This is a genomic window from Algoriphagus resistens (assembly GCF_001442615.1).
GTDB lineage: Bacteria > Bacteroidota > Bacteroidia > Cytophagales > Cyclobacteriaceae > Algoriphagus > Algoriphagus resistens.
The window spans coordinates 57,672-115,342 of sequence record NZ_LMXN01000007.1; the positions used below are offsets into that span (position 1 = coordinate 57,672).

The window sequence follows — 57,671 nt, forward strand, 5'->3', positions numbered from 1 at the left end:
CTGTTATGATTTTCATTGACAAACCTTTTCAAGTAGGTGACTGGATTACATCAGGTGAAATCGATGGAACTGTAGAAGAAGTGGGATTTAGATCTACGCGAATCCGAACATTCAGAAACTCATTAATGTACGTGCCCAATGGAAAGATTGCAGATGCTATCCTGGATAATCATGGCCTCCGTCAATACAGAAGGTTTTACACTACTTTGACAATCACATACGACACCCCTCCAGAGCTGATCGATGAATTCGTAAAAGGTTTGAGAGAGATCGTGCTAGCTCATCCCAGCACCCGAAAGGAGGCGTTTCATGTCTACTTCAACAACTTATCCTCCTTCAGCCAGGATATTATGTTTTACATTTTCTTCGAAGTACCTACTTGGGGGGAAGAATTGAGGTGTCGACATGAGGTATTGGTTCAGATCGTGAAACTTGCCAATTCGATTGGGGTACGCTTTGCCTTCCCTACCCAAACCTTACACATGGAATCTTTTCCTGAAAAGAAAACGCTTGTGCCAGAGTATAGTGGCGGATATGAAGCAAAAGTCACTGATTTTGTACAACGCGAGTTAAAGCGTAAAAACGAGTAGCAAATACGCTTACTTCACTTCAAAAGTCTGCAGGTAGTTTTTCGATTCCCCTTGTCGAGTAGTCGTTTTAACCTTAACCAGATATTTTCCTTTTAGCTCAGGAACCTTGATTTCTATTGAATTGCCAGGATCGGAGATTCCGGGAATTTCAGACCAGTACAATACTGTTCTCCAGTCCATGATATTCTCATCCTGACCAGGAGCATCAAATAAAGAGGCAGCAGACACCACTTTGGGTTGGATTCCTTCGTAGTCAAGGTAGATCCCGTTTGAAGGAATAGGAAATCCACCAAAATCATTTTTGTAAGAACTGAAGCTCATCACTCCCGGGTATTTTTCTTCATTTAAGTAAAAGGTTCGGGTCAACACTTCAAGTTTTTCAAAATCCTTTGGGTCAAAAGCTGCCAGCAAATCTGAATCAAACACTGGCAATGCATCTATCAGCATAAGTGGATTGGAATCAAAACCAGCATCCATCACTTCATCTAAAGCCCGGAATTCCTTCTTCTTTTTGATCGTCCTTACTGAAATCTCGGGTACATATTCCTTGATTACTGTCGCCACCGTTTCAAAGCGAGTATAATCATCCAACATATAAACTCTATCCTCTACAAAACCGGTGACTACCGGAAATAAACTTGCATCGAACTCATTGACAAAATACCCTTCTACTTGGCCTCCTTTCAGCAATTGCTCAAGAAGAGCCTGATCCTCTGGACTTATTTCAAGTTCGGGAAAAACAAAGGTGCTTTTAAAACGTGTAACCGGAGCTGGTGAAACAATCCCAAAATCCAACAAGCTCTCATTCCCATCAGCCTGGGCGACTAAGTATTTCCAGTTTTTCATCCCACCTGCATCAATGAATAAACTCCCATTCGCATCAGGTCGATCCGTGAAAAGGGCTGACTTTTCACCATGCAGCGATAAGTAATACAACTTAGTAGTATCGACAGAAGCTCCCTCTACTTTGGCTTCGATTACATGCCCAAAAAGCTCGGGGATCAAACTGTGCTCTTCAATAGAATCATAAGCCCTTGCTGATGAAATCTTCTCTTGGTCAGCCAAAAATGGATTGTCTGACGCTATACTTACCTCACTTATGTTGATGCCATTCGGTAAGCCTATTTTCAAAACTTCCCCTGATATGATATTCTGGGAAAAAATAATGTCGTTTGAAACTTGAGTTTGAGTGACTCTGCTTCCTTCAGCGACTACTGTTGGCGGTGCATTTCTATTGAAAACCGTGATAAATTTCTGAACCAAACCTTCCTCCAGATTTTGGTAGGGGCTCACTCGGGTAAATACACGTAAGAGATAATTATCAGATGGCAGATTAGTCGGAAGCAGAAGAAAATTAAAACTTTGCCCCTCCTCCAAAGGCATTTTTGCGATAGCGACTGACTCATTATATCGATTGACAAGTTCGGCGTAGATGATCTTTGATTCTGCAGGAGAATTATTCTGCATTGCCTGACTGGCTATCCAAACCCGCTCGCCTCCAAAATATATTGTCTTGGGAATAGAAAAATCCACTGTCTCCACCGCAAGATCCTGACTGGATGCTAATGGGGAAAAGCCTAGGTTTAGTAAGAGAAATACGAAAATTCTATGTGATAAGCCCATATTAATCCTCCCAGAAATCAGGTTTAACATTTGTCCCTCTCAATGTACAATCCGTACAGCGGCGAATAGCTCCTTGAAAGCCTATCGGAGAGAAAGCCCCATCGGGGATAATCGGAAGGACGGGAACAAAACTCCCACTACCGAATGATTGTCCGTAACTATCTCTCCTTATAGTATCAGGCTCAATAAAACAACTATAATAATCAGGTTCTACCGCTCTCCATGGGGTCACTTCCCTTACATTGATGTAAAATCGCTTTTGCTTCACGGTACCAAGACTCACATATCCAACTACAGGCGCATCAGAATTTTGATCATTCTTGATATTTCCTCCAATGTTTGAAGGTAAAGGGCTGAAAATAGAGCCGAGATCATTTGAGTTTTTGCGAAGGATTTCCCAAAATTCAGAAGCCTTCTTATCCAATGCCTTTTGGGAAATCAAAATACTATAACGCACAGACAGCCGCTCATCATCCTGCAATATCTGTGTAATTGATTGTCTGAAAACAAACTGATCTTCGAACCGTGAGGAAGTTTCTAAAATCAAATCAGCGCTAACGGATCCTCTATAGCATAAGTCCGTCCGCTCATCCAGATCCCTGATGACCACATCTCCCAGCTCTGCATCGTAGGTATAAGAAGTAGGGATTTTAGGGCGAAATGCATAAGTTTCTTCATATGTCCATAGAAAATCATCTGCATTTTCATCTCCTTTGGTAGTAACATATATCTCTGCTCCTTGTTCATTCCTCTCAAATCCCACATCAATTATCTCCGGGGTCAGAATCGGTTTAATTAAATCTGAGGTGTAGCTTATCCCTTCGTTGGTAGCTATATAGAGCCTATAATTTTCATCCTCGGGAATATCGTAAGCGAATTCAAATTTCCCGAATCCCATATCAGTCAATGGATATTCTACTCCTGATTCTGATCTAAGATACACTATGGCACCTGGATAGCTTGGCTCTGATGAATCCTCTGTTTGGATATTCCTGGTATAACTGAGCTTTAGCGTACTTGGCAGACCTTCTGTATCCAAATAACCCTCCACTACCAATACAGAAAGATCAGCAGGCGCTATATCCGGATAGAACGGCTCCCTACACCCAGTGGTGAATAAAGCACATAAAAAGATAAGAGTGGCTAATCTATCCATCAGAATCGGAAATTATAAGTAATAAATGGAATAGGCTTCGCAAAGATCGACAGCTGGTACCCCCTTAGCTGCCCTTCCACGGGAGTGTAGTACACTGAATAGGGGTTGCTTCTGCCCAAAAGGTTGTAAACTCCAAGTGACCAGGACGAGTGAGCAAGTTTCTTAACCTTATGGCTTCCTTCTAAATTAACTGAAAAATCTACTCTGAAGTAATCAGGAATTCTATAGGCATTTCTCTCAGAGAAATAAACACGCTCCGAGCCGGCATAATCAAACTTAGAAATCGGTAAAGTTATTGGCCTTCCCGTACTGTAATTCAAATTCAGCGATGTATTTACCCGTTTGCTCAATTCGTAATTAGCAGTGAGCACCAAGTGGTGCGGCTGGTCAAAATTACTTGAATAATAGCTGCCGTCGTTGATTTTCTCAATGCTGGGTTCATCGGAAGTCTTCATTAGAGACCGCGAGTAGGTGTAGGCCAAAGATCCTCTGAGTAATCCTGTGCTTTTCTTCAATAGGAGTTCTACCCCATACGCCTTTCCGTCTGAGTTTAATACATCCTGTTCTATATTTTCATTGAGGATAATACTGGCTCCAGACCTATAATCAAGCAGATTTGCCATGTATCGGTAATAAACCTCCGTAGAAAATTCTAGCTGATTTTTTGCAAGGTTTCGATAATAACCTACAGATGCTTGCCCGCCAGTCTGTGGTTTGATGTACGTATCGCTCAACTTCCAAGAATCTGTGGGGGAAATCGATGAAGTATTTGACAACAGGTGAATATTCTGCCGCATCGTATTGAAACCTGCTTTTAGAGAAGATTTATTATCCAAAATATAGCGGGCCGACACCCGGAATTCCGGTCCATGATACGTTTTCACCGTTTCTCCTTCCCCAAATGTTTCTTCTCCTATTACATTGCTTTCAGTGATGGGTGCTCCCGGAACATACTCATTCACTGTCATCGGTCCCTGTAATTGGTATAGCATATACCTGCCTCCATAACTCAACGACAGTTTTTCGGATACCCTAAATTCATCGCCGAAATAAACAGAAATTTCGCGGGCATTTTCCTCATCAAGTTCCTTGTTGATCACAATAGATTCAGGACCATAGGGAGTATTCTGACCTGGATTCAACGAATATTGAATTCCATGCATGCCAAAGTTTAGGATATGCTTATCACCCTTCCTGTATTCAAAATCAGCTTTCAGGAAGAGCTGATGAACATCAAAACTAAAGTTGAAAGAATTCAACGGGTTTTCTTGGCCGATTATTCCAAATTCATAATTATCACTACCAACTGTAAACCTGCCTTCCAACTCATCATTAAAAAAGTGCTTCCAACCCAATGCTACATTTAAATTCTGGTAGGAATAAGTCGTATCCGGATCAAACCGGAAATCGTCTTGGCTTAAATAAGCTGTTAATTCTAGGGTGTTCTTATCATTGAGGTTATGCTGTATGTTCGCGTTGATATCATAAAAAGTAATTTTGCTGTCATTCAAATCAGCATCATCATCCAGTAGATTCAACGCCCAGTCTGAATATGTGGTCCTACCGCCAACTATGAAGTTTGTTTTTTTGCCTAGTGGCCCATCCAGACTAAGTCTGCTTGTCAGAATACCTATTCCTCCAGAGCCGCCTATTTTATCCGATCTCCCAAACTTTGGATCAACTTGCAATACTGAGGAAAGTCTTCCTCCATAATTCACAGGAATGGATCCTTTATAGAGTTCTACTCCGTTTACGATGTCTGCGTTAAATGCCGAAAAAAATCCGAATGCATGGGTAGGATTGAAAATTGTGGAATTTCCGTACAAAATCAAATTCTGATCTGCTGCACCACCACGCACATTAAATCCTGAAGTAGCTTCACCCACAGTATTTACCCCCGGCATTATCAAAATACCTTTGAGAACATCCACCTCACCCAAGACTGCGGGAAGTTTTTTCACATCTGCGATGCTGATAGACTGCACACCCATGTCGAGTTTATTGACATTGGACAATGCTCCTGAACTCACTACAACTTCATCCAATGAAAGTATGGTCTCTTCAATACTCATGTTGAGAACACCATCCCCTTTCAGGTCTATCTGCCTCTGCTCTTGATAGCCACCAATATTTTGAACCCAAATCGTATGCCTTCCTTTCGGCAGGGTTAATTGATACACTCCGTTTTGATTGGTAGCAGCTTGATTATATTCCGTTTTTTCTAAAACTATGGCTCCATTCATCGGCTTGCCTGATTCTATGCTCGTCACCACTCCGCTTAAAACCGCTGTTTTAGACTGGGGATTTTCACTGGACTTTCCTATAACAAAGCGTTTGTTCTTATCAAACATACCCAGAGAATCCCCGGCTTTTGCCAGCTTATCCTGTCTCTGCTGAACCAAAAAATAATCCTTCGAAAAATCAATTAGTATTCGTTGTCCTTTGCTTACCCAGATCCGATTTGAAGCATCTATAGCGTAAATCAAATCGGTTCCTTCAAAAACCTGATCCAAAACTAACCTAATTTCTGAATCAGTAGCCTGAAGATTGACCTGAAGATTTTCTACGTCCTCCTTTTTGTAGTAAAATTGAAAATCAGTTTCTGACTCTATTCTCGCAGCAAATCTTTCAAATGGCATTCCCAGATATATCCCAGATAGCCTTGTGGGAGTTGTCTGGGCTTTCAGATCAGCGAAAAAGCAGGAAACTAAAACTAACAGTAGAATTTTTTTCATTCGACAAACCCGTTAAATGTCCCAGCCTGAGTTTCCCGAAGTGTAACCAATTCTAAAATATATTTCTCTTTATCCATAGAAAAATAGAGAGACTTCCCTTTCAAGTATTTTTTCACATCTCTCTTATTCAATCCCAAGCTTTTAATTGCCTGATTTTTCTTTCGAACAAGAACAAATTCATCGGAGTGCCAATAGAAGTAATCGGTTTTTTCAACAAACCTGTAGGTGTATCTACCTACTTCTTTGGTTGGTTCTCTATACTTATAGTGCTTCACCAGGACGTTGACCTCTCCTTCTTTTATCACTTTATAAAATCCATTCTTGTTAGGAATGTAAGATTCATTCCCTGAAAATTTTCTAAATAAACTTCCATCGTTGAGTTGAAATTCTTCAACTTTCTCGGGCTTAATTAGGATCTTCTGGCGGTAAATCGGGTGGAATGTGATCACTACATCAGCATTCTCATCATATAAAAGTGGTACTTCGGTATAGCTTATTTTATTGATCGACAGCGTACCTTCTCCGAATTTTCGATCCATGTAATAGGGATCTCCCTCATAATTCATTGGGGGCTCCTGATATTGACCTCCAGTGATTATTTCCTGAAAATAAGGTAACTGCTCCTTATATAGGGACAAATAGCTTTGTGACTGCCCATACAAGTTTGCAGTTCTTATAAAAAACAGAAGAAAAAGTGTGAAAAAGTTTATTTTTAGCATATGTTCGATACTATACTAGATCAGATTAAATTCTATTTCATACGGAATAATTTGAACGGTAATTAGGATGTTTGAATGGATATACGCGCTAAATTTTTCAATAAACCTATAATGAAAAGAAGAAACTTACTCAAATCTATTGCCCTTGGAGCAACTGCACTCCCGTTGACAACGGCACTTGCTGCTACGACGAAGAAAAAGGAAGCAACGATACAATTTTCCTTAAATACTAGTACGTTACGTGGTCAAAAACTCAATCTGCCACAAATTATAGAAATCGCTGCAAAAGCTGGATATGATGGAATAGAGCTCTGGATATCTGAGATGGAAACCTACCTAGACTCAGGCAAATCTTTAGCCTCACTTAAAAAACTATTTGATGACGCAAAGATAATTCCTGTAAATGCCATTGGATTTGCACCCTGGATGTCCCAGGATATAACTAAGAGCAATGCTGGTTTTGAGCAAATGGAAAAGGAGATGGGCATGCTTGCTGAGATTGGTTGCAAACGGATAGCTGCCCCTGCTATCGGGGCCACAGATCCCGTAGATTTGCTGGTTGCCGGCGCGCAGTATGCGAAGCTTCTGACACTCGGAAGAAAAACCGGTGTTATGCCGCAACTGGAATTCTGGGGAGCATTCCCTCCCTTCCATCACTTGGGACAGGCTTTGGCTGCTGCAGCGGCAGCAAACGATTCAGATGCTCGAATCCTTCCTGATATATTTCATTTATTCCGGGGAGGTTCAGGTTTTGAAGGTTTGAAACTCCTCAATGGAAATGCCATCGAGGTTTTTCATATGAACGATTTCACCAGTAAACCCCGATTAGCGCAAAAAGACAGTGATAGGATTTATCCCGGAGATGGCATAGCACCATTGAAAGAAATAGCTGCAACGTTCAAAGCGATGGGTGGAACCAAAATTATGTCTTTGGAGCTTTTCAATGAAACCTATTGGGCCCAGGACGCACAGGAAGTCGCCAATACTGGACTGAAGAAAATGAAGCAGTTTTTTTGATAGAATCAACCACAGGATATACAAAAGCAGGAAGAGATGCTCTTCCTGCTTTTGGGATTTTTTCTATTTCTGACTTTACACTTCAGCCTTTCACACTTTCTCTACCCACTCCACTCCGGTGTCTTTCCAAGCCCGTTCATTTGCAGAGTTGATTACAGCTTCACAGACTTTTTGTGTCTCAAATGCATCCCGGAAAGTAGGATGACAAGCCTCCCCTGTTTCCAAGCTATGGAAGAAGTCAGCCACCTGATGAATAAAGGAATGCTCATAGCCGATGGAGGTGCCTGGAATCCACCATCTACCCATGTATGGATGATCTCCGTCAGTCACGTGAATTGATCTCCAGCCGCGGACCTGGCCTTCATCGTTGTGATCGAAATACTCCAGACGGGTCAAGTCATGTAGATCCCAGCGAATAGAGGCATGCTCTCCATTGATCTCAAATGTGTAAAGTGCCTTATGTCCTCTTGCATATCGAGTAGCTTCAAATAAGCCCAAAGATCCGTTGTCAAAATGACAATGGAATACGCATGCATCATCAATCGTTACTTTTTTCTTTTCGCCCGTACCCTGATGAACACGCTCTTTGATAAAGGTTTCAGTCATGGCCGAGACATCTTTGATACCTCCATTTAGCCACATAGCCGTATCAATGCAGTGTGCAAGCAAATCCCCGGTAACACCTGAACCAGCAGCATCAGCATCCAGTCTCCAAAGTGCATCACCTCCCTGGGGTAAATCCGGGCTGATGGTCCAATCCTGAAGGAAGTTTGCCCGGTAATGAAAAATCTTGCCGAGCTTACCGGAAGCCACAACCTGCTTTGCTAAAGTCACAGCGGGCACTCTTCTGTAGTTATACCAAACTGTGTTTTTCACTCCCGCTTTTTCCACAGCCTTCACCATGCCTTCAGCTTCCGCTACAGTTCTTGCCAAAGGCTTTTCGCATAGAATCATTTTACCCGCTTCAGCAGCTGCTATCGCAATTTCTGAATGGGTATCATTAGGAGTACAGATATCCACTGCATCGATATCGTCTCTCTTTAGGAGTTCTCTCCAATCTGTCTCCACCGATTTATATCCCCATTGATCCGCAAAAGCCTGGGCTTTATCAGCTCTTCTGGAACAACAAGCCTGCAAAACTGGGACATATTCGTACTCCGGAAAAAAGTCAGGTACTCTTTTGTATCCATTGGTATGTATTCGCCCCATCAGTCCTGTACCGATAAGACCTATTCTGATATGTTTCTTTTCTTTCATTATCTGCATTGTTTATTGTTAAAGTTCACTTCTGGATTTTTTATTCATCATTCGATTTTTATCATTAACTAAAAAACATCTAAACTTAATTTTGAATGATGAATGCTGAAAGTCCAATAAGTTAAGACCACCCGTGAGCATTTCTTACTTTCACTAGCGCAGCAAGAATATCATTCCAGGTCTGTTGACTATTCATGACTTCATTGGGAAACATACATCCATCCCAGCAAATGTGCCTGAAAGCTTTGGTCAACTCACCTTTTTCATCGCGAAGCCAGTACCCTGCGTCATGCGCTATATCCAAGACGCCATTCGGATCAGTGGCTTGGCAGTGTCTCCCTGTCTTATCATGGGATCCCGAACCAAAGACCGAACCATCATTTTGTGCTACATGAAAATCAATCGTCCAGGGACGGAGGGCATCTGTCACAGTTTTTAAAGCGGCTTTGACCGCCTCACGATCATTGAGATCAGCGTCCTTTGGGAGAATTCTATGCTCCGGCGCATTATAACCCAAAGTATAAAGGAATGTATGGGACATATCTGCCTGGAATCCAATATTCGGTCTATCAACCATTTCCAGTAGTTCTACCATATATTTCCAGCTGTGCATTGCTCCCCAGCAGATCTCTCCTTCAGTAGCCAATTTTTCTCCATAGCCAGCAGCCACATCACAGGCCTCGCGAAATGTTTCTGCTATGATTTTGGTATTTCGGGCCGGATCTTTTGCCCATTCTTCTACTCCTGCTGCAGAATCTATCCTGACCACTCCATAGTGGCGGACATCTAGGTCATTGAGCTGTTTGCCAAATTCACAAGCCTTTCGCACCATCTCGACGAAAGTCTTCCGCTGATCAGCGGTGCCCATAGCAGAACCCGCCCAGATCGGAGCGACCAATGAACCGGCGACAAGGTTATGTTTTTGAAGTTTTTCCGCCAAGATCTTCGTCTCATCAGGATCATTGAGTGTGAAGTGGGGCTCAAGCAAACCTAGATCAAGACCGTCAAATTTCACTCCGTCTACTTCAGCTGCTGCAGTCATCGCCAGAAGGGAATCGAAGGGAATTACCGGTTCAGAATCAGCCCCTTTACCGACTATTCCAGGCCAGGTGGCATTATGTAGTTTAGGAAAATTATTTTGGCTCATGGTATTATGGGTTAATAGTTATTAAAAGCCGGAAGACCGAAGGCAGATGGCCAAAGCGTCTTTGACCAACAGACCCCATGTCATCCTCATTTGTTGTTTTTTTATTACTGTCTATCTAAAACTGAATACTTCCTCTGTTTACTCCCACACGGTTAAATCTGGATTATCAGGACCAAAGTGCTTCAGCATAACAATAGGATCGGTTTTGGAATGATTGGTAATTTTCACCCCAGCTTGCGCAGCTTTCTCACTGACGAAATACTCATCATGTGTCAGCTGACCAAATCGGATAAGTGCAGGCGTTTCGATATCCCACTCATTCATTTTGCCATATCCCTGCATCATTATCATTCCATAGGCAGCAGCATCTTTGATCGTTACAGTCTGGCCCGGGTAGATTGTCAACTCCTTGGCACTGTAGTCATGAGATCGATAGCAAATCCAACTATCGTGGTAACCTGCGGCGTGCATTTCCTCTTCATTTTGAACAGGAATCGGTTCCATAAAGCGGGTTTCAAGAAGATTAGGATTTACATTCAGTTCCCAATCAATCATCTCAACCAATAGGTCGTAATCTCCAACCCTATCCTTTGGTGTGGCATTCCAAAGCAATTCGTCTGGAATAATTGCTTCATTTACCAGAGACTGATACATCGCAAAAATGTCGGATGCTTTCTGCGGCTCGTAAGTACACAGTGATCCCGGTGCATGAAGCATTCCCGGAGGCACATCCCAACCCGTTCCCGGCTGAAGCTTAAATGCCTGTGAATAATTTGTTATCTTATTATCCCCTTTGTTGAAGTTCATCAGACATTCTTTGATCTGCGCTTTGGTCGTACCCGGAGCGATGCCGAAAAAGGTGTAGGGAAAATCTCCACCATGATTATTCAATTGTGGAGGGTAATAATACGCTTCAGGCTTGCCATTCTGCCCGGTGAGTTTTCCATATTCATCACTCGGGTGAATGTGATGTGGAAGTGGCCCCATATTATCAAAAAACTTGGAATACATAGGCCAGGACTTGTATTTGTCCCAAAGACGGCCGCCAATGATTTCTCCACCAAGTTCATCTACCGCATCTTTAAGAAGGAAAAGTTCAGTCTTACCACTATCCTCATACGCGATATGGCTTAGTCCTTCATTTTTGCTGGTGAGGGGACCATTTTCGGCAGGAGTAGTTGAGGAAAACCAGCGCTCATCTATACCTCCACGGTTACCGCCCAAGCAATAATAATCGTCTGGGTGAAGCTTAATTCTTCTTCCAGGAACACAAAACGACCGGGGCACCCAAGTTGGTGTTAATCTTAAAATTCCTTCTCCCTGCTCTAGGGCTTTTTTTGCTAAACTCATGGGTTTATTGATTTGAAATTTGAGGTTCCTTATTTGAAATTATGTCAAAACTTCGCTATTCATTAGTCAACATTCGATGTTTGACATGGTTAATTTTACATTTTAAATTCTTTCACTTTTGCTCCCCTTACTACTTCCAGTTTGATTTCATACTTCCTGCTTACTCCGGGGTTTAAGAAAATCAACGATCCATTTTCACGCGCCGCAGCCTGTCCAATTGGAGGATTTGTAGCAGGTTCCAACGCTGTTACATATTCATTTTTTCCCCAGTGTTGCCAGTTGATCAACCAAGGCATTTGTTTTTTTGAAAATGAAATACTTAATCCCAGTTCCAATTCATCATTCATATATCCACAGGTGACCTGATCATTCTTATCTGCTTTTGGATTTATGAAAGCCACATCTTCTCCAAATGCAGCGTGCGCTTCCAATGGTGCTGCGCATCGTGTGAATTTATGTTCCCTGTTAAATGATGAAATTGAAGCATCCGCGTCTTTTGACTGAATTTCGCCTTGCCAGACTATTCTGGTGCCTTCATTGATCAGTGGCCAACCACAATTAATATGGTAAAGTACCATATGGGGTGCTGGCGAATTACCCCGGTTGGTCACTTCATCTTTGATGTGGATCGCAGCCTCTCCAATAGTTCCCGAGATGGTTCTTTTTAATTCCAGACTCGGCCCAAATGTTGTTGTCTCACGGATTATCCCAGCAATTTCAAAATCCAGATTTCCTGAATATATATCAGGCTGTTTGACAGAAATCAGTTCCGCCGGAGTATTACTGTAATTGCCATGCAACCCTCGACTTCCGCTTTCATCTTCGTTGGGCGGTCCCATGGATGAAATCCCGCAGGTAGTGAACAGTCCTCCCCCGAATGTCCGCAGCCAGTCTATTCCCTGATTGGAAAAAGGCTGGGCCGCAACATGGCCAGCATTGCTTATCCAAGACAGACTGAACTCATTATGAAATGCATCTAAAATATCCATACCCCGATCCAAAACAACTTTAAACCGAAGTCCTGTGCCAGTATTGATCCAGGCGATACGGGTACCACGTCCTGCCCCATTATCAAGTATGGATGTTTCTATTCCGCCTAGTTGCCGGAAATTGGATAATTTTCCTTTCCAATTGGATGGATCTGAGAGGTTCATTCTGCGGTTTGAGACTAGTCTGTAATCTATTAAAAAGGGCTTCAGACACTGTCCTGCCCTATATGGGTTGCTTGTAAAAGCTCGGGAATAAGTTAGGAAATTTGCGGATGAGAAAGTTGCCGCTGATAAAAAAGTGCTGCAGTCGGGAGGTTGAAGCAAATTAAGTTTTAGTCACTTGATTCGAACTAGGGCAACAGGGAAAAAATGGCCCAAGTTTTATACCAAGGGCCATTCTAAATTTTTAATGCTAGTCTCCAACTATTGCTTCAACATAATCTGTTTATACTGCACTTTCATAGGAGGCCCTACATGCACCTGTACGCCAAGATAGCCCGATTCCAATCTGTTTTTAACATCTTCATCGTGCACCTCGGACATGAGTTGCCCATTTACATAATGTTGTAATACATTCCCTTTTGCTATGATATGAATGCTGTTCCATTCACCTGGTTTGATCATAGCGCCCAGCTCGGCACGGTCTCCGATTTCCTTTTCTAAGCTAAGTCCTTTCCAGGCGTTTCTCTCCACAAATTCGCGGGTCCCCACACCTTCCGGCTGAGTAGTTATCTTGGTTATCTGGCCTCTGTAAGCTAGCGTGGTACGCTTACGCTCCTCGTAATTTTGTCCAGTGTAATTATTCTTCCCGTCAATGTCAGCTTGATAGCCTTTCAAAGCATAAGGTACATCTTCCACCATTTCGCTCCTATAATTGATTCCGGAATTCCCGCTCTCAGAAATCTTAAATTCAGCTTTAAGCTCAAAATCCCCCGGCTGTCCTCCTTGCCAAATCAGAAACGTATTTGCTTTCAGCAATGTCTCAGGGGTAATTTCTCCTGTGATCGCTCCGTCTTTGACAGACCAGTACACAGGATCTCCTTGCCAACCTTCCAGGGTTTTACCATCAAAAATTGCTTCAAACTCAGCTTCCGATGAACTTATTGGCTCCAGTGCAGCAACATTACTTTGTGAAGGCTGCTGGCAATTCACCAACCCAATCACCATCATAGCTCCTACTGAGAGCGCTTCTACTTTAAACCATTTTGATTTTAATAAATTTTTCATTCTTCCGCCTGGGCTTTAGTTTGATACACTTCATGATTTGGGTTGCCTCCTGAAATCAGGTAAGCCATCAAATCCTTTAATTCCTCCGGGTTTAGTCTGTTGATCATACCTGGCATCATTATAGAGATTTTGGAGTCTTTGACCAACGCCACATTACTTTTTTCCACTTTACGCAGCACTTCAGGAGAGAAAGGATTTTGGGAAACTGAATAGCTGGTTTCATCTTCATTGACTATTCTTCCCATCACGGAACTTCCGTCATTTAGCTCAAGTACACTTGCTACATATTGCTCAGATATCTCATCGCTAGGGTTGATGGTAGCCTCCAATATATCTTTTGGAGAGAAACGGGTTCCTAACTGAGTCAAATCAGGACCGATCATTCCACCTTCACCTCCCAGTGTATGACAAGACAAGCATTGAGATGCCGCGAACATCGCTTTACCTCTGGCCAAATCTCTGCCACTTAGATTTACCATCAGTGAATCCGCCTCTTCCACTGTCCATCTTCTACCAGGACCCTCCGGTTGAATATCTGAATTCACCAAATCATTTCCGTTTCCAGTAAGCAAGGCTGCCCCAGAAAGCTCATTGTATTTATCAAAATCACTCTTAGGAACATGCGAAAGGGCCATTTTTCTAGCTCTGTCTATAAAACCAACATAACTACGGCCTCCTTTGTATTTGAAAGCATCTTGGATCCAGCTGAAGTATTTCTCATACAGCTCAGGCGTCCATCCTGCTTCTGCTCCACCAAGGACTGTGGCAAGATAAGTCTGCTGGGCAGGCGGAACATTTGCAAGCATATTTGCAATATCCAATCCGTATTGAGGATTTCTCATGATCAAGTCTGAAGAAGAAGTAAACGTCTTCTGATAGTCAGGGTCATCCTTTGCATTATCCAGCAAAGCCAGCGTCTTCTCCACAGCATTTGGTGCATCCAAATAAACAAGTAGCACTGCCAAAGCACGGTCAAGGTTATTATTATTGGCGGGGAAATTAGCGTCTAAGTAAGCTACCAGATCAGTTTTCAACGTACCTGACGGCTCTCCTTGTCTGGCAAGTATCAGCTCAAAAGCTCTCAATAAGTCTTGCTTTCCCTTTTCGTTGAGAGAACCATAATCAATCCCCATCAATGCCTGGATCATAGGTGCTCCCTGACCTTTAGCCGAATGACGGGACAAGGCAATAATCGCTTGAGTCAAGGTCACAGGATCCTTTTCTGCCAAAGCTTTAGCTTTCCAGGTACTGACAGGCTGATGTTCCACCGCAATTCTGGCTGCATACTGTACATATCTATCACTGTTTTTCAGATTCTCCCAAGCCAGCTCAAGCCCAGAAGCCGGGGCCCCTGCTACATGGAGAGCCTCCAATTCTCTTCTCAACTTAGCTTCTGCCGGTAGATCAGCCATTTGCAGCGGCTTCTTATCAGCCTCTTTGACATCACCATCATAATACACTCGATAGACATCTGACTCCAATCTTCTGCCTCCGGTCATAAAGTACATAGCACCATCAGGCCCTATTACACCGTCGGTCAATGGAAGAGGAGAACCCGAAATAAACTCTTCGGCTTTGGCTTCATAAGTACCTCCTTTTGGAGTCAACGTCATGGAATAAATAATCCCAAAGCTCCAGTCAAATGCAAAAAGAGATGTTCTATACTTCTCCGGGAATTTTGCTTCTGTTCCAAACATCACATTTGTAGGTGATCCTTGCCCAATATTTAAAATCGCAGGTAAATTATCAGGATAATTTGGAGACCATTTTTGGTTACCTGTTCTCCAGCCATACTCACTTCCAGAAGTCACGTGACAGATTCTCGTAGGTCTATACCAAGGCATACCAAAATCCCACTCCATATCTGAATCATACGTAAATAGATCACCCACTTCGTTGAATGCAATATCAAATGGATTTCTATATCCAGCAGATATCAGCTCCCAATGCTTGCCTTCAGGATCTATATTAGCCACCCATCCTCCTGGTGCCATCCTACTGTTTGCATGACCTCTAGGATCTTTGATTTCCGGAAACAGGTTATCTTCCTGCCATACCTTTGGCAGCCGGTAAGCATCCATTTCAGGAACATCGGTGTGGTTTCCTGCTACAATATATAGTGACTGCCCATCCGGTGAAAGCTTAATACTATGTGGTCCATGCTCACCAGGCTGTCCGGTAAATCCCTTGATCTTGGTCACTGATTCGTACTGATCATCACCATCAAGATCCTGGATTCGGTAAAGCCCCGTACTCTCTGCAAATTCCTCATTTCCGTGGTGGTTTACCATCACATAGATACTGTTGAATGCATACAGGAGCCCTTGCGCATATCCCATACCTACTTGTGGCTCTGCCACGTTCCCGATGATGAGTTTTTCTACTTTTGGAGTAATTGAATCAGCCCCTATCTCGGGGATTTCCAATCTGTATAGAAATCCATATTGATCGGCGGTGATCAGTCGGTCTTTGTCATCGAAGGTCATAGCCACCCACGACCCCTCGTCGTTTTCTCCAGGACTCAAGAGATGCTCTGCTACAAAACCGTCCGGAAGCTTGAGCTTGTCCAGCTTAGGGTTTCCGGTTAATTCCCGTTTGTTTTCATTTTTCTCCTCCGTAGTACAGGATACTGATACGAGTACAGCTGCAGAGAAAAGAAATAAATTTCTTATTGAATTTTTGAGGCGCATAGGGCTAATGTTAATGGATAGCAATAATTAGAATTTTAATTTGGTGATTAATTCTGCTATAATAAAACCACTCATGAAATATTATGTCTGCTTACAAAATGATTTACTGTAAGTCACCTTGGAATAAATAACCACCCGACATCACAGCATTACCTAATACAGTGATGTCCGGTGGTTTTAATTTAATTATTAGAAATAAGGACTCAGATCAGATTCAGCCGCAGGCAATGCATAGAATTTATTGAGATTGGTAAATACATTTGATCTAGGCTTAGAGTTTTGATTTGGTGGATAATAGTAATCCAAAGGATTAGCTACAATCCGCTGACCATAAGGAATTATGATTTCTTCGATTCTTCCTGTCCTTTGAATATCAAACCAGCGCTTGTTTTCAAAGGCAAGCTCCACCCTTCTTTCTTTGAATATCAATTCACGCAAAGCATCCCCGCCTCCACTTACCGGGCCCAAGCCAGCTCTATCACGGACTTGGTTTAAATAAGTTAGCGCCTCCCCGTCTTTCCCTTGCTCATTAAGTGCCTCAGCCATAAAAAGCAATACTTCAGAGTACCTATAGATTGGAAAGTTAGTACCGGTATTGTTATGTTGGGAGTGTTTCTTTGCGTATTTCTTGATATAAGGATATACTTTATCGTCACGGAAGCTATTGGAAAGAAATACATACCCAATAGAGGCGTCCTCTCGCTCGTCTCCATCTTCATAAGCTGCAATAATATCAGGAGTAGGTATGTTATTTCCTTCACCATCCAAATCCTGGGGGTTACTCGTTCCAGTAATTTCTACCAACTCTTCTTTCAAAAGTGGCCTAGGAAGCATTTGATAGATAAAATTACCATTTAGCCCAGCTGCACCTTCCAGAAATTGCACTTCAAATACAGACTCCGCATTATTCTTGTTTCCTGCATTATCAGAAAAAGCCATGGCATAGTTAGGGATCAGGGAATATTCACCGCTGCTCACTACAGGTCTCAGCATAGCCTCTGCATCAGCCCATCGCTCCAGGTTGATATACACATTTGCCAGAAGGGTTCGCGCCGCGCCAGAAGTTACCCTGCCAGGCTGCTGTTCGGATTTAGGAGGCAATAAAGGTACAGCAGCTTCTAAATCCGTTACTATCTGAGCATAGACTTCTGCTTCTTCAGACAGCGGAAGTGCAGCTTCTTCACGGGTATTTACCGGAGTCAGGTGCAAAGGCACACTTCCAAAATACCTTGCTAACTCAAAGTAGGCGTACCCCCTGAGAAAGAGCGCCTGCCCTTTAATATTATCCTTTGATTCCTGATCAAATTCAACCTCATCAATCAGCGCAAGAATTTGATTGGTTCTCGCAATAATCAGGTAATCAAGTCTCCATTGCTGAAGCACGTTATCATTTGCGGTGACTCCATTTGATTCCACCACGGAGAAATCTGCAAGGTCCTCTTGTGGATCCACTGCACCAAAGAGCACATTCCTGCCATAATATGTATTGTCAGAGTGCATTTCAGCCAGTCTATAAGCCCGGTCATTGACTATATTTCTCAACGGTGCATAGGCCGCATTTACAGCTTGTTCGAAGTCAGTTTCAGTTTTAAAGAAAGTAACTGAGGTCAATTGGGTCTCGGGAACAATTGTCAGAAAATCATCACAGCTGGAAAGTCCCAAGCAGGCAGCTAGTAATACAATTATATATTTTTTCATTTTTTATACAGTTTGATTTGAATAGTTAGATACAATCAGGCAAAATCAAAAGCTGATATTCGCTCCAAAAGTGATCGTACGTGGTACCGGATACCCTGACAAGTCAACTCCGGGACTCAGGTTGCCACCATCTCCATTTCCATTGTTCTGCATACTGACTTCAGGATTTGATCCACCCCAATACTTGGTGAATACCCACATGTTCTGTCCGGAAGCGTAAAGTCTAAGCGATTTGATGGTTTTCGGAAGATTATTGAACGTGTAGCCAACCGTTATATTTCTGATGGTCAAATAAGAAGCATCCCAAACGAAATTGCTATTGTTCCAATCACGCTCTACCCCGGTGACATTACCACCACCAGTGGAGGTACCGAAGATTCCGTCCCCCGGATCCTCTGGAGATTTAAATCTCCGGGATACTTTCTCCACCATATTGAATACCCCATCCAGATTCGCAGTGGAATAGAGGTGCCTCATATACAATTGATTTCCCTGGGATCCTGAAATCGCAACACTTGCGTCAAAACCTTTCCAGTTGAAATTATTGATCAAGCCATAGGTAAAATCCGGGAAGGGGTTACCGATAATGGTACGGTCATCATTATCACCGCCATAGGTGATCACACCATCTCCATTCACATCTTCCAGCTTGATACTACCTACAGTAGATCTACCAGGAATAATCGGCGAGCTTGCCAAATCCTCCTCGTTCATGTAGTTACCCAGTTTCCTCAACCCATAGAACTGACCAAAAGGCTGACCCACCTGGGTTATATGATAATCACCATAAACACGGTCAATTCCATCGGCCAATTCAAGTACCTTGTTTCGGTTAATCGATAAGTTGGCATTAGTAGTCCAGCGGAAGGAACCTGTAGTATTCACGGTATTTACAGAAAATTCATGTCCCCAGAAATGGATCTCCCCAATGTTATCGTTGTAATTAACAAAACCTGATTCTTGAGGAACCTGGACAGCATAAAGCAGGTTGGTGGTATTCTTGGTGTAAAAGTCATAGGTAAAAAGCACACGGTCTTCCCAAAGTCCCAGTTCCAAACCCAGATCAAGCTGAGCCGTCGTTTCCCATCCTAAATTCCTATTGTTCAGCGTGGTGACCGCAGCCCCAGGCACCACCGTTTCCCCGAAAACTGCATTGACAGTATTATTTACCAATGCGTAAGAAGTGTAATTACCGATGTTATTATTACCGGTCACACCATAACTTGCTCTTAGCTTCGCAAAGGAAACTGTAGAATTGGTATTCAGGAATCCTTCATCAGAAAGCACCCAGCCTATAGACGTAGATGGAAAAATCCCCCAACGGTTGTCCGCGCCAAACCGCGACGATCCATCACCTCGTACAGATGCTGTAAAGAGGTATTTGCCTTTGTAATTATACGTCAATCTAGAAAACAGAGAAGTCAATGACCACTCACCCACGCCTGAGTTTGTACCTCCACGGTTTATATTGATAGCCCCCTGAATGGTGGGAATTCTATCATCAGCATAGGTATCCGCCTGAATTCTGGTACTTTCATCACGGAATTTCTGGTTGGAGAAGCCTCCCAAAAGCTGGAAATTATGGTCTCCAATACTTTTGGTATACGTAGCGATATTCTCGTTTAGCCAAGATAAACTTGAATAATGGTCTCGGATGGAGACAGCCACTGTCGGGATGGAGACGTTGATATTGGCGCTTGCTGTAGATGGGTTAAACCAGAAATACTTGGAATTTCTGACTTCAGCATTGAATGTGGATTTCAGGGACAAACCTGGAATCGGCTTCCATTCCACATACGTGTTTGCCAACACATTCATCTGCTTGGTCTGGTTGGTGATTTCCTGTGCAGACCTCACCCAGTTAGGGTAGGCATAGATATTACCAGTACTGGCCGGAAGCTGATTAAATGAGGTCAATTCCCCGTTTTCCTCATAGATCGGCATAATCGGCCAGGTATGTAAGGCATTAAAAAGAATACCTGTTCCTCTAGTACCATCCGTTCTAGGGGTGTTGTCCACCACATAGTTTGGCGCCACGTTCACACCTATATTCACCTTATCAGAAATCTGGTAATCGGTATTCATTCTCAGAGAGAATCTCGAATAATCCGAATTTACAACTACTCCATCCTGATCAAAAACACCGGCAATAATTGCCGTATTGACTTTTTCTTTATTGGAAGTCACAGTGAGGTTATACGAGGAAATCGGAGCAGTCTGCAGCATGGCATCGTACCAATCGTTTGAATTCCCTCTATACTGTGAAGGATTCTGGAAAACACTTGGTACTTCCTGCCCGGCAGCCTCATAATATTCATTTTTGAAGATGGCAAATTCCTCTGCATCCATCATTTCCAACCTACCATTTTCAGGCACTTTCTGGAATCCCGTATAGACATTTAGATTTACGTTTGTCTGACCGGCTTTTCCCTTTTTGGTAGTGATTAATATTACACCATTAGCAGCTCTGGAACCGTAAAGAGATGTAGATGCAGCATCTTTTAAAACCGTAATCTCTTGGATTTCATCTGGATTGATCGAATTGATATCTCCGGTGATAGGAAAACCATCCACAACATATAAAGGAGAACTACCTCCAGTCACAGATAACTGGCCCCTGATCCGTACATTCATCCCTTGTCCAGGCTTACCTGTCGTTTGGTTGATCTGCACGCCGGCAAGACGTCCTTGAAGCTTTTGAGCAACTGATGACACGGGCAAATCCTTAAGTTCAGTCTCATTTACGGACTGTACCGCCCCCGTCACTTCACGCTTGACTTGACTGCCGTAGCCTACCACAACTACCTCGGAAAGATCTGAAGTAGAATAACCCAATGTAACTTGTATATTGGTAGCATCAGCCGTTACGGCCAATTCCTGGGTGGTGAATCCAATGAAGCTTACTACGAGCGTTTCGCCTACGGAAGCTTGGATTGAGAATGTACCATCGATATCGGTGACTGTTCCTTTTTGAGTTCCTTTTATAGAAACCAGTGCTCCCGGAACGGGTTCGTTGTCACCTTCCGACACGACTGTTCCCTGTACTGTTATCGACTGTGCAAATGATGATGACACAGATACGATAAACAACGCCAATAAAAAACCTGTAACCCGGGCTTTTATTGATAAGTGATAATTGTTTAGCATAGAAATGGGTTTAATGTATTTGAATAAAATCTCACACAATAAAGCAGTATAAACATCCTTTTCTATCCTGTAGCATCCTGAATAATACCACATTACATACCCTTATTTTTAATAAAATAAATCAGGATAGCACAGGACAGTTTTATGAAATTATTTTATTAATAGAAATAAATAAAACATACATACATTCCATACAAACATATTTTAAACCACTCATAACACCTGCAATAAGAATATTTAACTAGATAAAAAGAAATAATACAATGAGAGTGGGGCTGGAAGAAAAAAAGATAAGACAATAGCAGTATACTTATATAAATCATCATTTCAACAGGACTCAACAGGACAGAGGGGGGGTTGGCAAGTTCTAAATTGTAACAACAATAAACCTCACTACCCATGCTAAAACACTATAACTATTTAAAGGAGTTACCTAAAACCTGTCTCCTATTGATTGCCTTTTTACTAATTGGATTTGGAGGATATGGCCAAACCACTTTATTGAAAGGAAAAGTAACCGAAGAAGGCTCCCAGGAACCCGTGCCCGGAGCATTGATAGTAGTCAAAGGCACACAACGGGGTACCGTCACAGAAAATGATGGGACTTTCAGTATAGAAGCCAGTAACTCTGAGACTCTAGTGATCAGTTTCATTGGCTACACCACCCAGGAAATTCTGATAGAAGACATATCAGAAATGATGAATATTTCACTGAAAGTAGATGAGGCCGAGCTTGATGAAGTCGTGGTAATCGGATATGGAACCCAAAAGAAGTCAGATTTAACCGGGGCTGTGGGCTCTGTAGGTGAAAAGGACTTGAAAGATAGACCTTCGGCTTCTCTTAGTCAAAATCTTTCGGGTAGAGTACAAGGGGTAAATGTATCGGTCAATTCAGGACGTCCTGGCGGACGGGCTAACATCCGTATCAGGGGCAACACCTCAGTGAGTATCGCCAACGATCCGCTATATGTCATCGATGGAGTAATATTACATTCTGCGGGACTGGCAAATGGCAGCACACCGATTGACTACATCAACCCAAATGACATTGCTTCAATTGAAGTGCTGAAAGATGCCTCTGCTACGGCAATATATGGTGCCCGTGGTGCAAACGGTGTAATCTTGGTAAGTACCAAGCGCGGCAGTAAGACCGGAGGGACAATTACCTACGATGGGAACTTCAGCATAGGAGTACTCCCGAAAAAAATCCCACTTTTGAATTCAGCAGAATTTTTAGCAACTGAAGATCTGGCATATCAGAATGCCCAAAAATACGACCCTAATGGTTGGGCTAATGGGATATACAAAGATCCCAAACTAAAAAGAACAGACCCAAAGCTTTTTGACGAGAATGGCAATCCCCTTTACGATACAGATTGGCAAGATGAATCATTTCAACAAGCTTTCACCCAAAACCACCAGCTGAGCTTTACCGGAGGAAATCAAGATGATAGCTATGGAGCATATTTAGGCTATAGGAATGAAGATGGCTTAATGAAAGAGTCTTGGATGAAAAGATTTTCAGGCAGGTTTGTCTTTGACAGCAAAATAAAGGATTGGGTAAAAGTAGGCGGAGGGCTAAGTTATAATGACCAGAAAGAAAGTCAGGTAGATCCCTTGGGAAACGGAGGTATAATTGCCATGCGACAGGTACTGGAAGCATTGCCGATAATTCCCGTAAGGTATCCTGATGGAAATTGGGCCGGAAATGCAGACTACCCGGGAATGGAAGGCGGAAACAACCCCCTCCAAGTTGCAAAGGAGCGGGTTTATCTGGTAAATACCCAAACTGTTCTGGGTAACATATATGCTAACTTCTACTTAGCGAAAGGACTTGAATTAAGATCAAATGTATCCGCTAACATCGTGAATCAACGAGTGGATTACTATGGGGGAAGAAATCTGAATTACATATCAAAGAATCAGGGAGGGGATGCATCGATTTTCAATGACAGACTGAATTCCTGGCAATTCGAGAACTACCTCACCTATATTAAATCCTTCAATGAAACCCATGCGGTGAATGCAATGGTTGGCCTTTCCTGGCAACATGTGGATAGGTTCAATTCCACTGCTAGGGCACAGAATTTTCAGGATGATTATTTTATGTTCAACAACCTGGGTGCTGGCGCAAATGCTATACAACCTCAATCAGGCAATGTAGCTTATGGCCTCAATTCGTACTTCACACGCTTGAACTACACATTAAAAGACAAATATTTATTCACCTTTACAGGCAGAGTAGATGGATCATCCAAATTTGGTGAAGCCAACCAATACGCCTTTTTTCCTTCTGCAGCTTTTGCGTGGAGAGCATCAGATGAAAATTTCCTGATAAACAGCCCGTTAATTTCAAATCTCAAATTCAGGTCCAGTATTGGCATGACGGGGAACTCTGAAATCACCGCCTATCAGGCACTTGCGGGAATGGGAAACTATTCTGTAATATTCGACGATCAAAGGGAAATAGGAATTGGCATTAGCCGACTAGCCAATCCAGATCTCCGATGGGAGAAGACAACTCAAATTGATATCGGCGCCGAACTTGGCTTGTTCCAGAATCGCGTGATGTTTGAGTTTGATTTATACAGAAAAGTTACTGATGACATGCTTTTAAGTGCTCCTGTCCCTTCTAGTAGCGGTTATACCGTTGTGAGCCAGAATGTAGGGAGCATGGAAAACAAAGGGATTGAAATCGGCTTAAACACTGTCAATTTTGAGAATAACAATTTCTCCTGGAATACCACTTTCAACTTTTCCTATAATAAAAACGAGGTGATTGAACTTGCCGGCGGCTCCGATATTTTCCTTGGTTCGACCATCGTCAGGAAAGGTGAATCAGTAGGATCCTTCTTCGGATTCGTGCATGAAGGCACTTGGAATACAAGTGAGGAATCCACCGCGGCACAATACAACAAAAGACCAGGTGATATCAAGTATAAAGATGTAAATGAGGATGGAGTCATTAATGATTCAGACAGGGTAATCATCGGAAAAGGCATACCCGACGGCTTTGGTACATTTGCCAACACGTTTACTTTCAAAAATTTTGAATTGTTAGTAGACATCCAATACACCTACGGAAACGACGTGCTTTTTAGAAGTAAGCACTCGGCCGAGGATAGAACGGGTATAGCCAATAGTTTTAAGACAGTTTTAAATGCGTGGACACCAGAAAATCAGGAGACTAACATTGCCCAAATCCGTCCTCTTACTGCTGGGTATAATACAAACAATGATTCCGACCGTGTTCAGGATGGTTCATTTGTCAGGGGAAGAAATCTGATGCTTTCTTACAACTTCATGCCTCAAACGTTGGAAAAAATCAACGTATCAAGAATGAGAGCATACTTCTCAGTACAAAATTTCTTTCTCTCTACCAATTACGATGGATATGATCCTGAAGTATCTACCTCGGGTGCAGCTTTCGATCAAGGAGTTGATCTCTATGCCTATCCTAAACCTAGAGTATTTATGCTTGGAGTAAGTATCACATTGTAAATTTTAATTAGCAGAATCATGAAAAGTATACAACTATATATAAAGAAAATATCCCTTGTCTCCTTATTGGTCATGGCCGCCAGTTGTGCTGATTTCCTGGATGAAAGTGACAAATCAAATTTCACTTTGGACAAGTACTTCACTAAGCCTGAGCATGCCAAAAGTGTGGTAAACTCTATATACGAGAGTTTACAACCTGTCATGTCTAGCGGCTTTGGAGGAGGTCCATGGATGATGGTAGAATTTGCAACCGGCCTTGCTGACACAGAATTGGGACAAGCCCAGAACAGCCTTTTCGTAAAAGACTTGGTAAACAACTCCGACAATGGGTATGGTCAGACCATCTGGACCAGTTATTACAAAGGAATCGCCAATGCCAATATTGCAATCGCAAGAATTCCTGAAATCACAATGGATGAAGCTGAAAAACAAAAATTAATTGGTGAGGCCAAATTTCTAAGAGCATACTATTATTTTAATTTAGTTAGAATTTTTGGCAACATTCCGTTGACCTTAGAGCCTATTGATCTGACTTCGGAGGATTTGTTTGCCCCTCCTGCCAACCCGGAAGATGTTTATAATCAAATTGTACAGGATTTACAGGAGGCTGAAGGATCCGGACTTCCCATGAGAGACACAAGTGGGCGGGCTTCTTTGGGAGCTGTCAAGTCCCTGTTATCTTCAGTTTATCTGACAATGGCCGGCTACCCTCTTCAAAAAGGCGCTGAGTATTATTCTTTGGCGGCTGCAAAATCCAAAGAAGTTATAGATGCCGGAGAATTCTCCTTGTTTACATCCTATGATGACCTCCATGATCCATCTATGAAAAATCTGGGTGAAAATATCTTTATGGCTCAATTTGCAGCATTTATTTTACCCTCAAGTTGGCAGGTATCAATTATTCCTTACAACAGGGGAATTTCAAATTATAGCGCAGAAACGGGAGGAATATTTGCACAGGAAGAATTTGTAAAATCCTATGAAAACGGTGATAAAAGAGTTTCGGAGAAAGCATTCTATTACACAAATTATACCCTTAGAGACAACAGAAACCAAACACTTGAGCTTGGAGATTATTACATCTATAAACATTTTGATGAGTTAGCCCAGACAAGTACCACCAGCAGTGGTATGAATTGGCCTATATTGAGATTTGCTGAAGTCTTGTTGATCCATGCTGAAGCGTCCAATGAAGCAAATGGTCCAAACAACGAAGCTTATGCTGCTGTCAATAAAGTGAGAGAAAGAGCCGAATTACCCGCTCTAAGTGGACTATCCAAAGATGACTTAAGAGAGGCCATTTGGAGGGAGAAATTCCATGAATTGTCCTATGAAAATAAAACCTGGTTTGATATGGTCAGAATCCGAAAAGGCTTTAACGTCAAAACCAGAGAATTTGAGGATTATGTAGGCCACCAATTCGTATATGGACCTACGTTGAAGGAGCGTGAATTGCTTTTCCCTATCCCTACTGCTGAAATCAGAAACAACAAGAATCTAGTTCAAAATGCAGGGTATTAGGACTTAAGTATCATCCGGTTAATGAATTTAAGGAGCTATTAATCTTGTTTAATGCATTTTAAATAACCAGTAAAAAAGAAGGTTTTGCCATTTTGGCAAAACCTTCTTACCTCTTTATGATAACTGAATTCAATAAAAATAATGAATTGCCCGCCCTCCCTACGGTATTCAGTCGGTCAGACAATTTTTTATTAATCCCAATCTGCGGGCTGAACGAAAACCTAAGTGTCTATTTTGGTTAATAACCCTTTCTGAAAAAACATAGTAAACAAGCAAACCAACTAGTAAACAAATAGCATTTTCTATAAAAATAAACTTTGTTCTTCTACAAAAAGAACATAATATCAATATCTGTATTTAAAACATCGCCCCAATAGTAAAAAAGTGATAACCTCTTGTACCCCATGCGCAACAAACATCCTCTCCCACTCTTTCTCATAGTTATTTTAGGTCTCCTTACAATCCGATGTACCCAAAAAGAAACCATTGAATTACAGCCAAACACCCGAATCGCCCTGATTGGAAACAACTTGGGTTCCCGAATGATGGATTATGGAACTTTCGAAACTGAAATGCAGCTCCGAAATCCTGACAAAAATCTTTTCATTCGAAATCTTTCTGACCCAGGAGATACACCGGGGTTCAGGCCTAGATCAGGCACAAATGACCCTTGGGCTTTCCCGGGTGCAGAGACTTTTCAGGATGAATATGCCACTCCTTCGGGGAGCATTGGTCATCTGGAAAAGCCCGATGAGTGGCTAACACGGCTACAAGCAGATATCATAATTGCATTCTTTGGCTACAATGAATCTTTTCAGGGCGTAGAGGGCGTAGAAAACTATAAAGCAGAATTGGATGCATTCGTCAAGCATACCCTTCGCCAAAAGTATCATGACACACTTTCCCCGAAATTGGTGCTTGTCTCACCTATCGCTTTCGAGGATCTTTCAGAAAAAATCGATGTCCCCGATGGGAAGACAGAGAATGAAAACCTGAATCTCTACACCATCGCCATGCAGGAAATTGCAGAAAACAACCAGGTGCTTTTCGTGGATGCATACACACCTAGCAAGCAGTGGTATCTGGATACTGAGGAAGACTTGACCATAGACGGTTCGCAACTTAATGAGGCTGGATATCAGAAACTGGCAAAACTACTGGCAGATGAGATTTTTGGGAAGCAAAAAATCCAAAATGAAGGAAATCGGGAGTTGGTACATGAAGCTGTTCAGGAGAAAAACTGGTTTTGGAGAAATGACTACAAAATCCCCAATGGAGTCCATGTTTTCGGAAGAAGATACGATCCTTATGGCCCGGACAATTATCCCTTTGAACTGGAGAAAATCCGCCAGATGACCGCGATCAGAGATACCGCGATATGGATGGCAAATCAAGGAGAAAAGAAGGATCTGGCTGCAGCTGATGCAAAAACAAAAAAACTTCCGGAAGTAGAGACCAATTACAATCCAGAAGCCAATGGCAGTTTGGAATACCTGTATGGTCAAGAAGCCCTCTCCAAACTAAAAGTAGCTCCTGGCTATAAAATCGAGCTTTTTGCTTCTGAGCAAGATTGGCCAAATCTGGCAAACCCCGTGCAGCTTTCCTTTGACAACAAAGGCAGGCTATGGGTCGCTACAATGCCAAGTTATCCACATTACAAACCAGGTGATTCCAGACCTGCTGACAAGCTTTTGATCTATGAAGACACAAACAATGACGGCAAGGCGGATAAAGAAACGGTTTTTGCTGATGACCTGCATATCCCTGTAGGATTTGAATTGGCTCCGGAAGGGGTATATGTATCCCAGGGGAATAACCTGATTATCCTGAAGGATGACAACAATGACGATAAGGCTGATCGCAAAGAGATTCTACTGAGCGGATTTGATGACCATGACACACATCATGCGATCTCTGCTTTTACCACAGACGAAAGTGGTGCAATATACATGGGGGAAGGGGTTTTCTTGCATACCAATGTGGAGACATCTTATGGGCCTGTGCGCGCCACAAATGGTGGCTTTTACCGCTATACCCCCAGCAGGCATAAGCTGGAGCGTGTATCCCAGGTGAGTATCCCAAATCCTTGGGGAATTGCCTTCGATGAATGGGGACAAAACTTTTTCGCAGAGACTTCAGGTCCTAATGTAGACTGGATGGAACCCGGGTCTGTTTTGCCCCGCTATGGAAATGCCAATTTTAAAGGACCAAATATTATTGAGAAAGCGCATATGGTACGGCCGACTTCAGGCTTGGAGTTTATCTCTAGCAGACATTTTCCTGATGACGTACAAGGAGATATGATCATCAACAACACCATTGGGTTTCTGGGAACCAAGCAACATCGGATGATAGATGAAGGCACTGGCTATTCTACCAAATGGAGACAAGACCTCCTCTCTTCCACTGACCGGAATTTCCGTCCTGTTGACATGGAATTCGCTCCAGATGGATCTTTGTATATAGTGGATTGGCATAATATCCTTATCGGACATATGCAGCACAATGCCCGTGATCCGCTCCGGGATCATCAGCATGGCAGGATTTACAGAATCACCTATCCTTCCAGACCTTTGGTCACTCCTGCTAAGATCGCCGGTGCAAGTATTGCTGAACTGATGGAAAACCTCAAGTTGCCAGAATATAGAACACGGTACAGAACACGCAGGGAGTTACGGGGGAAAGATCAACAGGAAGTATATGATGCTGTGGTGAGTTGGGCTAGTAAGTTGGATAAAAACGATCCACGATATGAACATCATCTTTTGGAGGCCCTTTGGGTAACTTGGGGAATAAACAAAGTAAACCAAGAGCTTCTGGAACAATTACTTGATGCCAAAGACTACAGAGCAAGGGCTGCAGCAGTTAGAGTATTGCGATACACCGGACATCAAATTTCCAATCAGAAAGAACTGATGGCCGAAGCAATCAAAGATGAAAATGGAAGAGTCCGTCTTGAAGCAATCGTAGCCGCGTCCTGGATGCCGCGGGAAGAGGGACTGGAGATTCTTGCCGCTGCCGAAGGCTCAGAAATGGACGATTGGATCAGACCTACTTATGAAACCGCGGTGGCCCACATATCAGGGCTTTCTGTGAAGGAGAAAAAAGAAGAAGATATTAAATCATCCCTTACAGGGTCCGATAGAGAGTTATTTATTCTGGGGAAAGAAATTTACGCTCGTGAAGGGTTTTGCAGTACCTGCCACCAGCCGGATGGACAGGGATTATCCGCCTCAGGATTCCCTCCACTAGCAGGCACACCATGGGTAACGGGCAGTGAAGAGCGCTTGATCAAGATTGTCTTAAAAGGTGTCATGGGGCCAATTTCTGTGCTTGGCAAAGACTATCCGGGACAGGTGCCGATGACTCCATTCGAAGGAATGCTTGATGATTCTGAAGTAGCTGCGGTTCTGACTTTTGTCAGAAATTCGTTTGGAAACTCTGCATCAGCTATTTCTCCTGATTTGGTAAAAAAGGTAAGAGAAGAGATAAAGGATCATGAAGGATTCTACCAACCTGCAGATTTGCTGAAAGCACATCCAATGGAAAAGTAATAGTCAGCGCTCAGCAATTGGGGTGGATACTTGAGTTCCGTTTGCCCACTTTTAAAAAGAATCTAATCAATCGAAAATAAAACGCTGTGAAAATTCTAAAATACAGTACTGCATTTCTATTTGTAGCGCTGCCTTTCTTCCTACTGGCTCAGGAAATCACCGTAAAGTTCCAGAAGCAGGTCATAGCTTTTGAAAGCACCGAGTCTGTTGGCGTATTTGATGTGGATAATGACGGCTCATTGGATTTGGTTTCTGGAAGTTTTTGGTACAAAGGCCCTGAGTTCTTAGATAGGTCTCTTATTGGTCAGGTGAAGCGATTTGGGGAATATCACGAAGATTTTTCCACCATCCCCATGGATGTGAATGAGGATGGAAAAATGGATTTTGTAACCGGTGGTTGGTTTGAAGGTACGTTGGTCTGGAAAGAAAATCCTGGTGATGGCAGCGAGTGGAGCATCCATGAAATCGCCCAAACAGGAAACATTGAAACGACGAGAGGTTTTGACATTGATGGGGACGGTCTTTTAGAAATCGTCCCCAACACACCCCGAAAACCTCTTGCCTTCTATAAAAAGGTAGGTGTCAACCAGTTTGAAAAATATCCTGTAGCTGAAATGCATGGGCATGGACTGGGTTTCGGTGACATCAATGGGGATGCACGCGGAGATCTAATCGTATCTGAAGGATGGCTGGAAGCTCCTTCGGATCTGAAATCCGGCAAATGGATCTTACATCAGGATTTTAATTTGGGAGACGCCAGCATTCCAATGATCGTGGCAGATGTGAATGAAGATGGTTTGAACGATTTGATTGTAGGTCAGGCACATGGATTTGGTTTGTTTTGGATGGAGCAGAAAAAGGAAGATGACCAAATCAGCTTTGTAAAGCATGAAATAGATCCCTACCAGTCCCAATACCACACCATGGAATGGGTGGATATAGACAAGGATGGAAAAAATGAACTGATCACCGGAAAGCGCTACCGGGCGCACAACGGTAAAGATCCTGGAGGAAAAGACTATGCTGGTCTATATTATTTCAAATGGAATGGAGAATCCTTCACCAAAAACATAATAAGCTACGGCCAACTCGGAGAAGGAAAAGGCAGTGGTCTTTACTTTTCGGTTGCGGATCTAGACGAAGACGGTTGGAAGGATATCGTAGTGGCAGGTAAAGACGGATTGATAGTTTTTAAAAGTCTGGGTAGACCTGAGAATTAAACATCTGCCACCTAGGCACCAAGGCACAACTATATCTTATTCTCTCTACCAGTTCATCACTCTGGAAGATTCTAAAAGACACTTTTCTAAAAAATCCCCAACTTGTACTCAAATTTGAACTTCATGAAGCTGTTAGACCTAATCAAAAATGCACCTTTGACCATTTCATTTTCGGAAGTGATTGCGCACATTGATGCCCACTATGAATTTACTCCCACCCGGTTTTTGAATGGCACCGTAGTAAACGAAGTAGGACAAAACAACGGCAGTTGCAAGATCTTTTACTTTGCAAAACTCCAAAACCTAACCCCAACAGAAACTTTGACACTTTTTGGGGACTTTTACCGAAAAGACGTCTTACAAAATCCCGACGGGACGGATCACCAAAACATCCGGAATTTTATACATTCAGGCTGGGAAGGAATTAAGTTTGAGGGCAAGGCTTTAAGTGCAAAATAACCAAACGTAATTCCAACCTGGTTAACGAGCTCACCAAGTTTTCTAACCAAACAACACTCAAATCAAGCCCTTAGCTTTTATTTCCATGTATTTGTTGATGGTCTGAACGCTTAGATCCTGAGGTGCACAGAGGATAGTCTGGATACCATGCCTGTTCAGATCCTTGGCGATAAGCCTTTTATCATAGACAAACTTGGCGGCGATGGTTTTTTCTACAATTCCAGAAAGGGTACTGGCTGGCTGGCCGGAGAAATTATCCAGCAGATAATTTTCAAAAATCACTACCAAAACCAGATGGTACTTGGATAAAGCTTTGAGAAAAGGTAACTGTCGCTTCATCGCTCCTGAATGTTCGAAATTGGTATAGATTATCAGCAAGCACTTTTGTCCCAGTTTTTTCCTTGCCCAACTGTACAGCATACCAAAGTCTGATTCGGGAAATCCCGTCTTAATACTATAAAGCAGCTCCATCAAGGTCAGCAGCTGGGTAGGCCTCTGATGTGCTTCGCAGGTGGGGCCGATCTGATTTGAAAAAGTTGCCAATCCAGCTTTATCCCCGTTTTTAAGGGCAATGTTGGAAAAGGCCAAACTACTGTTGATCGCATAGTCCAGCAGGCTAAGACCATCAAAGGGTATTTTCATCACACGGCCCAGGTCGATGATGGAATAAACAGGTTGGGATTTTTCCTCCTGAAAATGATTGGTCATCAATTTTCCGGATTTTGCAGCTGCTTTCCAGTTTAGATTACGGACATCATCTCCGGACACGTAAGGTTTGATTTGTTCGAACTCCCTACTTTGGCCGAACTTCCGCAGCTTTTTTAGCCCATGTTCCCGTTTCAGCGTAATGAAAGCCAAAAATTCGTACCGCCTCATTTGCAAAAAAGAAGGGTAGACCTTCACTAGTCGGCTTGCATCAAAGCTATAGCGCTTGGCAACAAGCCCCATAGGCCCATAGGCAAATATATGAAGGCTTCCGAACCTATATTCTCCGCGCTGCTTTGGGCTGAGCAAATAAGAACTCTCCTGGGTTTCACTTGAAGCTAAATATGTAAAATACCCAAAGTCCCTTTTTTGGAACTGCTCAGGTATTTCGTCCAAAACAAAAAGACGAACCGAGAAGCGATAGTTATTTACCAGTGAGATCCCTACTTCATTTTCATCGCTGTTGGAAAACTTTTCGGGAAGTCTTCTATTGCCTGAAATTCCCGCCTTTTTTCTGAAAACCAATAAGAAATCCACAGCAAATAAAGCCAGCAGCATGAACGCAAAAAACAGGGCAAAGGGGTACAACACCCAAAACCAATAGGACAAGAAGAAAACCAGAGCTATGATAGCCAACCCGATATAAAGTCTTTTTCCCAGGAACAACTGTCTAAACAAAACGTACAACTCAGCGGGGGATTTCGATGGATTGAATGAGTCCCTCCAATATCAAATCAGGAGAAACGCCTTCCATTTCCTTTTCCGGATTGAGGATGATCCTGTGACGCATCGCTGGGATTGCGGCTCTTTTGATATCCTCAGGAATGACAAAATGCCTTCCGTCCATCGCCGCCATTGCTTGGGATGCCCGGAAAATAGCCAATGAAGCCCGCGGAGAAGCACCCGCATACAAGCTGGGATGGTTTCTTGTTTTGACTACCATGGTAGCTATGTAGTGTTGCAGCTTTTCTTCTACTGTGACCATAGAAGTCCATTGCTGAAACTGAATAGCTTCCTCTCCGGAAATCGCCGGAATGACGGTTGGCTCACTTTCCGTTTCGCCTCCCCTGTTTTTAAGGATCATGATTTCTTCCTCTAGACCGGGCAGCTCAAGGAGGATTTTGAATAGAAATCTGTCCAACTGTGCCTCAGGCAAGCGATAGGTTCCTTCTGAGTCAATAGGGTTCTGTGTAGCCAAAACCATAAATGGCTCAGCCATCGGATAAGTGTTTCCATCCATTGTCACCTGACGTTCTTCCATCACCTCAAACATCGCTGATTGGGTTTTGGCAGGCGCACGGTTGATCTCGTCTATCAGAATAATATTGGAGAAGATAGGCCCTTTTTTGAATTCAAATGCTCCGGAAGTGAAAACCGAAGTTCCCAAAACATCCGCTGGCATCAGGTCTGGAGTAAACTGAATCCGGCTATACCCGGTATGGATGGATTTGGCAAACAATTTACTGGTAAGGGTTTTTGCTATACCGGGAACCCCTTCGAGCAGGATATGCCCCTTACTCAGCAATGCTACGATTATGAGTTCAATCATTTCATCCTGACCTACGATGGTTTTTTTGATTTCCTGCCGGACTTTTTCAATTCCCTCCGCTATACGTTCTACCGGAGGACGGTTGCCAACGGGCATTCCACTATCCTGCGGATTGGAGATTTCTTCCATATTCTTGTTTTGATTTAAAGTCTTCAATTAATTGGTCTATCCGCTGGATATCTTCAGCATCCAGCGGAGACTTCTCTTCCAGCTGGGACAGTTGTCGGATCAAGGTCTGCGTATCTTCCAGCGCAACTCCGCTTTTACTTGACAATGAAACGGCCATCTCCTCCTTAGTTTCTACTTGTAGGTTGAAGGTTGTCCTACACTGGTACCAGAATAGTTTGAGTTGTAGCTGTCCCAGCTGCGACATATCCTTACCGTTCAGGTAGATCGATGAGATCGTCTTGGCAAATTCCAGCGACTGGTTTTGTGGAGGGATTATGACTTTTATGGCTTTTTGCTTCCGTTTCCCTTCAAAAATCACCCACAACACTAGCAAAATCCAGCTGGCAAAATAGGCCGCTTTGAGATAGGGATTGTTCAACACTAAGTACAAAGGAGAGGAGTAGGTGACTTTTCCTGTTTTGACGTAGTGATCCAGCAGGACGGGATGATCCAAATCCCAAGTACCCAAAACCTGTTCAGTGTACGCTTTATTGGTTTGGTTCAAAAGAAAATAATTGGAAAAGGCCTCTGGAAAGGCATGAAGTGTGATGAGCCCTTTTTTCTCCTTGAGTTGGATGAAATTTGGTTTCGATTCCAATGAGTCAAAACTGCCTTTGTCCTGAATACTCCCCAATACTAGCACTGGAGCCCCGTCATTCCATTGGAAATATTCTCCATTATGAAATTGATCATAATTCACAGGTTCCGATAAAATCATGGGACCTTCCAAACTAAGGGAAAATATCCGCTCTGCTTCCAAAACCTCAGGAAGGACTTTTTCATCCAATCCAAGGCTATCCAGAAGTACATCAGAGATAGTTGAAGCTGATATGAATAAATGCCCTCCATGCCTTACCCAATCCAACAATAGCGCACATTCATCAGGATCAGTCGCGAAGTAGTTGTTTATAAATACATAAGTAGCCTTATCTGGAGCTTCACGAAGCGACTCAAATGCCGGTGTATGCACTTCTTCCCAATCTCCGGATTGGTTCTTGACCAGATCATAGAAAATTTTTGCACCTAAGGGACGGCTGTCATTTCGCTCATAGCTGGGCGACCAATCCACAGCAGGTGGACTGGAGTGGATCAGCAATAGAACTCCCAAAATCAGCAAAGAGAGCAGGGGCAACAGGATTTTTTGGCCTTGGCTCATGACAGTTGGTCTAGCTTAGTAAAGGCTTTTTCAAACGCTCTGTAAGCAGTCAAGTCCACATCAAAATGTCCATACCAGACAACATTATAGATCCTGGTAACTTCGGTGAAAGACCCAAGAAATGGGGTATCCCGCAACTCCTTTTGATAGTCATGGTTAGTCTTGGAAGATTTCCACAGAATAAATTTCCGCTCGCTAAGTCGTTGCAACACTATAAGATAACGATACCGTAAGGCAAGTCGGAAATCCTGGCTTCTCAGTGCTTCTTCAGCAAGTTCTTTTAGATTGTCGCTTTTAATCAGGACTTCGTCAGCACTAGGGGATGAAAGTTGGGTTTTTCTGTCTCGGCTACTGTCTGAACTGTATTTCATAGCGAGCCAGACGAGTAGTCCCAACAGCGCCAATAACAAAATATAGGGTGCCAGTTGGAAAAAACCTTTCCAAAACCCTGATAACACAACACCATCCCAGAGACTTGCCAAAAACTTGTTCCACGTATTGTTAAACCACAGCTTTACACGCTGCAGCCAGTTTTTTTCCTGCAGGATTTCCTCATAAGAGAACTCCTCACGGGCAAGGTATTTTTTTTCATACCCTTCCTCGAATGTCCATGCCTTGTGATAGGAAAGATCCAGCGAATCCAACCCCTCTTTTAACGTGTCAAGAGATGGTTGAATATCCTGCCCTGTCAATGTTTGCCACTGGAACAAAAATAACAGAAGGGTTATCGGTCCAATCCTAGCCAAGTTCCTCGAGTTTTGCCTTAATTCCGGTTCTGTTTTTTTCTTCATCCAGATCAAAATAAATCAAACCAAAGGCAATGGTCATAGGTACGGAAATCAGATTGCCTGCAGCTGAACTTATGGTAGCTAAAACCAAATAAAGAAAATCACCTGACATATCTGCATTACCTCCAGCGGCTGAGAAAAAAGATTTGGCGCCCATATAAACACTGCTTGGAATCTGAAATACGAAGGATATGATCATGAATACAATATAAATGACCAAAATAGTCCCAAAAGTAACCCACCAATAGCCCGAAACCAGTTTGAATGCCGCACGGATACTGTCCGTTTTTCCCAGATTTTGAAAACAAAAAACAGGAAAAACCAAAGTCATGGGAACCATAAAATAAAATCCGGGAATAATAAAAAATATAAACCCAAAAAATAGGATGAAAGCACTGATGACCGTGAGTAAAATGAGCTGGCCGGTTTTGGAGCGGGCTTCCTGAATGACAACTTCCTCTTGTACATTCCCTTTTGTGTCTATATAATTTTGCATTAAGGTATAAACCGTAGCCGATATCGAAGCATAAAAAAGCATACCTGAAAGCATCATTAGAAACATCACCAAGAAAAAGCTAAATGGGTCAACAGTCATCCAGGATGATATATAGGCGTATTGATAAAGCCCGGCAAGCAACACTGACAACAAAAAGAAAACCCCCGATGTCCTTATCAGCACATTCCAAAGTGGGGTTTTGTTGATTCTAAGTATAGTGAATGAATCGGAGATGATAGTTCCTAGTTCCCTCCGTTCTCTTAATTCGATGTAGGGCTGCTGCATAGGTTAGTCTTTTTGTATAGTTTGACTGGTAAATAAACATAATAAAATACGATCAGGCTTAGAGAGCCAAAAATGATCAGTAGGCTGAGGATGTCAGGCATTTGCGTAATTCGTGTGACAAAGGATTCCAAAACACCCGCAATTACAAAGAAAGGGATAGTACTCATTAAAATTTTCAACCCATCTTTCATTCCTCGCCGGAAGGAATGCAAGCGACTGAATGTGCCCGGAAAAAGTATTCCGTTGCCCAGGACTAAGCCAGCACATCCTGCAATGACGATAACGGAAATCTCAATTGTGCCATGAATCCAGATGCTACGGGCGGATTCCCAGAGAATACCATGCGCATGGAAAAAATATTGAAAGGAACCCAGCATCACCCCATTGTACATAAGTACGAGCAGCGTCCCAATACCAAGAAAAACACCGGCTACGAAAGCTGTGATTGCCACCCTGATGTTATTGACAGTGATTCCCAAAAACATATCTACTTGGTTCATTTTTTTATACACAGCCATGGGGTCACCGGATTCTATATTGGCCAGGGTTTGGTTGACATAGTTGTCTCCGAGGATGGAGCGTACAAAGGAAATGTCGGTTTGGGCTGAATAAGCTCCAATAAGCACAAAAAGCGTAAACACTAACACAGAAACACCAAGCTGGGGAAGGTATTTATAAAACATCAGCGGGAAATCTTTTGTATAAAAATCTATCACTCCTTTGATTCCCATTTTTTTGTCACGATAAACTTCACGGTGATATTGGGATGCCAAGTGATTGAGGTAAGAGGTGACCTTGCCTTCCGGGAAAAATGTCCTGGCAAAATTGAGATCATCCGATATCTCCAAATACAGGTCTGCCAAATCAGAGGGGGACAAGGTAGTTTTCTTGGCAACATGCTGCTCAAAACCACTCCATTTGGCCTGGTTTTTCTTAATAAAAAGTGATTCTTTCATTAGATTAAATAGTCTATCCTAAAACTATTGAATTATTTCATTATATGACATGAGATAAGTATTTTTCCTGACAACTTTAATCTTCAAGAGACCAAGCCAAGCTATGATGGAAGGGATTTATATCGAAACAGCTCAAAATATCCAAATCCAACAGCGTACGGCCACATTGGGGGACAGGATATTGGCACAAATCATCGATGGGTTTATAATGGGAATATATCTTGTGATAGTTTCGATTACTGCATTTGGAATTTTAGATGTAGAAGAGGGTTCAATTGCCGTGATTACAATACTTGTTTTACCCTTTCTGGTATATCACCTACTGTTTGAAATATTCATGAATGGCCAGTCCATAGGAAAGTTAGCCATGGAGATCAGAGTAGTACAGCTCAATGGGACCAGAGCTTCGGTGAGTGGCTATCTTATGCGTTGGTTGCTCCGACCGATAGATATTACGATCAGTTCTGGTGGAATTGCGATATTGAGCATACTCCTAGGAGGCAAAGGACAGCGACTTGGTGACATAGCAGGAGGGACAACAGTCATCTCTTTAAAACAGACAGCGGTTAAGAGGGAGGATTTACTGGTCCAAATCGAAGCCGGTCACCAACCCAAATATCCCCAAGTAATCAGTTTGACTGACTCCCAAATTACCCAGATCAAAAAGATAAGAGCGGAAGCACTAAAATCCCAGGATTTTGCCTTGCTCAAAAAGTTGGCAGAAAAAACAAGTACCCTACTTCAGGTCAGCTACGAAACAAAACCCCTTGCATTTATCGACCAGCTTATTCTTGATTATGAATATTTCGCCCAAAAAGAATATGGGGTTGCATAAAATGAAATCGAGCATGAAGCAGAACCTCACACACCGGGATGATTATAATGCATGCGAGATTCCATATGGCTTTTAAAAGACAACTTATAAACAGATACAATAAAAACAGTTACATCTTTTTTCCAATTGTTAATTCTAAGCTGTTTTGTAGCTAGCCAGAGTTACTTTTTTGAATCCTTCGAAGCTAGCACCTCAACCACAAACCGCTGATACCTGGTCATTGGATGAACTCTCTTGTCATTGACTTCAGCGATTATGTGAAGTTGCCCTATTGCATTTGACGGAAGCTGAACCTGAACTTGGTTGCCTTCTGCCAATAATTTTGCTTCACCGGCATAAGTCCCCACCTCCTTGTAAATCCAGAATTTAGTTTCCAACTTATCCCCGTCCGGATCAAAAGTTTCCACAGCCAGGGTTAGACGTGCTCCAGCCTTTACTGAAGGCTGCTGTGTTCCGACTGTCTTCACCACAGGTGGATGATTTGCCTCAGCATAATCCATCACACACCAATCTGCCCGTGCGGCAAAGTCCTCCTGAATCGCTTCCACCCAACGAATCTGGGGATAGGTAGCATCTAGGGTATCGGTAAAAGGATTGAAATCCATAACATCATCTCCATCTTCCCAGCGGTGAGGCTGCACGGCGGACTGAGCAAGTCGACCGCCCCAGCCACCCCAATCAGGATGCATCAGATTATCCAAGCCCACATCGATGAGATGTAAATATGCAGGAGAATCTCCCTCAGAAATAAAATCATACACGCCAAAAGTTCCCCACTGCGCGTTTTCAAGTTTGGTAGGATCTCCATGGATATGCTCATCGTCCCCTACCTGCTTTTGTCCATCTCCATAGCTATAGTATTGTCTTAGCAAAGATCCATGATTGTTTATGATCTCCTCGCCCATGAATTTTCCTTCAAAAAGAAAATGCTGAGACTCAGGCACAGCATTTTTCCAGGCATAGGCAAAGCACCAGAATTGGCTGGAGTTATAGAAAATCTTCAAATCCGGCCAGTTTGGGGCAATGTATTTTCTATAGGTAGCATCCTGATCCAAAATGGCATATAGTATGGCCTTTTCCGTCACTTTCTTATATATACTTTCCCACTCCGGTTTTTCTCGATATTCATCCTCAATCGACTTCAAAGCGCGGGCAATGGTATTGGTTCCGCCCCAAACCTGCAGGTAAAGCTGCTCCATATTATCATCGAGCAGCTTTTTTTTGATAAAATCCGATCCTTCTGTATCTACTTCCATTTCCCCTTCGAAATCAATATTTCCCACTTTTACCAGGCTTCGAAGATGATCCGCTGTAGGAAATCCTTCGGCATGCTGGCTTAGCTTTGGGTAAATTTCCCCATACGCATCTAAAAGTGGATCCATCCATTCCACCCCGGGCCATCTCAGATCCGTTTTTGCTCCATACATATTCTTCGTCATTTCCATTTCGGATGTAAAAAGCGTCCCTTCCCCATCACCTTTGTAATGCCACATGGAAGATGTGTAAATCAGGCCTTCGATCTGAAATTCATTGGCATAAAGAAGCATACGGATAAAAGAATCCACATCATCAATCTCTCCGTCGGTCGTAACTATGGTGCGTGGTTTAACAGGGGCTTTTTGGGTTTCTTCTTGGACTTCCGTTTTGGGGCTGCAGGAAAAAAAAGTAAAAAGAACGAATGAAAAGAGCGTATGCTTCGAAAGTGAAATCACAGGTAATTGGGTTTAAGGTCTTAAAATCGGTATTTATTAAAAGTATCCAATTTTACTTCTCCAGGGCATTTTAGGACAAAGAATATCTTAAAATCCTTTGATCTGTTGACTTCTAGAATTAAAATCAGCTATTTTTTAGTTATAATTTCCAGTAGAAGTGCTGTAAGGAACTATTCCCAAAGTGTTAAACAACTTTAAACTATAGGTGAGTCCCGGATTGACGTTGTAAAATTTCTATAGCAAACTTTCAAATAACCCCCAATACTATTTGTGAGCAGATTGAAAAAATGCCATTTTTAAATTAATGATTAACAACAACTTGGAGGCTATCGTTTTTTTTGATTCAGAAATAGACCCAAACACCTATAAAGTTCTTGATATTGGAGGAACCTCTGGAGATGGGAAATCCTTCCATTATTCCACTCCTAATCGGTTTATAGATTTCCTGAAAGAGTATAAATATATATGCGGGCACAACATTTTCGCCCATGATTTAAAATACTTAGGTAAGACCATCGCGCAGGCAGGCATTCCGGAGTCGAATTGTATTGACACCTTATACCTGTCTCCACTCCTTTTTCCAACTAAGCCTTATCATGCCTTATTAAAGGATGATAAACTTTTAACTGATGAGACAAACAATCCGCTGAATGATGCTATCAAAGTCAAAGATTTGTTTTTTGACGAAGTCGAGTCATTTAGAACTACTGACACCTATCTTCAGCAAATTATTTTTCTCTTACTCAGAGACAAACGAGAATTTCAAGGGTTCTTTAAGCTTATAGATTTCACTTGTGAAGATGAAAATGTAGAACCTCTAATCCGTCATCGATTTGAGGGCACCATTTGTCAGAGCATTTGTCTGGGAGAACTAATTACAAATCACCCCATTCCATTGGCTTTTAGCTTGTCTCTCATTAATACTTTTAGCCAAAGCAAAAATCTCTTTTCCATTACCCCACCGTGGGTGTTGAGGAATTTTCCCGATGTGGAGCGAATTATGTTTTTGCTCCGAAGCTCCCCTTGTAACGACAGCTGTCCCTATTGCAGTCAAGCGTTGGATATTTACCGGGGATTGAAACGCTTTTTTGGCTTTTCCTCTTTTCGATCCTATGGTGGAGAACCCTTGCAGGAAAAAGCCGTCCGAGCTGCTGTTGCTAATAAGTCCATATTAGCAGTTTTCCCAACAGGCGGAGGCAAATCCATTACTTTCCAGCTTCCTGCCCTGATCTATGGCGAATCATCCAGAGGATTGACAGTCGTAATTTCTCCACTTCAGTCACTCATGAAAGATCAGGTAGGCAACTTGGAAAAGACGGGAATTACAGAAGCTGTCACTATCAATGGACTTCTTGATCCGATAGAAAGGTCTAAATCCTTCGAGAGAGTGGAAGACGGATCTGCCTCAATTCTCTACATTTCTCCGGAGTCGCTACGTTCCAAGACAATTGAGCGCTTGATTTTGGGCAGAAATATCAGTCGTTTCGTAATCGATGAAGCCCACTGTTTTTCCTCATGGGGTCAGGACTTCAGGGTGGATTACCTCTACATTGGTGATTTCATCAAAAATATCCAGGAGAAGAAAAATCTAAGCTATCCGATTCCGGTTTCCTGCTTCACTGCAACTGCAAAGCAGAAAGTCATCGAAGATATCCGCGAGTATTTTAAGCGAAAGCTGAATCTCAGTCTACAGCTTTTTACATCCCATGCTTCGCGAACCAACCTCCAATATCAGGTTTTTGAGAAAGGAAATGAAGAAGAAAAATATCAGGCACTCAGGGACTTAATTGAGCTAAAAAAGTGCCCCACTATCATCTATGTTTCCAGAACCCGAAAGGCTTATAAACTAGCCGAGCGTTTGTCGGCTGACGGCTATGAGTCCAAGCCCTACCATGGAAAAATGGACAAACAGGAAAAGTCAGAAAACCAAGATTCATTTGTCAATGGAAAAACCCAAATCATGGTTGCTACTTCCGCCTTCGGAATGGGTGTAGACAAGAAAGATGTGGGGATGGTGATTCATTATGAAATATCCGACTCACTCGAAAACTACATCCAAGAAGCAGGAAGAGCTGGCAGGGATGAAAATATTGTAGCAGGTTGTTTTGTGTTGTTCAACGAGGAAGATCTGGGCAAGCATTTTGTCCTTTTGAATCAAACCAAGCTGTCCATCAAAGAAATCCAACAGGTATGGAAAGCAATCAAAGAGATAACTAAATTTCGATATTCTGTTTCCAACTCAGCCCTTGAAATAGCCAGAAAAGCAGGCTGGGATGACAATGTGGTAGAAATAGAGACCAGAATAACTACGGCTATTGCCGCCTTGGAGGATGCCGGGTATCTGAAACGGAGACAAAACATGCCGAAGGTATTTGCCAACAGCATTTTGGCAAAAAATGCCCAAGAGGCAATCGATAAAATTAACGGGTCCGAAAGATTTCAGGAAAGACAAAAAGAGCAGGGTGTCAGGATTATCAAAAAGTTATTTTCGAGTAAAAGCCGAAAACACTCCAATGACGAGGTGGCAGAGTCAAGGATAGATTACATCAGTGACCACTTGGGCATTGTCAAAGAGGAAGTAATTAATATCGTCACGCTACTCCGGGAAGAAAAAATATTAGCGGATGCAAAAGATCTTACAGCGTATATCAAACAGGGAGAAAATATTAACCGCTCCCTACAACTGGCGGAAACATTCGGGAAAATTGAAAATCACTTACTTCCGATTTTTGAACAAGAAGAAAAGACCTTCCAAATCAAAGAGCTAAATGAGCAAATCGAAGCCGCGGGTATTGAAGAAGTCAGTCCCCAAAAGATCAAACTAATCCTCAATTTTTGGGCGATAAAAAACTGGATCAATCGCAAGGCAGATGCCTTTTCAAAAAATCACATCTCAATCATCAGTCTTCACTCTAAGGAAGTCCTCAAAGAAAAACTCCAAAAAAGACATGTTCTGGCCAAGTTTATTGTGGAGTATCTCTTCCAAAAAAAACCTATCAGCAGTGTAGATTTAACCTTCTTGAAGGAAGAGGTTTTGATCGAGTTTTCTGTTTTGGAACTTCTGCGTTCCTATGAAAATAGCCAGAACCTTTTCAAACTGTCTGTTAGCTTGAATGACATTGAGGACACACTTTTTTACCTTTCAAAGATAGAAGCCCTCAAAATTGAAGGTGGTTTTTTGGTAGTCTATAACCGTTTGACTATCGAGCGGCTTGAACGAGACAATAAAAAACGCTTTACAAAAGATGATTATCAAAAGCTTCATCAGTTTTATGAAAACAAGGTTCAGCAAATCCACATAGTCGGCGAATATGCTAAAAAGATGATCCGAAATTATCGGGATGCCTTGCGGTTTGTGGACGACTATTTCCAACTGAACTACAGCTCATTTCTTCGTAAATATTTCCCGGGCAGCAAATCTGATGAGCTCAGACTCAGGATGACTCCTGCAAAATTTCGTCAGCTTTTTGGTGAACTTTCACCGACCCAGCTAAAAATCATCAACGATAACGAAACCAAATACATAGCTGTTGCAGCAGGACCCGGCAGTGGGAAAACAAGGATTTTGGTACACAAACTCGCCTCATTGCTCCTCATGGAAGATGTTAAACATGAGCAATTGCTTATGGTGACCTTTTCCCGGGCTGCAGCCACAGAGTTTAAGCATCGCCTTCTGGAACTGATTGGTAATGCGGCTAATTTTGTAGAAATAAAAACCTTTCACTCTTATTGTTTTGATCTATTGGGAAAAGTTGGCAGTCTGGAAAAGTCCGGCGACATTCTAAAAAAGACAGTGGAAAAGATCAAAATAGGGGAAGTAGAAACTAATCGCATCACCAAAACCGTCTTGGTGATCGATGAAGCTCAGGATATGGATCAGGATGAATTCGAGCTCATCAAAGCCCTAATGCGTAGAAATGAAGAAATGAGAGTCATTGCTGTGGGAGACGATGACCAAAATATTTATGAGTTCAGAGGATCCAGCTCAACCTATTTTGAAAAATTCATCTACGCTCCTAATGCTGCTAAATACGAACTTGTAGAAAACTACCGCAGCCAGCCAAACCTAGTCGAGTTTACCAATCAATGGGTTCAAAAGATAAGTCATCGACTGAAACAATATCCAATCATGGCTAAGCAAACTGGCCATGGAAGTATCAGAATAATTCGCTATCAAAGCCCAAATCTAGTAATCCCAGTGAGCCAACAAATTCTATCTATTGAACTGAAAGGCAGCACCTGCATACTGACCAAAACCAATGAGGAGGCACTTCAACTGACCGGATTGCTTTTGAAAAATGGCATAAAGGCAAAATTGATCCAATCAAACGAAGATTTCAGTTTATACAACCTGGGAGAGGTGAGGTACTTTCTAGATAAACTTTTCTCCAATTCCGACACCTACCTTATTCAGGAAGAACTATGGGAATTTGCAAAACAGGAATTGATCAAACGCTATCATAAAAGTGAAAAACTGGAGATCTGTCAAAATTTAATCAAGGCATTTGAACTCAGCCAACCCAAGAAAAAATACAGATCTGATTGGGAGATTTTTCTAAGGGAATCAAGGTTAGAGGACTATCTCCAGGATAATCAAGATACTATTTTAGTATCTACAATCCATAAGGTGAAAGGAAAGGAATTTGACAATGTGTTTTTGACGCTCCAAAACTTTAATGCAGGCAATGACTCAGAGAAAAGACTGTTATACGTAGCCATGACCCGGGCCAAACAAAACCTGACGATTCATCTCAATTCTGATTTTCTGGATGTTTTTTCCTCAAAAAATATCGAGTGGATTGAGGACAATGCCTACTATCCATCCCCGGACACACTAACAATGCAATTGACTTTTAAAGATATCTGGCTGGATTATTTCATCAATAAGCAATACTACGTGACACAGTTAGTCTGCGGGGAAAAATTGGTTCTGAAAGGAAGTGAATGCCTTAACTTGAAAGGTCAATCCATCCTGAAATTCTCAAAGCTATTCTTACAAATACTGGAACAACAGAAAGCAAAAGGATTTGAACCCAGATCAGCCAAAGTCAACTTCGTGCTTTTTTGGAAAAAAGAAGAAACAGGCCAAGATATTCAGATAATTCTTCCCGAGATTCAATTTGAAAAAGTGATATCATTTTCTGATAACTAACCCGATTGTTAAAACGCTAACTTTTGCAAAACAGAACAATCATTGATGATCAAAATAATTAATGAAATCTTATGAAACTATGAAACCGTCGTTTCTGCTCTTACTAGTTGCAGGCCTATGCTTCACTTGCACTACTCAAAAAAACCTAAATACCAGTGTACAAAGTAATATCATCCAAAAAGAAAACTTTCACCTTTACCTACTCATGGGGCAGTCCAACATGGCTGGAAGAGGTAAAGTTGAAGCCTTGGACACACTGATCCACCCCCGAGTGTTTATGCTGGACAAATCCGGAAGTTGGATGTTGGCAAAAGATCCAATGCACTTTGATAAAACCGTGGCAGGAACAGGATTGGGGCTCACCTTTGGAAAAATAATGGCAAACGAAAATCCTGATATCAAAATAGGGCTTATCCCCACGGCGGTCGGTGGAAGCTCAATTGATCAATGGTTCGCAGACTCCCTTTTCCAACAAACAAATACCTATCCTTACGAGGACATGATCCTGCGGGCTCAAAAAGCTATGGAAACCGGCACATTGAAAGGTATAATTTGGCATCAGGGAGAATCCGATTCCAATTCGGAAGGGGCTGTTAGCGCTTACATCCAAAAATTTGAAGCAATGCTGGATTCACTCAGGGCGGATTTGGGAATTGTATCTGTTCCTATGGTAATCGGGGAAATAGGCTATTTTTTCTACCCTAAAGCTGAATTCGCCAGAGACATGAACGAAGTGATCAGGCAAATTGCAACAACAGACAAATGCATAGGACTGGTGACTGCAGAGGGCTTAGATCACAAAGGAGACAGTACTCATTTTGATTCAAATTCATACCATGCCCTGGGTGTGAGATACGCTGCCAAAATGCAGGAGATTCAAAGACATTGCCCAATCCTTTTCAAAAAATAACCCACAACAAATTCACACTTAAGATGAAGCAATTCAAAAACTACCTTGTTATCGCGATTGTATTACTATCTACCAACGTCTTTGCGCAGCAAGAACTGAAAGGATCCTATAATTATGGCAAATCAGTTGCTGTATTTGGAGGCTCCGTCTCCGTGATTCCTGCCAGTGACCTAGCCAAAAATATGTGGAAAGAGCAATTGGGGATGACAGTTACCAATTTTGGTGTTGGAGGAGCAGGTTTTTCTTCTCTGCAGGGCAAATCCCTGCAACAACAGGTGGACGAAGCTGGGGTTTTTGATATTTATATACTTTGGGCTTCTACCAATGACTACACCAATAAGCGGGATGTAGGAAGTTATACCGACTACACAGAATTTGATGGATTTGACCAAAGTAAATTGGTAACTCAAGCCGGGGGAATTAATTACTGCATCAAGAAAATCTATGAAATCAATCCGAATGCACAGATTTATTTTTTCACTTCTAGCAAAGCGTTCAATGACAGAGGCGCATATGATCCTTTTGCGGAAGACGGAATGGCCGATTATGTAACTATTCAAAAGAAAATCTGCCAACTCCACGGCATCCCCTTCCTGGATCAGTTTGAAAAGGGAGCTTATACCATCTACAACAAAGATCTCTACTACACTGACCCTATCCATATGAATGAAGCTGGATATATCAAGCTGGGTGAACTCCAAGTGGCTTTTTTAGCCTTTCCAGGTTAAATTCAAATCAGTCGGACTAATTCTGCATGCTTAGCTAGACTCAAAATCCAAGATCACTAAAACCCTTGATTTATAGTATATTGATTCAAATCTCTGGATAGACTATGAAAACAAAACTTCTGGCAATTATTTTTCTAACAACCGGCTTTATGGCATCTGCGCAAACAGAAAACCTCCCCAAGACCTCGGCCGGATTCCCCATAAACTATAATGAAGCGGCCATCCCTGCTTATATTCTTCCGGAGGTGCTTACACTTTACAACGGACAAAAAGTAACAGACGCAAAGACCTGGCTGGAAAAACGCCGACCTGAACTGATAAAATCAATCGAGGAAATACAATTCGGGAAAATGCCTCCTCCTCCCACCGATTTATCTTTCGATGTTTTTGATAAAGAAACCAAGGTGCTGGAGGGAACAGCAGTCCGCAGACAAGTGACCATCTATTTGACGAAAGACTCTACCAGTAAGATGGATCTGTTGATTTACTTACCTACAAACGCTGCTGGGCCAGTTCCTTTATTTTTCAATGTTTCTTTCGTGGCCAATTCGCAGACAGTGGATGATCCCGGAGTGAGGATCGGAGATATATGGACCAGAGAAGGTGTGAAAATAAAAGCCGATCAACCGAGTAGATTCCCCAAAATAAACATAAATCAGTTCATTTCCGAAGGCATAGGATTCGCCACAGTCTATTACGGAGATATTGAGCCTGATTTTAAAGAAGGATTGAAATTCGGCATCCGGAGTACGTATCTCAAACCCGAAGAAACTACACCAAAAGACGATGAATGGGGAGCAATTTCCGCATGGTCTTGGGGGCTGAGCCGGGCGATGGATTACTTTGAACATGATAATCATATCGATAACAGCCGAATAGCCCTTCACGGCGTATCCCGACTGGGAAAGACTGTCTTATGGACCGGTGCCTATGACACCCGGTTCAAACTGGTAATTGCCAGTGTCTCCGGTGAAGGTGGTGCGGCAATCACACGTCGGGATTATGGAGAAAACATCAAGCATATTACTGATACCTCCCGCTATTACTATCAGTTTGCGCCAGCCTATCACTCCTACGCTACCAAAGTCGATAGTTTGCCTTTTGATGCACATTCATTGGTAGCTCTGATGGCTCCTAGGGCTTTACTTCTGCAAACAGGAAGTACGGATTATTGGTCGGACCCCAAAGGCGAATTTATTGGCGCTAAGGAAGCTCAAGCAGTGTATGCTCTATTTGGTGAGACAGGACCTGGAAATGCAAGTATGCCGGCTGCCGGCGACATGTCCCTTGTCTTTAATAAACTTGGCTACTACATGCATGATGGAGGACATGGCACAATTCCTTCTGATTGGCCTGTTTTCATAACCTATTTAAAGAAATTTCTGTGAAGTATTCCAGTTGCTGAAATTCTCTTCCCAGATTATGGCTTTCTGGACACATGTTTTCGCAGATCCTTGAGGTATCGTTTTGGTAAACAAATTAATCATTAAGTCCTTTTCCGTTGAGAATTTGGGGAATCAGCTTCTCTATTCTTTCCTCTCGGGTTTTAGCCTGCTTAGCTGAGCCAAAATGCAACAGGTATCCTCGCTGTCGGCCTGGGGTCAGTGCTTCAAATGCAGCTTTCAACTCAGGGTTTTCATCCAGTTTTACCTGAAATTCTTCAGGAACAGGATATTCCTTTGTCTTTTTTAATTCTACTTTCAGCCCGGCTTTCTCCACTTCAATCGCCTCGAATATATAGCTTTTCAACAGAGACTTTATATCTATAATTTCCTTCACATCGGTAAACCTGATCTGTCTTGCAGACTGCACATTCTCGGTCTGCTGGATCAAAATATGCTCGGCATCCTGAAGAAGAGCCCCCTTATGGAACAAAAGCGCACAGTATTCCTTAAAGCCATGTATCAGTACTATGTTGCTGCCCTGAAAGGTATAGCATGGAACTCCCCACTTCAGTTCTTCAGTCAGTCCACAGTCTAAAACCAAGGCTCTCAATTGTCTATATTCTTTCTGCCATTGGGTGGGTTTATCGAAAAAGAAATCAACTTTAGTGTTCATTTTATAGATCAGAATTTTGAATGGTTAAGGTTTCGCTCTTTGCCGCTTCCATTAATTGGGTATGTATTATAAATGTCTTTTTGATATCATCCAAGTCTCTTGCCGTGTTTTCCAATACTACTAAACTCAAATCAGCCTGAGGATAATAATAACAAGCTGAAGCGAAACCGGGGGCATATCCCAATGCTCCAATTTGAACATTCTCCTCCCCCATATGGAAAAGTAACCCGTACCCATATTCTATTTGACCAAAAATAGGATGGATTCTTGTGGCATACCGCGTTTTCATCAATTCCAAGGTTTCATTTCCCACCAGTCCGCCCGAATAAAGCAGATGATTCCATTTACTCAAGTCTTCCGCATTTGCTATAAATGCACCGGCTGCCACATGATTTCCTAAACTGTTTGTCACATATTCCAATGCCGCATTTCCCGATTCTTCATATCCTTTCACAAGGAACTTGTATCCCATATTGTCAGGATGAAACGTATTAAATAAACCATTTTCTGCAAAAAGTTGAGTTGATAATTCTTCGAATGAATTTCCGGTTATGTTTTCGAGAATTCTAGCCAACAATTCATAGCCCAGCTGGGAATATTGAAATTGGGAACCTGGGTCAAATTCCAGCGGCGTGGTTACATCTACTATCCCGTGAGTATGGGACAGCAGGTGATGAACCGTCACACTTTTAGACCAATTTTGATCAAGCAAAGGAAGGTATTTCCCAATTTCATCATTCAGGCTAAGATTTCCTTTCTCATATTCCCGAAGTACCAACACTGCGGTTATTTGTTTACTTATTGAGCCGATGACGAATTGGTCGCCTTTTTCCATGACTATGCTATCTTCAAAATTGGAATAGCCTTTCGCTTCATAAAAAACAGTTGAAGTTCCCTCAGTTAATAGCACCACTCCATTAAAATCACTGTCATCGATAATAGTTTCAATTCTTGCAATTAATGCGGAATAGCTCTGATTTTCACCCTGTCCTTTTGAAAGGAAAGAATTTGAAAACAGCAGGAGAAAAAGCGGGATATAGAACTTCATTTTACTTCAAAAGTAAGACCGAATTAGTTGTGATTTTCACCTCTACAAGCCCAGCATCAGCAAATGTTTAACTTTATGATAAGTCAGTGCGGCCTTGATGCAATTTTTCAATTCGACTTCAGGAATTTCTTCATCCAGCTCAAAAACAATAGCCCGGTTTCCCTCAAACTTGAAAAAACCATCGTAAGCCATCCGGAAACTGGGAACCAATTTGCTGGTGCATTTGAAATACATCGCATATTGATCCGGGCTTTTTGCTTTCCAATCCATTCTTATAGTACTTCCTTTTTTGGCTAGGTAGCTCGGTTCTCCCCATTTAAGTGTTTCTTCCAAATCCGGAAGACCTATCTCCTCAGCCGTCTCCAAAATCAGCCTACGTAGATTCACCATCTTAACCTTTATAAGGTCAGGGTATTTTGAAAAAACAGATGGCACTTCAGGACTTGTTATCAATTTCATTTTACTGCATTTTACCATTGGTATTTATACTTAATGAAAAAAATCTAGCCGCATTTGTCAAGAATATTTTTTCTCTTTGTGTCTGAGACAAAAAATCCAATTTATTTACCGCATTGATCATTTTTGTCAAGTCTCCATTATCTGAACCAAACATGATCCTATCTTCAAATCCCGCCTCAATAAAAGCTTTCATAGCTACTTCAAAATCCAGTGCATCAATAATTTCAGGATCAGACAGCACAGAGATATCAATGTAAACGTTAGGATATTCTTTCAAAATGGTCATAGTGCTTTCCAAATATGGCCCTCCAGCATGCATAAGCCATACTTTTAGGCTCGGAAAACTATCCAACATTTCTTTTAACAAAATAGGATCACCCATTGCCGGATCAAAGTTAGGGCTGAGGTGATTTGGCCCGGCCAACCCCGTATGAATCCCAACCGGCAAATTGAACTCTGCAGCTAAGGCATAGTAAGGAAACAGGCTAGAATCAGATAAGGAAATACCATAATACTCTGACAACACTTCCCCTAAAAAATCAATTTTCTTATTAATAATCTGTTCCCTCACCCATTTAAGATCAGGATAACTCTCGCCATCAGAGAAGCATCTTTGTCCGCTGTACGGCACAATTCCCCCGGGACATGGAAACATTAATCCAATCAAAAACTCTGGGGCAGATAGCGCTCTATATTTCTCTTGATCATCCCAAGCGCTGCTGAGGGCGACATGCTTTACATTATGCTTTTGCAAGTTTGCTATCTGAGTTTCTACATCACCGGAGAAATGCAAGTGTACATCAAAAATTTCGCCTGTATATTGCTTGCTTCCAGTATCTGAAATGAGCAGTAAAACCGAGCATATACCTGCTAAGAATATTTTCATGAAAATGGAGTTGAACTATTTATTTCCAATAATTTAACACTAAACTCTCTTTACTCCAATAGTCTTTTCCTTGGCCGCAAACTATCTACTTCCAGGTATTTCTCTTTGATCAAGCCCAATCCAAAAGCTGCTGCTGAAGCCGTGAATACAGAATAATCAAATCCGCTTTTGATGCCGATGGAAAAGGTCATGCATAAAGCAAAAATAAGCAATAGTATTCCGCTAAGCTTTGCGAAAAGCTCAGTTTTATACCCAATCAACAGGAAAACACCAAACACAATTTCTGCCACTGTAGCAATTGCTGCAAGTGTTGGAATAACGGATGTCGGCATCCAAGGATTGATTACGGCGGTGTAATCGACGAAACTTTGCCAATTGCCCCAAACAGAAACTTCTTCTTCCCACATTCCAAAACGGTCTGCAACAGCCGACAGAAACGACAGCGAAATCGCCAATCTTAAAAACAGTTTTACTGATTTCTTTTGCATAAGTAATTCTTTAAGTGCGTAAAAACCCACACGATAACAGCTTAAAATCGCTATATTTTCACCTTTAACCAATTAAAGAATTCTTCAATGGAGTAGAATAGTTCATCAGGCTGTAACGCCAGCAGTTTTGCAGGCTCGGAAGTTTCCGCCCAAGCAGCGGCAACTGATGCTACTCCGGCCTCTCGACTGGACAAAATATCGCTCGGTGCATCACCGACATAGATTACCTCATCCTTGGACACATTTTCGAGTTTTTCCAAGATCAACTGAATTGCTTCCGGCTTTCGGGGTCCAAGCGGGGATCCTGTTTCAATAAATTCAAACATCTCCTCAAGCTGGAACTGCTTCAATGAAATTCCCGTACTATATCTTCCTTTGCCTGTCACCAGTGACAGATGAACTCCTTTTTCTTTCAAAAATCCCAAAAGTGAAGAAATCCTCTCAAAGGGTGTAGAACACATGTGATGAGAGGATTCATAATATCGGAGATAATCGGCTACACCTTTATCATAGTGCGCCGGGGCCAAAGCTTTGATCGTCCCTTCTTCAGACGGTCCAAATGTTGCGATAATTTCCCCATCCGAAACTGGACGTTTTATCAATGGCTCTATAGCTTGGCGAAATGCGGAAATACAAAGAGGCAATGTGTTGGCAATTGTACCATCCAGATCAAAAATTACTGCTTTTATTCGTCTCATAGAATGGTTAAAAGTCGGATTACTATAAATTGGATTAAACCAAAAATACTCAGGCAGAAAAAGTGAGGGATTACTTCTTCACTAATTCCATATGTAAAATCGGATAGGGTTTTCCCGTACTGTCAACTTCGGATCTACCAATTATTTCAAATCCATTTCTAAGATAGAACTCCAGCGCTTTTAGATTTTGCTCGTTCACATCCACTTTGGCGACCTGCAGATTTTTAATCGCATGATCCAATAAGGATTTTCCTATTCCCTTTCCAGCGTAATCTGGATAAACAAAGAGCATTTCCAGATTCCTTTCTGCTACTCCGGAAAAGCCAAGAATCTCCCTCGAGTCCGCCCGCACACAATTCAACTCCACTGCTTTTAAATACTCATTTAAAATCAATGGCTTGAAAAACAAGATATCTTCTTCCTGTAGAAAATCGTGTGTCGCCCGTACGGAGACCTCCCACAATTCTAAAACTTCAGAATATTCGGATGGGTGAATTTCGGTGATTTTATATTTCATAAACTCTTGGGTTGTGCCGTTCCATATAAAAGTCAGGGTTGGCAAGCGGGGCGAAACCATACTTTTCATAGAGCCAAGGTGCCGTATCAGTCAACAATATCCAGCGTCTCAGATTTTGCAGCTCTTCATGTGAAGTGATGCTCTCCATCAGCCATTTGCTCAGACCAAGACCGCGGAACTTCTTGAGGATAAAAACATCTCCTAAATAGGCTATGGTAGAAAAATCAGAAATTATCTTGGCATAGCCAACTTGTTCATTCTTATGATAGACACCAAAGTTCAGGCAGTTCTCTATAGCTTTATTCACCGTCTCGAACTTGATTCCATTTGCCCATCCCGATTCCCTACTTAAAAAGCGGTGGATAAGTGTTCTGTCCAATTTCTCCTTATCCGTCGAGATCAGAAAGTCATTCTTTCGTAATTCCATTTGCGTAATATTCTAAACAGCCTAAACCAGTTCTTCTTTGCCGGGATCTCCCCAATGCAATCCAAGAGCAAAATTCAATGTTGAAGCGAATGATAATAGCTTGTAAAACTCAATAAAAACAAAACCATGTAAACCAATCCTACTTTCCGTTGCAAAACCGGGGAAATACTGAAAAAGTTTACTCCAGTCCACCTATTAAACCTCTGACCAAACTGCAAGCTCATTTCCGGAAGGATCAAGAAAATGGAACCTGCGTCCACCTGGGAAAGAAAAAATATCGGTTGAAATCTTTCCGTTTGCCTTGACTATCTCACTTTTCACATGGTCCAAGTCACGGTGATACAATACAATCAATGCCCCATTTACGATCTCACCATTTATTTTCTCAAAGCCACCCTCCACTCCACTTTCAGAAAAAGCAGTGTAATTGGGGCCATAATCTGTAAAAGCCCAGCCAAAAACCTTCGAATAGAATTTCTTGATTTCAACAAGATCCTTCGCTTTAAACTCTATGTAATTAATATGATTGTTGGTACTGCTCATTAGAAAAATGGGAGAAAGTTAATGGTACTTCAAGTTACTATACGAAGATAGAACATCACAAAGATTAGTTGAATATTTTAATCTTTGCGCTGAATTCAACCTATTTCAATTTCTTCCTCAATGATAAACCTCAAATAATGCTTGAAAAAGAAAACGTTGCAAACTGCCTAATTAAACAATTGCCGAAAAGCTAGCGGGGAAAGACTGGTTTTACTTTTAAATAACTTGCTAAACGACTGGGGATGTTCGAAACCGAGCTCATAAGCAATCTCACTAACTGACAACTCAGTGGTGGAAAGTCGCTCTTTTGCTTTCTCGATCAGCTTTTCATGGATATGGTTTTGGGTGCTTTGTCCAGTGAAAGACTTCAGGGAATTACTCAGGTAATTGGGAGAGACATTTAGTGAATCCGCTACAAACTGCACAGAGGGCAATCCTTCATTTTCACTGCTGAAGAAATTCTCCAGTACTTCTTCCAGCCGGACCAGTAAGGCATGATTTTCTATTTTCCGTGTGATAAACTGCCGCTCGTAGAAGCGTTCGGCATAATTGAGCAACAGTTCGATTTGGGAGATAATGATATTTTGACTGAACTTGTCAATGTTAGCCTGATATTCCTGCTGGATAGTCTCCAATAGACTGGCAATTGTATGCTCCTCCCTTTCGGATAGAAAAAGTGCTTCCGTAAGGGAATAATCAAAAAAGCCGTACTGCTTTATTTTCTTTGCGAGAGTAGAACCCCACAGAAAATCAGGATGAATCAGCAAGATCCATCCTGATTGTTTTAGTTGTGGATGGCTCTCCACATACTCAATATTCAATAGCTGATTCGGAGCAAAGAAAGACATTAATCCCTCATCAAAATCATATTCAGACTGCCCATACCGATACTTTCCCGGAACACCCTTTTTGAGCGAAATAGAATAATAGGACTGTAGCCAGCTCACTTTATCATGCTCAGGTAGATGCACCATGGTGCTATAATCCACCAAACTGATCAAAGGATGCAGCGGCGGACGTAAGCCTCTCACCTTATGAAACTCCGATATAGAATCGACTTTATAGATTTTATTGCTCTTCATAACCCAAAATTGATTTAAGAAAGATTTTCACCTCACACCCTGATCCTTCGCCCCTGTCTGTGTCGCAGGGAGGAGCAAAGCCCAGGTCGAAAATAAATCACGACTCCTACAAGAATATCCCACCTGAAACCTCTATACGCTGACCATTGATCCATCGGGAATCTTCTGTACATAGAAAGGCAACTACGCCCCCAATATCTTCCGCTTCGCCCACTCGCCCCAAAGCAGTTACACTGGATATCAGATTCCGCCTCTGTTCATTATCCCGGGTTTGACCTCCACCAAAATCAGTAGCAATCGCTCCTGGAGCCACTACATTTGCGGTAATTTGCCGAGGTCCAAGTTCTTTGGCCAAGTAGCGTGTAAACACTTCCACTCCACCTTTCATGGCTGCGTATGCAGATGAATTAGGGAAACTGAATCTCGCCAAACCTGAAGAGATATTGATAATTCTGCCACCATCGCTTAGAAGAGGTACTGCTTTCTGGGAAAGGAAATAAACACCCTTCAAGTGAATATTTGCCATTTCATCAAACTGCTCCTCCGAAGTCTCTAGGAAAGGCGTGTAAATCCCCGTTCCTGCATTGTTGATCAGGAAATCGAAGGTTTCAGCTCCTTTCTCTTCTTTCAAATAAGTGGATAGCTGGGCAAAGAACCCATCAAAAGTCTTCACATCACTGGAATCCAACTGAAAGGCCTTCCCTGATCTGCCGAGTTTCTCAATTTCAGTCACTACTGCTTCCGCTGCGGATTTGTTCGTGTGGTAAGTGATCACCACATCTATGCCTTTTTGGGCGAGATTGATCGCCATATCCCTACCCAAACCACGGCTTCCACCAGTGACCAATGCAATTTTACTGTCTGTCATTTTTTTGAAATTTTGTTTTCACAAAGCTCCCCCAAAATACAAAATCAGGCTTAGCCAAATCTACGGATGATGTAGCCAAAAATGAGGCGTACGAATAATTCAATACTATCCTCAAAAACACACAGAATGAAAAAAGTATGTTTGTATAGTCCCCTATAAACCTAAGCAGCCCCATTTCATCCCAATTTCTTTCTCAGCGACAAGCCTCCAACCAAGATTGAAATTCCTGCTACCACTGGTCCATATGCAATTAAAATAGAGTCACCAGTATTCAAAATCCCTGTAAAAGTACCGATAGTTATAGCTAAACCGCAAAGCGTCAAAACAGCCCCTATTCCAATCATTTCTTTTGATCTATCCCGATGAGATCCTTGCAGAAGTCGTCTTTGAATCTCATTATCCAGTAACCTTACAATAATTCTAATCTCATCATCCCCAATATTATTCTTTTCCAACTCCTTCCTGACATTATATAAGTCAAAATCTTTATCGTTGATTTTCTGGAGATAATAATCTATGATTTTTGCTCTTTCCATAAACTTCTGATTGCTAGGTAACAGCCTAAAACTAACAAGTTTTGAAGAAATCGCCCAAGTCTGCAGCTTCACAGCTTGGAAATTATCAGAAAGTCATCGGTGTGATACAGAAACGTAAATATCATAGCTCATAGGATTACTCCCTGTTATTGATTTTCTTCACTTAAACTACCTTTATTTCTGTCCTTGAATAAGCTGCTACTTCTTCTCATTATCTATTTGGCATTTATCAGCCTAGGACTCCCGGATGCATTACTTGGCTCTGCATGGCCAGCCATGTTCGAATATTTGAGTGTTCCTGTGGATTATGCAGGGATTATTGCGATGATTGTAGCGGCAGGAACCGTTATTTCAAGCCTATTCAGTGGTAATCTTATCCAGAAGTTTGGGGCCGCAAAGGTGACTACTGTCAGTGTATTCCTGACTGCAATTGCGCTCATGGGATTTTCCTATTCCCATCACTTCCTTTTCCTCTGCATACTGGCCATCCCTCTTGGCTTGGGAGCGGGCAGTGTGGATGCCGCACTCAATAACTATGTGGCGCTCCATTACCAGGCTAGGCATATGAATTGGCTTCACAGCTTTTGGGGGGTTGGAGCGGCACTTGGGCCAATGATTATGGCCGGCTATTTAGCCAAAGGGGAGTCTTGGTCCCAAGGCTATCGTACGGTGGCCTGGATCCAAATTACACTAGTTGTTATCTTGATCATGTCGCTTCCCATTTGGACTACCAAGCAGGTAGCGGATGGATCAGAACAGGAAAGAAAGACTAAAAACCCCTTCATCCTATTAAAAACAATGCCCGGGCTAAAACAAGCTCTTTTCATATTCTTTTGTTACTGCAGTATTGAGGCCACTTTCGGATTATGGGGAGCAAGTTTCTTAGTTTTCGTGAAAGGCTTCGCTGCAGATCTTGCAGCAAGACTGGTATCCCTTTATTATGTCGGTATTACAGCCGGCAGATTGCTTTCCGGTTTATTGACTAATTACTTCACCAACCGCCAGTTGGTTTATCTGGGGC

At 42.2% G+C, this 57,671-nt stretch carries 44 protein-coding genes (2 of these 44 cut by a window edge); 13 read left to right on the forward strand and 31 right to left on the reverse strand.

The features are described from left to right. Positions 1 to 590, forward strand: the 3' portion of a protein-coding gene (locus AS141_RS13845; protein WP_057938271.1) for a mechanosensitive ion channel family protein. It extends 1,066 nt beyond the left edge of the window; only the last 590 of its 1,656 coding nucleotides appear in the window; its start codon lies off the left edge, out of view; its stop codon occupies positions 588 to 590. 9 nt (positions 591 to 599) lie between these two features. Here AS141_RS13845 and AS141_RS13850 read toward each other — a convergent pair whose 3' ends face one another. From AS141_RS13850 to AS141_RS13865, 4 genes are read right to left on the reverse strand one after another with little or no spacing between them, the layout of a single operon-like run. Beyond that, a complete protein-coding gene (locus AS141_RS13850; RefSeq protein ID WP_157243478.1) occupies positions 600 to 2,213 on the reverse strand; it encodes a hypothetical protein in 1,614 nt (537 codons plus the stop codon). Position 2,214: 1 nt separating this feature from the next. Further along, positions 2,215 to 3,369 (reverse strand): DUF4249 domain-containing protein, encoded by a 1,155-nt coding sequence (locus AS141_RS13855; RefSeq protein ID WP_057938273.1) that lies wholly within the window; start codon positions 3,367 to 3,369, stop codon positions 2,215 to 2,217. Continuing rightward, the gene (locus tag AS141_RS13860) at positions 3,369 to 6,104 is read right to left on the reverse strand and encodes a TonB-dependent receptor (RefSeq protein ID WP_057938274.1); all 2,736 of its coding nucleotides are present in this window, start codon (positions 6,102 to 6,104) and stop codon (positions 3,369 to 3,371) included. The genes AS141_RS13855 and AS141_RS13860 overlap by 1 nt, the downstream gene beginning before the upstream one ends. After that, on the reverse strand, positions 6,101 to 6,823 hold the full coding sequence (locus AS141_RS13865; protein WP_057938275.1) for a hypothetical protein: 723 nt from the start codon (positions 6,821 to 6,823) through the stop codon (positions 6,101 to 6,103). Before AS141_RS13865 ends, AS141_RS13860 begins: the two co-directional genes overlap by 4 nt. A 111-nt stretch (positions 6,824 to 6,934) precedes the next feature. Between AS141_RS13865 and AS141_RS13870 the strand changes: the two genes are divergently transcribed. Beyond that, positions 6,935 to 7,840, forward strand: coding sequence for a sugar phosphate isomerase/epimerase family protein (locus tag AS141_RS13870; RefSeq protein WP_198293552.1), 906 nt, complete (start codon positions 6,935 to 6,937; stop codon positions 7,838 to 7,840). 90 nt (positions 7,841 to 7,930) lie between these two features. Here AS141_RS13870 and AS141_RS13875 read toward each other — a convergent pair whose 3' ends face one another. From AS141_RS13875 to AS141_RS13910, 8 genes are all read right to left on the reverse strand, one after another. Next, entirely contained in the window at positions 7,931 to 9,097 is a 1,167-nt protein-coding gene (locus tag AS141_RS13875; RefSeq protein WP_057938276.1) for a Gfo/Idh/MocA family protein, read from the reverse strand. 121 nt (positions 9,098 to 9,218) lie between these two features. Next, the gene (locus AS141_RS13880) at positions 9,219 to 10,244 is read right to left on the reverse strand and encodes a sugar phosphate isomerase/epimerase family protein (RefSeq protein WP_057938277.1); all 1,026 of its coding nucleotides are present in this window, start codon (positions 10,242 to 10,244) and stop codon (positions 9,219 to 9,221) included. A gap of 138 nt (positions 10,245 to 10,382) precedes the next feature. After that, positions 10,383 to 11,594, reverse strand: coding sequence for a cupin domain-containing protein (locus tag AS141_RS13885; protein WP_057938278.1), 1,212 nt, complete (start codon positions 11,592 to 11,594; stop codon positions 10,383 to 10,385). Positions 11,595 to 11,689: 95 nt separating this feature from the next. Then, positions 11,690 to 12,748, reverse strand: coding sequence for an aldose 1-epimerase family protein (locus tag AS141_RS13890; RefSeq protein WP_057938279.1), 1,059 nt, complete (start codon positions 12,746 to 12,748; stop codon positions 11,690 to 11,692). A 258-nt stretch (positions 12,749 to 13,006) separates the two neighbouring features. Then, positions 13,007 to 13,810 (reverse strand): 3-keto-disaccharide hydrolase, encoded by an 804-nt coding sequence (locus AS141_RS13895; protein ID WP_057938280.1) that lies wholly within the window; start codon positions 13,808 to 13,810, stop codon positions 13,007 to 13,009. Then, positions 13,807 to 16,500, reverse strand: a complete 2,694-nt coding sequence (locus AS141_RS13900; protein ID WP_057938281.1) for a c-type cytochrome — start codon at positions 16,498 to 16,500, stop codon at positions 13,807 to 13,809. The genes AS141_RS13895 and AS141_RS13900 overlap by 4 nt, the downstream gene beginning before the upstream one ends. Before the next feature lie 189 nt (positions 16,501 to 16,689). Further along, positions 16,690 to 18,198 (reverse strand): RagB/SusD family nutrient uptake outer membrane protein, encoded by a 1,509-nt coding sequence (locus tag AS141_RS13905; protein ID WP_057938282.1) that lies wholly within the window; start codon positions 18,196 to 18,198, stop codon positions 16,690 to 16,692. A gap of 45 nt (positions 18,199 to 18,243) precedes the next feature. Continuing rightward, on the reverse strand, positions 18,244 to 21,345 hold the full coding sequence (locus AS141_RS13910) for a SusC/RagA family TonB-linked outer membrane protein (RefSeq protein ID WP_057938424.1): 3,102 nt from the start codon (positions 21,343 to 21,345) through the stop codon (positions 18,244 to 18,246). A 399-nt stretch (positions 21,346 to 21,744) separates the two neighbouring features. On the opposite strand from AS141_RS13910, the gene AS141_RS13915 reads away from it, so the two are divergent. The 5 genes from AS141_RS13915 to AS141_RS13935 all read left to right on the forward strand — a co-directional run bounded on the left by AS141_RS13915 (position 21,745) and on the right by AS141_RS13935 (position 31,600). Next, entirely contained in the window at positions 21,745 to 24,846 is a 3,102-nt protein-coding gene (locus tag AS141_RS13915; protein WP_057938283.1) for a SusC/RagA family TonB-linked outer membrane protein, read from the forward strand. Positions 24,847 to 24,864: 18 nt separating this feature from the next. Beyond that, entirely contained in the window at positions 24,865 to 26,367 is a 1,503-nt protein-coding gene (locus AS141_RS13920; protein WP_198293553.1) for a RagB/SusD family nutrient uptake outer membrane protein, read from the forward strand. Positions 26,368 to 26,771: 404 nt separating this feature from the next. Beyond that, on the forward strand, positions 26,772 to 29,921 hold the full coding sequence (locus AS141_RS13925; protein ID WP_057938284.1) for a PVC-type heme-binding CxxCH protein: 3,150 nt from the start codon (positions 26,772 to 26,774) through the stop codon (positions 29,919 to 29,921). Positions 29,922 to 30,013: 92 nt separating this feature from the next. Further along, positions 30,014 to 31,141, forward strand: a complete 1,128-nt coding sequence (locus AS141_RS13930) for an FG-GAP repeat domain-containing protein (protein ID WP_057938426.1) — start codon at positions 30,014 to 30,016, stop codon at positions 31,139 to 31,141. 123 nt (positions 31,142 to 31,264) lie between these two features. Beyond that, a complete protein-coding gene (locus AS141_RS13935) occupies positions 31,265 to 31,600 on the forward strand; it encodes a HopJ type III effector protein (protein ID WP_057938285.1) in 336 nt (111 codons plus the stop codon). Between the two features lie 57 nt (positions 31,601 to 31,657). Here AS141_RS13935 and AS141_RS13940 read toward each other — a convergent pair whose 3' ends face one another. From AS141_RS13940 to AS141_RS13965, 6 genes are read right to left on the reverse strand one after another with little or no spacing between them, the layout of a single operon-like run. After that, positions 31,658 to 32,941, reverse strand: a complete 1,284-nt coding sequence (locus AS141_RS13940; RefSeq protein ID WP_232424920.1) for a DUF58 domain-containing protein — start codon at positions 32,939 to 32,941, stop codon at positions 31,658 to 31,660. A gap of 52 nt (positions 32,942 to 32,993) precedes the next feature. After that, complete coding sequence (locus tag AS141_RS13945; protein ID WP_057938286.1) at positions 32,994 to 33,983, reverse strand: AAA family ATPase; 990 nt, start codon at positions 33,981 to 33,983, stop codon at positions 32,994 to 32,996. Then, complete coding sequence (locus AS141_RS13950) at positions 33,955 to 35,178, reverse strand: DUF4350 domain-containing protein (RefSeq protein WP_057938287.1); 1,224 nt, start codon at positions 35,176 to 35,178, stop codon at positions 33,955 to 33,957. Before AS141_RS13950 ends, AS141_RS13945 begins: the two co-directional genes overlap by 29 nt. Then, on the reverse strand, positions 35,175 to 35,924 hold the full coding sequence (locus AS141_RS13955; protein ID WP_057938428.1) for a DUF4129 domain-containing protein: 750 nt from the start codon (positions 35,922 to 35,924) through the stop codon (positions 35,175 to 35,177). Before AS141_RS13955 ends, AS141_RS13950 begins: the two co-directional genes overlap by 4 nt. Then, positions 35,917 to 36,747: a hypothetical protein gene (locus tag AS141_RS13960; protein ID WP_057938288.1), complete on the reverse strand. Its 831-nt coding sequence runs from the start codon at positions 36,745 to 36,747 to the stop codon at positions 35,917 to 35,919. The genes AS141_RS13955 and AS141_RS13960 overlap by 8 nt, the downstream gene beginning before the upstream one ends. Continuing rightward, positions 36,723 to 37,703: a stage II sporulation protein M gene (locus AS141_RS13965; RefSeq protein WP_057938289.1), complete on the reverse strand. Its 981-nt coding sequence runs from the start codon at positions 37,701 to 37,703 to the stop codon at positions 36,723 to 36,725. Before AS141_RS13965 ends, AS141_RS13960 begins: the two co-directional genes overlap by 25 nt. Before the next feature lie 103 nt (positions 37,704 to 37,806). On the opposite strand from AS141_RS13965, the gene AS141_RS13970 reads away from it, so the two are divergent. Then, on the forward strand, positions 37,807 to 38,538 hold the full coding sequence (locus AS141_RS13970) for an RDD family protein (protein ID WP_232424921.1): 732 nt from the start codon (positions 37,807 to 37,809) through the stop codon (positions 38,536 to 38,538). A 161-nt stretch (positions 38,539 to 38,699) separates the two neighbouring features. On the opposite strand, the gene AS141_RS13975 is transcribed toward AS141_RS13970, so the two are convergent. Next, positions 38,700 to 40,250 carry a DUF1593 domain-containing protein gene (locus AS141_RS13975; protein WP_082632297.1) on the reverse strand — a complete coding sequence of 517 codons (1,551 nt, stop codon included), beginning with the start codon at positions 40,248 to 40,250 and terminating at the stop codon, positions 38,700 to 38,702. 304 nt (positions 40,251 to 40,554) lie between these two features. Between AS141_RS13975 and AS141_RS13980 the strand changes: the two genes are divergently transcribed. The 4 genes from AS141_RS13980 to AS141_RS13995 all read left to right on the forward strand — a co-directional run bounded on the left by AS141_RS13980 (position 40,555) and on the right by AS141_RS13995 (position 48,428). Then, entirely contained in the window at positions 40,555 to 45,402 is a 4,848-nt protein-coding gene (locus AS141_RS13980) for a RecQ family ATP-dependent DNA helicase (protein WP_198293554.1), read from the forward strand. Between the two features lie 79 nt (positions 45,403 to 45,481). Then, positions 45,482 to 46,312, forward strand: coding sequence for a sialate O-acetylesterase (locus tag AS141_RS13985; protein ID WP_157243479.1), 831 nt, complete (start codon positions 45,482 to 45,484; stop codon positions 46,310 to 46,312). Positions 46,313 to 46,335: 23 nt separating this feature from the next. Next, a complete protein-coding gene (locus AS141_RS13990) occupies positions 46,336 to 47,040 on the forward strand; it encodes an SGNH/GDSL hydrolase family protein (RefSeq protein WP_057938291.1) in 705 nt (234 codons plus the stop codon). Between the two features lie 104 nt (positions 47,041 to 47,144). Next, a complete protein-coding gene (locus AS141_RS13995; protein WP_057938292.1) occupies positions 47,145 to 48,428 on the forward strand; it encodes a glucuronyl esterase domain-containing protein in 1,284 nt (427 codons plus the stop codon). A gap of 91 nt (positions 48,429 to 48,519) precedes the next feature. On the opposite strand, the gene AS141_RS14000 is transcribed toward AS141_RS13995, so the two are convergent. The 12 genes from AS141_RS14000 to AS141_RS14060 all read right to left on the reverse strand — a co-directional run bounded on the left by AS141_RS14000 (position 48,520) and on the right by AS141_RS14060 (position 56,650). Continuing rightward, positions 48,520 to 49,098, reverse strand: a complete 579-nt coding sequence (locus AS141_RS14000; protein WP_057938293.1) for a YdeI/OmpD-associated family protein — start codon at positions 49,096 to 49,098, stop codon at positions 48,520 to 48,522. Position 49,099: 1 nt separating this feature from the next. Continuing rightward, entirely contained in the window at positions 49,100 to 50,146 is a 1,047-nt protein-coding gene (locus AS141_RS14005; RefSeq protein ID WP_057938294.1) for a serine hydrolase domain-containing protein, read from the reverse strand. Between the two features lie 42 nt (positions 50,147 to 50,188). Then, positions 50,189 to 50,605 (reverse strand): DUF1801 domain-containing protein, encoded by a 417-nt coding sequence (locus AS141_RS14010; protein WP_057938432.1) that lies wholly within the window; start codon positions 50,603 to 50,605, stop codon positions 50,189 to 50,191. A 1-nt stretch (position 50,606) separates the two neighbouring features. Continuing rightward, positions 50,607 to 51,491, reverse strand: a complete 885-nt coding sequence (locus AS141_RS14015; RefSeq protein ID WP_057938295.1) for an amidohydrolase family protein — start codon at positions 51,489 to 51,491, stop codon at positions 50,607 to 50,609. Positions 51,492 to 51,541: 50 nt separating this feature from the next. Beyond that, positions 51,542 to 51,979, reverse strand: a complete 438-nt coding sequence (locus AS141_RS14020; RefSeq protein ID WP_057938296.1) for a DoxX family membrane protein — start codon at positions 51,977 to 51,979, stop codon at positions 51,542 to 51,544. A 50-nt stretch (positions 51,980 to 52,029) separates the two neighbouring features. Continuing rightward, positions 52,030 to 52,677, reverse strand: a complete 648-nt coding sequence (locus tag AS141_RS14025) for an HAD family hydrolase (RefSeq protein ID WP_057938297.1) — start codon at positions 52,675 to 52,677, stop codon at positions 52,030 to 52,032. 70 nt (positions 52,678 to 52,747) lie between these two features. Further along, a complete protein-coding gene (locus tag AS141_RS14030; RefSeq protein ID WP_057938298.1) occupies positions 52,748 to 53,194 on the reverse strand; it encodes a GNAT family N-acetyltransferase in 447 nt (148 codons plus the stop codon). Beyond that, a complete protein-coding gene (locus AS141_RS14035) occupies positions 53,184 to 53,621 on the reverse strand; it encodes a GNAT family N-acetyltransferase (protein WP_057938299.1) in 438 nt (145 codons plus the stop codon). The genes AS141_RS14030 and AS141_RS14035 overlap by 11 nt, the downstream gene beginning before the upstream one ends. Before the next feature lie 195 nt (positions 53,622 to 53,816). Continuing rightward, positions 53,817 to 54,164 (reverse strand): VOC family protein, encoded by a 348-nt coding sequence (locus tag AS141_RS14040; protein WP_057938300.1) that lies wholly within the window; start codon positions 54,162 to 54,164, stop codon positions 53,817 to 53,819. Between the two features lie 167 nt (positions 54,165 to 54,331). Further along, positions 54,332 to 55,246 carry a helix-turn-helix domain-containing protein gene (locus AS141_RS14045; protein ID WP_057938301.1) on the reverse strand — a complete coding sequence of 305 codons (915 nt, stop codon included), beginning with the start codon at positions 55,244 to 55,246 and terminating at the stop codon, positions 54,332 to 54,334. A 106-nt stretch (positions 55,247 to 55,352) separates the two neighbouring features. Then, a complete protein-coding gene (locus AS141_RS14050; protein WP_057938302.1) occupies positions 55,353 to 56,114 on the reverse strand; it encodes an SDR family NAD(P)-dependent oxidoreductase in 762 nt (253 codons plus the stop codon). A 176-nt stretch (positions 56,115 to 56,290) separates the two neighbouring features. Then, entirely contained in the window at positions 56,291 to 56,650 is a 360-nt protein-coding gene (locus AS141_RS14060; RefSeq protein ID WP_057938304.1) for a hypothetical protein, read from the reverse strand. Between the two features lie 186 nt (positions 56,651 to 56,836). Between AS141_RS14060 and AS141_RS14065 the strand changes: the two genes are divergently transcribed. After that, positions 56,837 to 57,671, forward strand: the 5' portion of a protein-coding gene (locus AS141_RS14065) for an MFS transporter (protein WP_057938305.1). It continues 347 nt past the right edge of the window; only the first 835 of its 1,182 coding nucleotides appear in the window; the start codon lies at positions 56,837 to 56,839; its stop codon lies beyond the right edge, outside the window.

Excerpts from the sequence above, each read along its gene's own strand:
- AS141_RS13850 (WP_157243478.1), bottom strand. The coding sequence starts at position 2,213 with ATGGGCTTATCACATAGAATTTTCGTATTTCTCTTACTAAACCTAGGC.
- AS141_RS13855 (WP_057938273.1), bottom strand. The coding sequence starts at position 3,369 with ATGGATAGATTAGCCACTCTTATCTTTTTATGTGCTTTATTCACCACT.
- AS141_RS13860 (WP_057938274.1), bottom strand. The coding sequence starts at position 6,104 with ATGAAAAAAATTCTACTGTTAGTTTTAGTTTCCTGCTTTTTCGCTGAT.
- AS141_RS13865 (WP_057938275.1), bottom strand. The coding sequence starts at position 6,823 with ATGCTAAAAATAAACTTTTTCACACTTTTTCTTCTGTTTTTTATAAGA.
- AS141_RS13870 (WP_198293552.1), top strand. The coding sequence starts at position 6,935 with ATGAAAAGAAGAAACTTACTCAAATCTATTGCCCTTGGAGCAACTGCA.
- AS141_RS13875 (WP_057938276.1), bottom strand. The coding sequence starts at position 9,097 with ATGAAAGAAAAGAAACATATCAGAATAGGTCTTATCGGTACAGGACTG.
- AS141_RS13880 (WP_057938277.1), bottom strand. The coding sequence starts at position 10,244 with ATGAGCCAAAATAATTTTCCTAAACTACATAATGCCACCTGGCCTGGA.
- AS141_RS13885 (WP_057938278.1), bottom strand. The coding sequence starts at position 11,594 with ATGAGTTTAGCAAAAAAAGCCCTAGAGCAGGGAGAAGGAATTTTAAGA.
- AS141_RS13890 (WP_057938279.1), bottom strand. The coding sequence starts at position 12,748 with ATGAACCTCTCAGATCCATCCAATTGGAAAGGAAAATTATCCAATTTC.
- AS141_RS13895 (WP_057938280.1), bottom strand. The coding sequence starts at position 13,810 with ATGAAAAATTTATTAAAATCAAAATGGTTTAAAGTAGAAGCGCTCTCA.
- AS141_RS13900 (WP_057938281.1), bottom strand. The coding sequence starts at position 16,500 with ATGCGCCTCAAAAATTCAATAAGAAATTTATTTCTTTTCTCTGCAGCT.
- AS141_RS13905 (WP_057938282.1), bottom strand. The coding sequence starts at position 18,198 with ATGAAAAAATATATAATTGTATTACTAGCTGCCTGCTTGGGACTTTCC.
- AS141_RS13910 (WP_057938424.1), bottom strand. The coding sequence starts at position 21,345 with ATGCTAAACAATTATCACTTATCAATAAAAGCCCGGGTTACAGGTTTT.
- AS141_RS13915 (WP_057938283.1), top strand. The coding sequence starts at position 21,745 with ATGCTAAAACACTATAACTATTTAAAGGAGTTACCTAAAACCTGTCTC.
- AS141_RS13920 (WP_198293553.1), top strand. The coding sequence starts at position 24,865 with ATGAAAAGTATACAACTATATATAAAGAAAATATCCCTTGTCTCCTTA.
- AS141_RS13925 (WP_057938284.1), top strand. The coding sequence starts at position 26,772 with ATGCGCAACAAACATCCTCTCCCACTCTTTCTCATAGTTATTTTAGGT.
- AS141_RS13935 (WP_057938285.1), top strand. The coding sequence starts at position 31,265 with ATGAAGCTGTTAGACCTAATCAAAAATGCACCTTTGACCATTTCATTT.
- AS141_RS13945 (WP_057938286.1), bottom strand. The coding sequence starts at position 33,983 with ATGGAAGAAATCTCCAATCCGCAGGATAGTGGAATGCCCGTTGGCAAC.
- AS141_RS13950 (WP_057938287.1), bottom strand. The coding sequence starts at position 35,178 with ATGAGCCAAGGCCAAAAAATCCTGTTGCCCCTGCTCTCTTTGCTGATT.
- AS141_RS13960 (WP_057938288.1), bottom strand. The coding sequence starts at position 36,747 with ATGCAGCAGCCCTACATCGAATTAAGAGAACGGAGGGAACTAGGAACT.
- AS141_RS13965 (WP_057938289.1), bottom strand. The coding sequence starts at position 37,703 with ATGAAAGAATCACTTTTTATTAAGAAAAACCAGGCCAAATGGAGTGGT.
- AS141_RS13970 (WP_232424921.1), top strand. The coding sequence starts at position 37,807 with ATGATGGAAGGGATTTATATCGAAACAGCTCAAAATATCCAAATCCAA.
- AS141_RS13980 (WP_198293554.1), top strand. The coding sequence starts at position 40,555 with ATGATTAACAACAACTTGGAGGCTATCGTTTTTTTTGATTCAGAAATA.
- AS141_RS13985 (WP_157243479.1), top strand. The coding sequence starts at position 45,482 with ATGAAACCGTCGTTTCTGCTCTTACTAGTTGCAGGCCTATGCTTCACT.
- AS141_RS13990 (WP_057938291.1), top strand. The coding sequence starts at position 46,336 with ATGAAGCAATTCAAAAACTACCTTGTTATCGCGATTGTATTACTATCT.
- AS141_RS13995 (WP_057938292.1), top strand. The coding sequence starts at position 47,145 with ATGAAAACAAAACTTCTGGCAATTATTTTTCTAACAACCGGCTTTATG.
- AS141_RS14000 (WP_057938293.1), bottom strand. The coding sequence starts at position 49,098 with ATGAACACTAAAGTTGATTTCTTTTTCGATAAACCCACCCAATGGCAG.
- AS141_RS14005 (WP_057938294.1), bottom strand. The coding sequence starts at position 50,146 with ATGAAGTTCTATATCCCGCTTTTTCTCCTGCTGTTTTCAAATTCTTTC.
- AS141_RS14010 (WP_057938432.1), bottom strand. The coding sequence starts at position 50,605 with ATGAAATTGATAACAAGTCCTGAAGTGCCATCTGTTTTTTCAAAATAC.
- AS141_RS14015 (WP_057938295.1), bottom strand. The coding sequence starts at position 51,491 with ATGAAAATATTCTTAGCAGGTATATGCTCGGTTTTACTGCTCATTTCA.
- AS141_RS14020 (WP_057938296.1), bottom strand. The coding sequence starts at position 51,979 with ATGCAAAAGAAATCAGTAAAACTGTTTTTAAGATTGGCGATTTCGCTG.
- AS141_RS14025 (WP_057938297.1), bottom strand. The coding sequence starts at position 52,677 with ATGAGACGAATAAAAGCAGTAATTTTTGATCTGGATGGTACAATTGCC.
- AS141_RS14030 (WP_057938298.1), bottom strand. The coding sequence starts at position 53,194 with ATGAAATATAAAATCACCGAAATTCACCCATCCGAATATTCTGAAGTT.
- AS141_RS14035 (WP_057938299.1), bottom strand. The coding sequence starts at position 53,621 with ATGGAATTACGAAAGAATGACTTTCTGATCTCGACGGATAAGGAGAAA.
- AS141_RS14040 (WP_057938300.1), bottom strand. The coding sequence starts at position 54,164 with ATGAGCAGTACCAACAATCATATTAATTACATAGAGTTTAAAGCGAAG.
- AS141_RS14045 (WP_057938301.1), bottom strand. The coding sequence starts at position 55,246 with ATGAAGAGCAATAAAATCTATAAAGTCGATTCTATATCGGAGTTTCAT.
- AS141_RS14050 (WP_057938302.1), bottom strand. The coding sequence starts at position 56,114 with ATGACAGACAGTAAAATTGCATTGGTCACTGGTGGAAGCCGTGGTTTG.
- AS141_RS14060 (WP_057938304.1), bottom strand. The coding sequence starts at position 56,650 with ATGGAAAGAGCAAAAATCATAGATTATTATCTCCAGAAAATCAACGAT.